The sequence below is a fragment of the Glycomyces buryatensis genome (assembly GCF_004912275.1).
GTDB lineage: Bacteria > Actinomycetota > Actinomycetes > Mycobacteriales > Micromonosporaceae > Glycomyces > Glycomyces buryatensis.
Window position 1 is genome coordinate 110,340 of the sequence record NZ_STGY01000083.1, and the last position, 57,671, is coordinate 168,010.

At 69.3% G+C, this 57,671-nt stretch carries 50 protein-coding genes, 1 pseudogene and 1 riboswitch (2 of these 52 cut by a window edge); of the genes and pseudogenes, 13 read left to right on the plus strand and 38 right to left on the minus strand.

The annotated features are described in order from the left end of the window. The 5 genes and pseudogenes from FAB82_RS28965 to FAB82_RS25365 form a co-directional block, all read left to right on the plus strand. A pseudogene (locus FAB82_RS28965) lies at positions 1 to 203 on the plus strand (IucA/IucC family protein); its annotated part reaches 376 nt to the left of the window's first position; the annotation flags it as partial. 34 nt (positions 204 to 237) lie between these two features. Next, a complete protein-coding gene (locus FAB82_RS28230; protein WP_246039832.1) occupies positions 238 to 816 on the plus strand; it encodes an IucA/IucC family C-terminal-domain containing protein in 579 nt (192 codons plus the stop codon). Beyond that, positions 813 to 2,348, plus strand: coding sequence for an IucA/IucC family protein (locus FAB82_RS28235; RefSeq protein ID WP_246039834.1), 1,536 nt, complete (start codon positions 813 to 815; stop codon positions 2,346 to 2,348). The genes FAB82_RS28230 and FAB82_RS28235 overlap by 4 nt, the downstream gene beginning before the upstream one ends. Continuing rightward, positions 2,345 to 3,463 (plus strand): type III PLP-dependent enzyme domain-containing protein, encoded by a 1,119-nt coding sequence (locus FAB82_RS25360; RefSeq protein ID WP_211116856.1) that lies wholly within the window; start codon positions 2,345 to 2,347, stop codon positions 3,461 to 3,463. The genes FAB82_RS28235 and FAB82_RS25360 overlap by 4 nt, the downstream gene beginning before the upstream one ends. A 117-nt stretch (positions 3,464 to 3,580) precedes the next feature. Beyond that, on the plus strand, positions 3,581 to 4,837 hold the full coding sequence (locus FAB82_RS25365) for a hypothetical protein (RefSeq protein WP_136537355.1): 1,257 nt from the start codon (positions 3,581 to 3,583) through the stop codon (positions 4,835 to 4,837). 563 nt (positions 4,838 to 5,400) lie between these two features. On the opposite strand, the gene FAB82_RS25370 is transcribed toward FAB82_RS25365, so the two are convergent. From FAB82_RS25370 to FAB82_RS25380, 3 genes are read right to left on the minus strand one after another with little or no spacing between them, the layout of a single operon-like run. Further along, a complete protein-coding gene (locus FAB82_RS25370; protein WP_136537356.1) occupies positions 5,401 to 6,147 on the minus strand; it encodes a succinate dehydrogenase/fumarate reductase iron-sulfur subunit in 747 nt (248 codons plus the stop codon). After that, positions 6,144 to 8,087, minus strand: a complete 1,944-nt coding sequence (locus tag FAB82_RS25375; protein WP_136537357.1) for a fumarate reductase/succinate dehydrogenase flavoprotein subunit — start codon at positions 8,085 to 8,087, stop codon at positions 6,144 to 6,146. Before FAB82_RS25375 ends, FAB82_RS25370 begins: the two co-directional genes overlap by 4 nt. Positions 8,088 to 8,089: 2 nt before the next feature. Beyond that, positions 8,090 to 8,812 carry a succinate dehydrogenase cytochrome b subunit gene (locus FAB82_RS25380; protein ID WP_211116857.1) on the minus strand — a complete coding sequence of 241 codons (723 nt, stop codon included), beginning with the start codon at positions 8,810 to 8,812 and terminating at the stop codon, positions 8,090 to 8,092. Positions 8,813 to 8,891: 79 nt separating this feature from the next. Here FAB82_RS25380 and FAB82_RS25385 point away from each other — a divergent pair, with 79 nt between their 5' ends. After that, positions 8,892 to 9,818 carry a LysR family transcriptional regulator gene (locus FAB82_RS25385; protein WP_136537358.1) on the plus strand — a complete coding sequence of 309 codons (927 nt, stop codon included), beginning with the start codon at positions 8,892 to 8,894 and terminating at the stop codon, positions 9,816 to 9,818. Positions 9,819 to 9,857: 39 nt separating this feature from the next. On the opposite strand, the gene FAB82_RS25390 is transcribed toward FAB82_RS25385, so the two are convergent. Then, complete coding sequence (locus tag FAB82_RS25390; protein WP_136537359.1) at positions 9,858 to 10,232, minus strand: ankyrin repeat domain-containing protein; 375 nt, start codon at positions 10,230 to 10,232, stop codon at positions 9,858 to 9,860. Positions 10,233 to 10,473: 241 nt separating this feature from the next. Here FAB82_RS25390 and FAB82_RS25395 point away from each other — a divergent pair, with 241 nt between their 5' ends. Continuing rightward, positions 10,474 to 10,728, plus strand: a complete 255-nt coding sequence (locus FAB82_RS25395; protein ID WP_136537360.1) for a hypothetical protein — start codon at positions 10,474 to 10,476, stop codon at positions 10,726 to 10,728. On the opposite strand, the gene FAB82_RS25400 is transcribed toward FAB82_RS25395, so the two are convergent. From FAB82_RS25400 to FAB82_RS25480, 17 genes are all read right to left on the minus strand, one after another. Further along, positions 10,714 to 11,814 (minus strand): chorismate-binding protein, encoded by a 1,101-nt coding sequence (locus tag FAB82_RS25400; RefSeq protein ID WP_136537577.1) that lies wholly within the window; start codon positions 11,812 to 11,814, stop codon positions 10,714 to 10,716. The two genes, FAB82_RS25395 and FAB82_RS25400, sit on opposite strands and share 15 nt — an antisense overlap. Positions 11,815 to 11,846: 32 nt before the next feature. Beyond that, positions 11,847 to 13,406, minus strand: coding sequence for a VWA domain-containing protein (locus tag FAB82_RS25405; RefSeq protein WP_168801768.1), 1,560 nt, complete (start codon positions 13,404 to 13,406; stop codon positions 11,847 to 11,849). Between the two features lie 209 nt (positions 13,407 to 13,615). After that, positions 13,616 to 16,438 carry an aminomethyl-transferring glycine dehydrogenase gene (gcvP, locus tag FAB82_RS25410; protein ID WP_136537362.1) on the minus strand — a complete coding sequence of 941 codons (2,823 nt, stop codon included), beginning with the start codon at positions 16,436 to 16,438 and terminating at the stop codon, positions 13,616 to 13,618. A 73-nt stretch (positions 16,439 to 16,511) separates the two neighbouring features. Then, a riboswitch (glycine riboswitch) is annotated at positions 16,512 to 16,612 on the minus strand. Positions 16,613 to 16,633: 21 nt separating this feature from the next. Beyond that, positions 16,634 to 17,185 (minus strand): MerR family transcriptional regulator, encoded by a 552-nt coding sequence (locus tag FAB82_RS25415; protein ID WP_136537363.1) that lies wholly within the window; start codon positions 17,183 to 17,185, stop codon positions 16,634 to 16,636. A gap of 120 nt (positions 17,186 to 17,305) precedes the next feature. Beyond that, positions 17,306 to 17,776, minus strand: coding sequence for a bifunctional nuclease family protein (locus FAB82_RS25420; protein WP_136537364.1), 471 nt, complete (start codon positions 17,774 to 17,776; stop codon positions 17,306 to 17,308). Between the two features lie 160 nt (positions 17,777 to 17,936). Next, positions 17,937 to 18,374 carry an FHA domain-containing protein gene (locus FAB82_RS25425; RefSeq protein WP_136537365.1) on the minus strand — a complete coding sequence of 146 codons (438 nt, stop codon included), beginning with the start codon at positions 18,372 to 18,374 and terminating at the stop codon, positions 17,937 to 17,939. A 34-nt stretch (positions 18,375 to 18,408) separates the two neighbouring features. Next, positions 18,409 to 18,789: a glycine cleavage system protein GcvH gene (gene gcvH, locus FAB82_RS25430; protein WP_136537366.1), complete on the minus strand. Its 381-nt coding sequence runs from the start codon at positions 18,787 to 18,789 to the stop codon at positions 18,409 to 18,411. A 125-nt stretch (positions 18,790 to 18,914) separates the two neighbouring features. Then, positions 18,915 to 19,520 carry a CDP-alcohol phosphatidyltransferase family protein gene (locus tag FAB82_RS25435; protein WP_136537367.1) on the minus strand — a complete coding sequence of 202 codons (606 nt, stop codon included), beginning with the start codon at positions 19,518 to 19,520 and terminating at the stop codon, positions 18,915 to 18,917. Positions 19,521 to 19,838: 318 nt separating this feature from the next. After that, positions 19,839 to 20,465: a hypothetical protein gene (locus tag FAB82_RS25440; protein ID WP_136537368.1), complete on the minus strand. Its 627-nt coding sequence runs from the start codon at positions 20,463 to 20,465 to the stop codon at positions 19,839 to 19,841. A gap of 127 nt (positions 20,466 to 20,592) precedes the next feature. Continuing rightward, positions 20,593 to 21,204 (minus strand): hypothetical protein, encoded by a 612-nt coding sequence (locus FAB82_RS25445; protein ID WP_136537369.1) that lies wholly within the window; start codon positions 21,202 to 21,204, stop codon positions 20,593 to 20,595. 24 nt (positions 21,205 to 21,228) lie between these two features. Beyond that, on the minus strand, positions 21,229 to 22,116 hold the full coding sequence (locus tag FAB82_RS25450) for a carbohydrate ABC transporter permease (RefSeq protein ID WP_136537370.1): 888 nt from the start codon (positions 22,114 to 22,116) through the stop codon (positions 21,229 to 21,231). After that, on the minus strand, positions 22,113 to 23,111 hold the full coding sequence (locus FAB82_RS25455; RefSeq protein WP_211116858.1) for a carbohydrate ABC transporter permease: 999 nt from the start codon (positions 23,109 to 23,111) through the stop codon (positions 22,113 to 22,115). The genes FAB82_RS25450 and FAB82_RS25455 overlap by 4 nt, the downstream gene beginning before the upstream one ends. A 28-nt stretch (positions 23,112 to 23,139) precedes the next feature. Beyond that, positions 23,140 to 24,438 (minus strand): ABC transporter substrate-binding protein, encoded by a 1,299-nt coding sequence (locus FAB82_RS25460; RefSeq protein WP_136537371.1) that lies wholly within the window; start codon positions 24,436 to 24,438, stop codon positions 23,140 to 23,142. Positions 24,439 to 24,568: 130 nt separating this feature from the next. Next, positions 24,569 to 26,014: a rhamnulokinase gene (locus FAB82_RS25465; protein WP_136537372.1), complete on the minus strand. Its 1,446-nt coding sequence runs from the start codon at positions 26,012 to 26,014 to the stop codon at positions 24,569 to 24,571. A 165-nt stretch (positions 26,015 to 26,179) separates the two neighbouring features. Continuing rightward, positions 26,180 to 28,216 (minus strand): bifunctional aldolase/short-chain dehydrogenase, encoded by a 2,037-nt coding sequence (locus tag FAB82_RS25470; protein WP_136537373.1) that lies wholly within the window; start codon positions 28,214 to 28,216, stop codon positions 26,180 to 26,182. Positions 28,217 to 28,278: 62 nt separating this feature from the next. After that, complete coding sequence (rhaI, locus tag FAB82_RS25475) at positions 28,279 to 29,448, minus strand: L-rhamnose isomerase (RefSeq protein ID WP_246039839.1); 1,170 nt, start codon at positions 29,446 to 29,448, stop codon at positions 28,279 to 28,281. Then, positions 29,445 to 29,807, minus strand: a complete 363-nt coding sequence (locus tag FAB82_RS25480; protein ID WP_211116859.1) for an L-rhamnose mutarotase — start codon at positions 29,805 to 29,807, stop codon at positions 29,445 to 29,447. Before FAB82_RS25480 ends, rhaI begins: the two co-directional genes overlap by 4 nt. A gap of 347 nt (positions 29,808 to 30,154) precedes the next feature. On the opposite strand from FAB82_RS25480, the gene FAB82_RS25485 reads away from it, so the two are divergent. The 3 genes from FAB82_RS25485 to FAB82_RS25495 all read left to right on the plus strand — a co-directional run bounded on the left by FAB82_RS25485 (position 30,155) and on the right by FAB82_RS25495 (position 33,770). Further along, positions 30,155 to 31,162 (plus strand): LacI family DNA-binding transcriptional regulator, encoded by a 1,008-nt coding sequence (locus FAB82_RS25485; protein WP_136537580.1) that lies wholly within the window; start codon positions 30,155 to 30,157, stop codon positions 31,160 to 31,162. An 86-nt stretch (positions 31,163 to 31,248) separates the two neighbouring features. After that, entirely contained in the window at positions 31,249 to 32,751 is a 1,503-nt protein-coding gene (gene arfA / locus FAB82_RS25490) for an arabinosylfuranosidase ArfA (protein WP_136537375.1), read from the plus strand. A gap of 116 nt (positions 32,752 to 32,867) precedes the next feature. Further along, the gene (locus FAB82_RS25495; RefSeq protein WP_136537376.1) at positions 32,868 to 33,770 is read left to right on the plus strand and encodes a DMT family transporter; all 903 of its coding nucleotides are present in this window, start codon (positions 32,868 to 32,870) and stop codon (positions 33,768 to 33,770) included. A 48-nt stretch (positions 33,771 to 33,818) separates the two neighbouring features. On the opposite strand, the gene FAB82_RS25500 is transcribed toward FAB82_RS25495, so the two are convergent. From FAB82_RS25500 to FAB82_RS25515, 4 genes are all read right to left on the minus strand, one after another. Further along, complete coding sequence (locus tag FAB82_RS25500; RefSeq protein ID WP_168801769.1) at positions 33,819 to 34,571, minus strand: maleylpyruvate isomerase family mycothiol-dependent enzyme; 753 nt, start codon at positions 34,569 to 34,571, stop codon at positions 33,819 to 33,821. Positions 34,572 to 34,641: 70 nt separating this feature from the next. Beyond that, on the minus strand, positions 34,642 to 35,241 hold the full coding sequence (locus FAB82_RS25505) for a TIGR03086 family metal-binding protein (RefSeq protein ID WP_136537378.1): 600 nt from the start codon (positions 35,239 to 35,241) through the stop codon (positions 34,642 to 34,644). A 61-nt stretch (positions 35,242 to 35,302) separates the two neighbouring features. Beyond that, entirely contained in the window at positions 35,303 to 36,019 is a 717-nt protein-coding gene (locus FAB82_RS25510) for a response regulator (protein WP_136537379.1), read from the minus strand. Next, positions 36,016 to 37,449, minus strand: a complete 1,434-nt coding sequence (locus FAB82_RS25515) for a sensor histidine kinase (RefSeq protein ID WP_136537380.1) — start codon at positions 37,447 to 37,449, stop codon at positions 36,016 to 36,018. The genes FAB82_RS25510 and FAB82_RS25515 overlap by 4 nt, the downstream gene beginning before the upstream one ends. 107 nt (positions 37,450 to 37,556) lie before the next feature. Here FAB82_RS25515 and FAB82_RS25520 point away from each other — a divergent pair, with 107 nt between their 5' ends. Further along, entirely contained in the window at positions 37,557 to 38,180 is a 624-nt protein-coding gene (locus FAB82_RS25520) for a DedA family protein (RefSeq protein ID WP_136537381.1), read from the plus strand. After that, entirely contained in the window at positions 38,177 to 38,848 is a 672-nt protein-coding gene (locus FAB82_RS25525) for a DedA family protein (RefSeq protein WP_136537382.1), read from the plus strand. Before FAB82_RS25520 ends, FAB82_RS25525 begins: the two co-directional genes overlap by 4 nt. Here the strand turns inward: FAB82_RS25525 and atzF are convergent. The 9 genes from atzF to FAB82_RS25570 all read right to left on the minus strand — a co-directional run bounded on the left by atzF (position 38,808) and on the right by FAB82_RS25570 (position 51,324). Beyond that, on the minus strand, positions 38,808 to 40,478 hold the full coding sequence (gene atzF / locus FAB82_RS25530; protein WP_136537383.1) for an allophanate hydrolase: 1,671 nt from the start codon (positions 40,476 to 40,478) through the stop codon (positions 38,808 to 38,810). The genes FAB82_RS25525 and atzF overlap by 41 nt on opposite strands. Before the next feature lie 30 nt (positions 40,479 to 40,508). Then, a complete protein-coding gene (gene uca / locus FAB82_RS25535) occupies positions 40,509 to 44,084 on the minus strand; it encodes an urea carboxylase (RefSeq protein ID WP_136537581.1) in 3,576 nt (1,191 codons plus the stop codon). Between the two features lie 51 nt (positions 44,085 to 44,135). Then, complete coding sequence (locus FAB82_RS25540; RefSeq protein WP_136537384.1) at positions 44,136 to 44,849, minus strand: GntR family transcriptional regulator; 714 nt, start codon at positions 44,847 to 44,849, stop codon at positions 44,136 to 44,138. Further along, positions 44,846 to 45,538, minus strand: coding sequence for an urea ABC transporter ATP-binding subunit UrtE (gene urtE / locus FAB82_RS25545; RefSeq protein WP_136537385.1), 693 nt, complete (start codon positions 45,536 to 45,538; stop codon positions 44,846 to 44,848). Before urtE ends, FAB82_RS25540 begins: the two co-directional genes overlap by 4 nt. Beyond that, positions 45,522 to 46,331 carry an urea ABC transporter ATP-binding protein UrtD gene (urtD, locus tag FAB82_RS25550; RefSeq protein WP_136537386.1) on the minus strand — a complete coding sequence of 270 codons (810 nt, stop codon included), beginning with the start codon at positions 46,329 to 46,331 and terminating at the stop codon, positions 45,522 to 45,524. The genes urtE and urtD overlap by 17 nt, the downstream gene beginning before the upstream one ends. After that, entirely contained in the window at positions 46,328 to 47,419 is a 1,092-nt protein-coding gene (gene urtC / locus FAB82_RS25555; RefSeq protein ID WP_136537387.1) for an urea ABC transporter permease subunit UrtC, read from the minus strand. Before urtC ends, urtD begins: the two co-directional genes overlap by 4 nt. Further along, positions 47,416 to 48,300 (minus strand): urea ABC transporter permease subunit UrtB, encoded by an 885-nt coding sequence (gene urtB, locus FAB82_RS25560; RefSeq protein WP_136537388.1) that lies wholly within the window; start codon positions 48,298 to 48,300, stop codon positions 47,416 to 47,418. The genes urtC and urtB overlap by 4 nt, the downstream gene beginning before the upstream one ends. Before the next feature lie 31 nt (positions 48,301 to 48,331). Beyond that, entirely contained in the window at positions 48,332 to 49,597 is a 1,266-nt protein-coding gene (urtA, locus tag FAB82_RS25565) for an urea ABC transporter substrate-binding protein (protein WP_136537389.1), read from the minus strand. Between the two features lie 245 nt (positions 49,598 to 49,842). Next, complete coding sequence (locus FAB82_RS25570) at positions 49,843 to 51,324, minus strand: serine hydrolase domain-containing protein (RefSeq protein ID WP_168801770.1); 1,482 nt, start codon at positions 51,322 to 51,324, stop codon at positions 49,843 to 49,845. 109 nt (positions 51,325 to 51,433) lie between these two features. Here FAB82_RS25570 and FAB82_RS25575 point away from each other — a divergent pair, with 109 nt between their 5' ends. After that, on the plus strand, positions 51,434 to 52,111 hold the full coding sequence (locus FAB82_RS25575) for a TetR/AcrR family transcriptional regulator (RefSeq protein WP_136537391.1): 678 nt from the start codon (positions 51,434 to 51,436) through the stop codon (positions 52,109 to 52,111). Between the two features lie 74 nt (positions 52,112 to 52,185). On the opposite strand, the gene FAB82_RS25580 is transcribed toward FAB82_RS25575, so the two are convergent. The 4 genes from FAB82_RS25580 to FAB82_RS25595 all read right to left on the minus strand — a co-directional run. Continuing rightward, a complete protein-coding gene (locus tag FAB82_RS25580; RefSeq protein WP_168801771.1) occupies positions 52,186 to 53,898 on the minus strand; it encodes a DUF2264 domain-containing protein in 1,713 nt (570 codons plus the stop codon). 73 nt (positions 53,899 to 53,971) lie between these two features. After that, positions 53,972 to 54,802, minus strand: coding sequence for an alpha/beta fold hydrolase (locus tag FAB82_RS25585; RefSeq protein WP_136537393.1), 831 nt, complete (start codon positions 54,800 to 54,802; stop codon positions 53,972 to 53,974). A 102-nt stretch (positions 54,803 to 54,904) separates the two neighbouring features. Further along, the gene (locus FAB82_RS25590; RefSeq protein ID WP_136537394.1) at positions 54,905 to 55,474 is read right to left on the minus strand and encodes a DedA family protein; all 570 of its coding nucleotides are present in this window, start codon (positions 55,472 to 55,474) and stop codon (positions 54,905 to 54,907) included. 81 nt (positions 55,475 to 55,555) lie between these two features. Then, positions 55,556 to 57,671: the 3' portion of an MMPL family transporter gene (locus tag FAB82_RS25595; protein ID WP_136537395.1), read on the minus strand. Its footprint extends 125 nt past the window's final position; the window shows 2,116 of its 2,241 coding nt (coding positions 126–2,241); its start codon lies beyond the right edge, outside the window — the gene reads right to left on this strand; the stop codon is at positions 55,556 to 55,558.

The following is a 57,671-nucleotide window of genomic DNA, read 5'->3' on the forward strand; positions in this document are numbered from 1 at the left end:
GCGACCTCCACATCAAACTGGCCGTGGACCTGCAACTGACCTCGGCGATCCGCCACGTCTCACCCGCAGCCGTCCACAACGGCCGCATCCTCTCGCGAGAACTCCCGGCCCTCGCCGCGAAGTACGGCATCACCGTCGTCCGCGAACGATCCGCCATCGCCCCGGGCCCGGACGGGCAGGGGCAGTCGCATCTGGCGGCGATCGTCCGCCCCGCCCCGCACCTGCTGACCAAAGACCATGTCGTCCCCCTCGCCGCGCTGGCCGAGTCCGCCTCGGCCAGCGGACTCGGCCACCGGACGCCCGATCGCCGCCGCCCTCGCCGGAGACGACCTCGACCGCTGGTGGCAGGCACTGGTGCCGGTATTGATGGCCCCGCTGCGGCTGCTCGACCGCACCGGGATCGCCCTGGAAGCCCACGGCCAGAACAGCCTCGTGATCTGCAAAGGCGACCGCCCGGATTCGCTGATGTACCGCGACTTCGGCGGCATCCGTCTCCCCCGCACCGGCTGGCCCCAACTCGCCGGAGACCTGCAAACCGACGACGGCCCAGAGCGGACCCGCAAACTCATCGCAGCGCTGTTCCCGACGACATTGACCGCTCTGGTCGACGCACTCGCGACCTGGACCGGCACCGACCCGGGCCAGTGGTGGGCGCCGGTCGCCGACGCCGCGCGGCAGGCCTGCGCCCCGGGGGACCTCGCCGACGCCGTCCTCAAAGCGGACTGGCCGCTCAAGGCCACCACGGCGATGCGCCTGGCCGACAACCCCACCAAAGACATCTGGGTGACCGCCCCCAACCCCCTAGCCCCGCTATGAACCTGACCGCGAAGACCCTCGCCGCCGCCTGGAGGGAAAACCTCGCCGGCATCCGCGACACCGAGCAGTCCTTCGCCTTCGCCAGCAATGAAGGACCCTTCAGCCAGCTCGATGTCACCACCGCACCCGACCTGACCCCCGTAGCAGTCCTTGAAGCGATCCTGGGCGCCCCGGCCCCCGAACATCTCGCCGCCGAACTCGCCAGCGCCGAAACCGGCCTGGCCATCGCGGGCCCCCGCGCCTCGGCCCGCTCCCGGCACCTGGCCGCACTCGCACAACGCACCGGCGCTTCCAGCCTCGCCCGCCTCATCGCCGCCTGCACGGCCGCATCCGACCGCACCGCCAGGCTGCTGGAGACACTTGCGACCGAAGGCCACCAACTCCACCCGTGCGCGCGCACCAGGATCGGCTGGGACATCCCCGATTTCGAACGCTTCGACCTGGAGGCGACCCGGCCGGTCCACATTCGCCTCATCGCCGACACCGCAGGCGTCCTCGCCACCTCCGGCGCCGACCTGCGCACCCACCCCATGCTCGCCGGCCTCGACCTGGCCGCCCCCGTCGTCCCGGTCCATCCCTGGCAACTCGAACACCGCATCCTCCCGACGCACCAGGACCTGTTCACTTCCGGGCGGCTGCGGCTGCTGGAGGAGACGATCCCGGCCTGGCCCACCGCCGCGATCCGCACCCTCGCCGGACACACCGCCCCCGGCTACCTCAAACTCGCCCTCGGCATCCACATCACCTCCACCAGGCGCGACATCTCCCCCACCACCGCCCTCCTCGGCCCGGCCCTCGCCACCTACCTCGACCGCCTCCACGCATGCGGCACCGAAACCGAGCATCGGATCCTCGCCGACACCTCCGGGGTGTGGCTGCCGGGTTCACGCGACCTGACCGCGCTCGCCCGATCCTCACTCGCCGATGTCACCCCCGCCGGCGCCGTCTGCGTCCCATCGACCGCGCTGGCGGCGACCTCGCCGGTCACCGGGATCAGTCTCGCCGCGGAGTACGCCGACTGGTCGGGCAATGCGGACGCCTGGATCCGCGATTACACGGCACTGTTCACCGGGCCGGTGTTGGGCAAGGCCCGCTTGGGGATCGGGCTGGAAGCGCATCTGCAGAACAGCCTCATGGCGTTCCGCGGCCCGGTCCCGGTTCGGCCGATCACCCGCGACCTGGGCGGCGCCCGCATCCACACCCCCACCGTCCCGTTCGATCTGACCCTGCCCCCGGACTCGCCCGTCGCCGCACGCGATATGGATCAGGTCCGCTCCAAAGTCGCCTACACGCTCTTTCAGAACCATCTCGCCGCGCTCGCAGGCGTCCTCGAACGCGACCTGGGCCTGGATACGGCCGCGTACTGGGCGGACCTGGCCGACCTCATCGCCGGCCTCGACCTGCCCGCGGCCGACCGCGACTACTACCTGGCCGACCAGGTCCCCACCAAGGCCCTGCTGACGATGCGCCTGCACCCGGGCCGCGAAATCGAGACCACCGTGGACAATCCACTCGCGAAAGGCCGCCCGTGACCGACCTGCACGACGCCCTGGCCGCCCTCCGGTCCCCGGCCAGCGCCTGGATCTACTCCCCCACCAGGTTCCGTGAACGCCTGGCACGGCTCCGTGAAGCCTTGGCGCCGTCCACGATCCTGTACGCGATGAAGGCCTGCGCCGATCCCGCGATCCTCGCCGCCGCCACCGAGGCCGCCGACGGTATCGAATGCGCCTCCACCGGAGAACTCAACGCCGCCGCAGGGGCAGGGGCGCGGCGCCTGGCATTCTCCGGTCCGGCCAAAACGGCCGCCGACTTCGCCGCAGCGGCCGCCCCACCGGTGCCGGTAGTCGTTCACGCCGAAAGCGTCCGCCAGCTCGACGGCCTCGCCGCGGCCGGCTTCACCGGCCCGGTCGCCCTGCGCGTCAACCGCGGACCGGCACTGCCGGGCACGCATCAGATGACCGGCACCCCTACGCCCTTCGGCATTGACCCCGTCGACGTTGCCGCCGCGCTCGACCGCGCCCGCGCCCTCGGCCTCGATGTGGCCGGCTTCCACCTCCACGCCGTCTCCAACTGTCTCGACGCCGCCGCCTACATCGGGCACGTCCGCTCCGCGCTCGCCTGGTCGCGTCAGACCGCCAGATCCAACCGCCTGGACCTGCGGTACGTCAATGTCGGCGGCGGTCTCGGCGCCGACCCCAGAGGCGAGACCATCGACTTGGGCGCTCTGGCGGCCGGTCTCGAGGGCCTCGACACCACCGGCATCGAGCTCGTCTTCGAGCCCGGACGCTACCTCGCGCAGGCCGCCGGCTGGTACGTGGCCGACGTGGTCGACGTCAAAACCGTTGCCGGGCAGGTGTTCGCGATCATCCGCGGCGGCACCCACCACTTCCGCCTCCCCGCCGCGTGGGGCTACTCCCATCCCTTCACGGTCCTGCGCGGTCCCGGCCGTCCCGAGGCATCGAACACGCAAGTGCGCGTCTGCGGCGAACTGTGCACGCCCCGCGATGTCCTCAACACCGGGCAGAACGTCGACACGATCGCCACCGGCGACCGGCTCCTGTTCGCCAATGCCGGCGCCTATGGCTGGGAAATCTCCCACGATCGCTTCCTCGATCACGCCCGCCCGACACGCATCGTCATCGACTGACCCCCGGCCCCCGGTCGCTCATCTCCGGCACGGGATTACCATGAGGAACCCGGCACTGCCACACCGTCACCATCGCCCGCCGGGCCACTCCGACCCCTGCCGCCGAGGAGTCCGCAAATGCCCAACAAGCGTCACGCCCGGAGAACCCACCGGGACGCGGCGCGGCTGGCGCAGGCCGGCAATCACGGCCCCGCGCTGGCCATCTTCGCTCTCACTGCCGCCGAATATCGTGCCTGGCTCACCATTCACCCTGACGACACCGGCGTCATCGCCGATCTGGCCGACCTCCTCGCCCTCACTGCCCGCTCCGACGCCGCCACCGGCTCCCACACTGCCGCCGAAGCCGCTCTGGCCGAATCCCTCGATCTCCTCACCGGTCTCGACACCCCGCCCCACCTCCTCACCGCCCTGCAGCTCGATCTCGCCGAGGCACACTTGCGCTGTGGACGGCTCATCTCCGCGGTCACTCTTGCCGACTCGGCCATCAGGTCCTTCGATGACAACACCCGCCCCACCGACGCCGCCTTCATCGACCTCGCCTGCGCGCTCGCCCGCAATGCCCGGATCCTCGCCGTCGCGGCCGACCCCGACCTGGCCGTCGGTGCCGCCGACCAGGCCGCCCGCATGCTCATGGCCGGCCCCGGACCCGGACTCGACGGCGCCGAGGCTCGCACCCGCCTCCGCAGCGTCCTCGCATTGGCCGTCGGGCTTCACACCGGCGCGGGACGCCATCGCCTGGCCGCAGCGGCCGCCGACCGCCTCGCCCGGCACTTCCCCGACGAAGGCACCTCCGACCCCGCCCCGGCCGCGCTGACACTGCGCGCGGCCCTCCACACCGCCGGACGCCTCGGCGTCTACGCCGACGCGCCCCTGATCGAGCGACTCTGCCCCGACCCTGCCGCACCTGACGCTCCACCCGCCGTCAGCGCCCGGTGCGACCCCGCCCTGGCCGCGATCACGCTCCACGCCACGGCCGGTGCCGTCGCTTCACTCCGCTTCTCCCACGCCGGCCTGTCATGGCGCCTGGCCACCGAAGTCCATTACCTCCTGGATGCGGCCGACCGCCAAGGCGAGCGGGGCCTGCGACTGAACTTCCGCGACCACGGCCCGGTATGGCTCGCCATGCTCCTGGACCTCACCGACGCCGTCGGCCCCACCGGACCCCTCGCCGAAGACCTGGCAGTCGTCCTGGACGACCTCGTCGCACGACTCGTCTCCCGCCACGCCGCCGACGACCGGAACGGCCTCATAGCCCGTGCCCGTCAATACATCGCGACGCACCCGCCCGGACACGGCTTAGTACCAGCCGCCACGATCGCGGCCCTCCGCTTGTTCAAAGACGGACCCGCGCATACCGCGTCATCGCGGCACTGAGATTGGCCGCCAAGCCGGGACTATTCCGATAACGGTGTAACTGGTCCGGAGGGGACCTACGGTGACCACCGTGAACATCGAAGCGAAGAAGTCTCAGCAGGTCAAGGCTGATAAGCCTAGCAAGCAGGCCGCGCAGCGGCCTGATCCGCGGCGCAAGCCGCGCCCTGCCACGGCCGCCTCGGCGGTCGTGGACGAGGAGCTGATGGCGCTCTTGCGGGAGCGAGCCGAGGCAGGGGAGACGCGAGTCATAGTCTGGGGCCGTGACTCGGGTGGGGTGAGGCTCGTTGGTTCGGGTGGGAGCGGATACCTGCACACGCAGGCAGCTGTCCGGCGGCGCGCGCACTGCCGCCGGCCCTCGGTGAAGGTCTCCCCGCTCACGCGGGGTTGCAAATGCACCAGTGGCCCCCGGCGAAGCCGGGGGCCACACTTGTTCCTCACCGAGGTGAGGATGAGCCGACGGGCGAATGCAGCGCGGCCTGTCCTAATGAGGTGTTCCCTGCTCACGCGGGGATGAGAACGATGCGGCCCCCGGCTATGCCGGGGGCCGCGTTTCGGTTGTGGCGCTAGGCGGCGCGGACGGCGGCCTTGCGGAAGTCTCGGTTGAGCTGTCCGATGACGTCGAGACCGATTTCCTTCGGGCACGCGGCCGAGCATTCGCCTGCGTTGGTGCAGCCGCCGAAGCCGGAGGCGTCGTGTTCGGCGACCATGCCGAGCACGCGCGTGTGCCGTTCGGGCTGGCCCTGCGGCATGAGGCCCAGGTGGGCGACCTTGGCGGCCATGAAGAGCATGCCGGACCCGTTGGGGCAGGCCGCCACACAGGCGCCGCAGCCGATGCACGCCGCGGCGGTGAAGGCCGCGTCGGCGTCCTGCTTCGGCACCGGCACCGAGTGGGCCTCGGGGGCGGTCCCGGTCGGCGCGGAGATGTAGCCGCCGGCCTGGATGATGCGGTCGAAGGCGGTGCGGTCGACGACGAGGTCGCGCACGACGGGGAAGGCCCCGGCGCGCCACGGCTCGATGTCGATGAGGTCGCCGTCTTTGAATTTGCGCATGTGGAGCTGGCAGGTCGTGGTCGCGGCCTGCGGGCCGTGCGGCTGGCCGTCGATGACCAGGGAGCAGGCCCCGCAGATGCCTTCACGGCAGTCGTGGTCGAACGCGACCGGGTCTTCGCCTTCGGCGATGAGCTGCTCGTTGAGCACGTCGAGCATTTCCAGGAACGAGGCGTCCTCGGAGATGTCGTCGAGGACGTAGGTGACCATGCGGCCTTCGGCGTCGGCGCTGGGCTGGCGCCAGATTCGCAAGCTGAATTTCACTTGTAGCTCCGTTGGGTGGGCTTGACGTATTCGAATTCGAGCGCTTCGCGGTGCAGGACAGGCGCTTCGGTGGCGTACTCCCAGGCGGCGACGTAGGAGAAGTTCTCGTCGTCGCGCTTGGCTTCGCCGTCGTCGGTCTGGGATTCGGCGCGGAAGTGCCCGCCGCACGATTCGGTGCGGTGGAGCGCGTCGATGCACATCAGCTCGGCGAGTTCGAAGAAGTCGGCGACCCGGCCGGCCTTCTCCAGCTGCTGGTTGAGTTCCTCGGCCTTGCCGGTGACCTTGACCCGCTTCCAGAACTCGTCCTTGAGGTCCCGCACCAGGCCGATGGCCTTGGTCAGGCCCTCCTCGGACCGTTCCATGCCGCAGTACTCCCACATGATCTTGCCCAGTTCGCGGTGGAAGGAGTCGACCGTGCGGTCGCCGTCGTTGCCGAGGAAGAACGCGATGCGCTCGTCCACGGCCTTGCGGGCGGCGACGACTTCCTCATGGGTGTCGGGGACGGGCTCGAAGGGGCCGTCGGCGAGGTAGTCGGAGATGGTGTTGGGCAAAACGAAGTAGCCGTCCGACAGGCCCTGCATGAGCGCCGAGGCGCCGAGGCGGTTGGCGCCGTGGTCGGAGAAGTTCGCTTCGCCGGTGACGAACAGGCCCGGGATGTTCGAGGACAGGTCGTAGTCGACCCACAGTCCGCCCATGGTGTAGTGCACCGCCGGGTAGATGCGCATGGGCCGCTCGTACGGGTTCTCGCCGGTGATCCGTTCGTACATGTCAAACAGGTTGCCGTATTTGGCTTTCACCGCGGGCTCGCCGAGGCGGCCGATGGCGTCGGCGAAGTCGAGGTAGACACCGAGCCCGCCGGGGCCGACGCCGCGCCCTTCATCGCACACGGCCTTGGCGGCACGGGAAGCGATGTCGCGGGGCACGAGGTTCCCGAACGCCGGGTAGCGGCGCTCGAGGTAGTAGTCGCGGTCGGCTTCGGGAATGTCGGCCGGTTCACGGTCGTCGCCCCGCTCCTTCGGCACCCAGACGCGGCCGTCATTGCGCAGCGACTCGGACATGAGGGTGAGCTTGGACTGGTGTTCCCCCGACTGCGGAATGCAGGTCGGGTGGATCTGCGTGTAGCAGGGGTTGGCGAAGTACGCGCCCTGGCGGTGGGCCCGCCAAGAGGCGGTGACGTTGCAGCCCTTGGCATTGGTCGACAGGAAGAACACGTTGCCGTAGCCGCCGGTCGCGAGCACGACCGCGTCGGCCATCTCAGTGGAGATGTCGCCAGTGACCATGTCGCGCACGACAATGCCGCGGGCCTTGCCCTCGACGACCACCAGTTCGAGCATTTCGTGGCGGGTGTGCAACTCGACGGCGCCGGCGCCGACCTGGCGCTCCAGCGCCTGGTAGGCGCCCAGCAGCAGCTGCTGGCCGGTCTGGCCGCGGGCGTAGAACGTCCGGCTCACCTGGGCGCCGCCGAAGGACCGGTTGTCCAGCAGGCCACCGTACTCACGGGCGAACGGGACACCCTGGGCCACGCACTGGTCGATGATCTCGGTCGAGACCTCGGCGAGGCGGTGCACATTCGACTCGCGGCTGCGGAAGTCGCCGCCCTTGACGGTGTCGTAGAACAGCCGGTGCACGCTGTCGCCGTCATTGCGGTAGTTCTTGGCGGCATTGATCCCGCCCTGCGCGGCAATGGAGTGGGCGCGGCGCGGCGAGTCCTGGAAGCAGTAGTTCGAGACCCGGTAGCCGAGCTCGCCGAGCGTGGCGGCCGCGGAGGCGCCGGCGAGGCCGGTGCCGACGACGATGACGCGGAGCTTGCGCCGGTTCGACGGGTTGACCAGTCTCCCGGAGAAGCGCCGCTGCTCCCAGCGTTCGGCGATCGGCCCGGCCGGGGCCTTGGCGTCGGCGACGGCCTCGCCGACAGTGAAGAATTCGCTTGCTTGATTCATGTTCAGCTCACCAGTCCGAAGGTGACGGCCAGGGGCACGATCGCGAACCCGGCGACGACGATGACGGCCAGACCCAACGCGATCGCCTGCGTGCGACCTCGCCAGGCGGTGTTCGGCCCGGCAATGGTCTGCACGGCCGACCAGACGCCATGGCGCAGGTGGAATCCGAGGGCGACCAGAGCCAGGAGATAGAAGACGGTGACCGGCCAGCGCGAAGGGTCGAACGTCGCCACCACGGCGCCATAGGCGTCGGGGACGTCCTTGACGGGATTGACGGTGCGCCAGGTCAGGTCGAGCAGGTGCCAGATCACGAAGAGGACGATGACGACCGCACCCCAGCGCATCGTGGCCACGGCATGACGCGACTCGCCCTTGGCGGGCTTCTTCGAGGCGTAGCGCACGGGCCGGGCGTGAATGGCGCGGTGGGTGAGGACGATCGCGGACCAGATGTGGGCGGCGACGGCGGCAATGAGGCCGATCCGCATCACCCACAGGAGCGATTCGTGAGGCAGCAGGGGCTCGCCGAACGTCCGCAGACCGTGGGCGTAGGCGTTCATCTCCTCGCGGCCCTCGAAGACGTGGAGGTTGCCGGCCATGTGGGCGATGATGAACCCCACCAACAGGATGCCGGAGACGGCCATGACGATCTTCAGGCCGATGGATGAGCGCAATCGGCTCTGGGGCTTGGGTGGCGCGGCTTTGCGCGGCTGCACTGCGGTAGACACGGTGCCCAACGCTAGACGCGATACGCATCACGAGTCCAATGCATGGCCAAGCGACTTTCCATGCCGATACGTTATGAACATGCGCCCGCAGCAGCTCACCGCATTCATCACCGTCGCAGAAACACGGCATTTCACCCAAGCAGCCGAAAACCTCGGTGTGACGCAACCATCACTGAGCAAGCAGATCGCCGCACTCGAAACAGAACTCGGCGCCACCCTCCTCACACGCACCCGCGGCCGAATCGAACTCACCGACACCGGACGGACACTGCTACCCCACGCACGACGCATCACCGCCGCCCACGAAGCCGCACACACCGACATCGACGACGTCCTCGCCATACGCGCCGGACGACTACGACTCGGCGCCACCCCATCACTATGCTCCTGGCTCATCGCACCCCTACTGATCCGCTACCGCGAAGCCCACCCGGGCGTACGGGTCTCGATCACCGAGGACGGCTCCGGGCCACTGACCGAGCGGCTCGCCGCCGGCGACCTCGACCTGGCCTTCACCATCGGCGAACGAGGCCCCGGCACCGGCCTGACAGTCACCCCGCTCCTGCGCGAAGCCCTCGCCGTCGCCTCCGCGGCACACCTGCCGCCACTGACCCGCCAGGCCTACATCGGACTCCCACAACTCAGAGAACAAGCATTCGTCCTACCCGCACACGGCTACGACCTGCGCAACATCACCATCGAAGCATGCCGCGCAGCCGGATTCACCCCGATCGTGAGCGTCGACGGCGGCGCCACCGACGGCGTCGCCTCACTCGTCGAAGCCGGACTCGGCATCGCACTCCTACCGGCAATGATCGCCGCCGCCACCCCAGGCCTCCGCGCCACACCGATCGCCCCACCCGGAGCCAGCCGCACCATCACCCTCGCCTCCCGCGCCGAAACACCACTGACAAAAGCCGCCAGCGCCTTCGCCGACATCCTCGACACACACCTCAGAGACCTCCACGCATGGGGACGCCTCCCCGAAGGCATGCGAGCGCTCTAAAAGCCCGAAACCACAAGCAACCACACCGCGCTGGCAGGCCTAGCCGTCCTTGAAGGCGTCGCGGTCGAACATGGCCGCGATCTGCCGGGCCGAGGGGGTGCCGATGTCGGGGTCGGCGCCGTGGGCGAGCAGGACGGTCACGACCTCACCGAAGTCCTTGAAGACCGCGCCGGCCAATGGCGACTGGTCGCGGTCGTTGCGTTTGTCGACTTCGGCGCCTCGGCCGAGCAGGGCCCGGACGGTGTCGGCGTGCCCGTGATAGGCCGCGAGCATGAGCAACGAATCGCCCGACCCGTTCACCAAATCGATGGGGACTCCGCCGTCCACAAACGCCAGAAGACGGTCGGTCTCGCCTTGCCGAGCCAGATCGAAGGCCGCATCGGCGATCTGTTGGAAATCCGCATCATCACTCACATCAGGAGTCTGACACAGGGCCTCGGCCGCTTTTGTCCGATCCGCACAGCAGACCACAACCCGACACCACCCGGTCCGCCCTGGTCATCGGGCGCGCATTCACCCCCGAGGTATCAAGCAGGGTATTGACATCGCTATGAGCAGGCGGGAAAGATTGACCTCAGGTTCGCCAGAGGTGCTGACATCAACTCGGGGCTGGGCCTGTATCGGTGGGAACAGCAAAACGGTGAGGACCCGGGGCATGAGCGAGCCGAAAATCCTAGGACAGTTCCAATTGGAGCATCGCACCATTCAAGTCAGCGGGGACGACAGCAGCACTGGCACTGCCTGGCTCCGCCGTGTCCACCCCGATCCGCCCATGGCGCTCGGATGCGTGGTCGAACTCGATTCCACCACGCCCCGGCTGCGGCTCTACCGCGCCGAATGGCCCGACGACCTGCGCGAGGCCGCGAAGGAGCAGACGATCGCGATCTGGAAGACCTCACGCATCCGTTAGGGCCCGAACGACACCGGCGGCTTTCGCCTCGGCTTCGGCCACTTCCGCGCCCGGGTCCGAGCGCCACGTGATGCCGCCGCCGGCCCATACGTGGACCCGTTCGGCGTCGAAGGCGACCGTCCGGATCGACACGCCCAGGCGCAACCGGCCGCCCGAAAAGTAGCCGAAGCCGCCCATGGCGGGGCCGCGCCCGACCGGCTCCAGCGCGGCGACGATGTCGAGCATCGCCAGTTTCGGGGTGCCGGTGACCGAACCGGGCGGGCACATCGCCCGCAGCAGCTCGTCCATGCCCGTATCGGAGGCGAGCCGGCAAGAGACCTGGGATTCGGCCTCCCACAGGTCGGCCCAACGTCGCAGCCGGAACAGCTTGGGGACGGTCACGGTGCCGGGGACGGCGACGCGAGCGAGGTCGTTGCGCTCGAGATCGACGATCATGACGTGTTCGGCGCGTTCCTTCACCGAAGCGGCCAGCTCCGCCAGGCCCGCATCGGTTGCCGGCGCGGTGCCCTTGATGGGATAGGTGGACGCCGTGGTGCCGTCCGATTCGAGGAAACACTCACCCGAACCGGTTGCGACCATCCAGTCCTCGCCCGCCAGAACCCCGCCCCACGCCGCGCCCTCGATACCGCACACCGCCGCAGCCGCCCGGGCCGCATCGCCGTGCCACGGCGCACTGCGGTGCCCCACGACGCAAGCCTGATAGACCTCACCGCGCCCGATGGCCTCCTGCACCGCCATCACCGCCTTGGCGTGATCGGCCCCCGACCACGACCGGCTCCAGGCCCCCACACCGAACTCCCCGGGCGGGGCAGGGGCGCGTTCGGGGCCGTGGCGGAAGGCCACCAGCGCTACATCCGGGACGGCCGCTATCGGGGTGTGCGCTCCGGTGGCGCCGCCGACCATGACCGCACCGGCCGCCGCCGAAACGAGTACGGCAACGCCGCAGATCGAACCGTCAGTGTCGGTATGCGGCTCCGCGTACAGGGCACAGAAGTCCGCCACGAGCTCGGCCGGGTCACCGCCGTCGCCCAGACGCCATTCGAACCGGTCGACCTCCACCAACCGCCCCCGGCACCCTGCGGGCATTCCCGGAGGGGCCGCCGCGACCGTCCCGAATCTCACCCCATCGACCGGATCTGATCCAGCACCCCGCCGTCGGCGGGCGCCTCGATATACCAGCCCTGCGTCGCCTCCGCGATCCGCGTCAGATTGTCCGCATCCGCGGCATCGAAACCGACCGTGACCACCGAAACCGGCTCCGACAGCGAACCCGACGCATCAGCCAGGTCGTCCACCGTCTCATCGATCGACGGCGAACTCACCGAATCCGTCCCACCAGCAGTCAACACGACCACAACGTTATCCGCACCCTCGACCGCATGCTCGGCCATGAACGTGTACGCATCCGTCACCGCCTTGAACAGCGGCGACCCGCCCTCGTACAACGCCTGGTCCCCCAGGTTCGAAATCGCCGACGCCATCTCCGATCTATTGTCATCCGACAACTCCGCCAGCGGCGCCAATGACTCCCAATTGTCCTCGGTCGCCCCGTCGCCGAACGCCCACAGCCCCGCCTGCGACGTCGACGCCAATTGCTCCACGGTCGCCGCCACCGTCGCCAGCTCCGCCCCTGCGACGTCGCCGCCCGCAGTCCCGTCCGTGGACCGGTCGACCACGAACAGCACATTGAGGTCGCGACGCAGTGCCTGCCAGGCCCGCACCGCCTCATGCACGGTCTCGCCGCTGATGGACGCCGCGGCCGCGTCATCGACCGGGCTCAGATCAGCGCCGGCCAGTTCCTCCTGCGCCTCGGCGGACTCCAGGAAAGCGCCGAACTGCGTAGCGACCTTCCCGTCGCCCGGCGAGACCCAACCGGTCCCGTCGAGTACCTGGTAGGTGGAGACGGCATTGAACCCGCTGCCGGCGGGTGTAATCGGGATCAGAGGGTCCTCTTCCAAGCCCGCATCCAGATTGATGTCCTCGACCTGGAAGTCGAGCGTGGTGAAGGCCTTTCCGGTCAGGGCCGGGTCCTCGGAGGCGAGGATCTCGTCAACCAGCGTCTCGGCGTTCTCGGCGGACATGCCGGCGTCGATGGCCTCACCGAAACGGCTCATCGCACTCGGATCGATCCCGCCCTCACCGTCACCCACGGCATTGAGCATCGTCACCAGGCCCTCGGTCGAGGTGCGCGGGTTCGCCGCGGCCATGGTCAAGTCCCCCGCGGCGGCAGCGTCGAGCACGTCGCTCCACGACGGCGGCTCCCCACCGACCCAACCCAGACTCTCGGCCGTCGACTCCGCGACCGCCAACACCGGTTTCGACTCACCCAGCACCACCGGATCGGCCTGGAAATACCCGGCCGTGACTTCACTGCCGCCGACCCAGTCGATCCACGCCTGCGAATCGGTCGCCCACGCGATCGGCTCCGTGTCGAGCGTCTTCTCGTTCCACTGCCCCGTCAGGCCGCGCGAGGCATCGGACGACGAAACCTCCGAGACACTGACGCCCACGCACTGGCCGTCGACCTTCGGGTCCTGCGACTCCCACTCCCGTGCCAGATCATCCAGCGCCCCGGCCAGACTCGGCGACGCGGCCACGGTCACCCGCCACACATCCGAACCGCACCCCGAACGGATCAATGTCACGAATCCGGCCGTCAACGCCGACGCGACCAGCACGCACACCAGCGTGATCATGATCCACGGCGCAATGGGCAGCCGCGACCCGCCCTTCTTGCGTCGCCGACCCAGCCGGTGGGACTTCACGGCGCGCGCGGTACCGAAAACCATCTGCTCACTCCTGGGGGATGCGTCGGCAGCCAGTGTAGAGCCCGTCCACGCCCACGCAGACGAGCCCTACTCACCGGTCATCCGAACCAGAGCGAACCTCAACCGGTATAGGCGTCCAACGGCGGGCACGTGCACGCCAGGTTCCGATCCCCCCAGGCATTGTCGATCCGGCCCACCGGCGGCCAGTACTTCGCCGTTGACACTCCGGCAGGCCAGGCCGCCTCGGTGCGGGAATACGCCCGGTCCCACTCGTCGCCCGTCACCACCGCGGCGGTGTGCGGCGCCAGGCGAAGCGCCGACTCCTCCACCGGCAGGACACCAGCCCCGACCTGGTCGATCTCCGCCCGGATCGCGATCATCGCCTCGCAGAACCGGTCCAATTCGGCCAGGTCCTCGGACTCCGTCGGCTCGACCATGAGCGTCCCGGCCACCGGGAACGACATCGTCGGGGCGTGGAAGCCGTAGTCGATGAGCCGCTTCGCCACATCCTCGACCGTCACGCCCGTCCGCTGGGTGAGCTCGCGCAGGTCGAGGATGCACTCGTGCGCGACCAGGCCCTGCTCTCCCGCGTACAGCACCGGATACGACTCGCGAAGGCGCGCGGCAATGTAGTTCGCCGCCAGCACGGCGGACGCGGTCGCCGCGGTGACGCCGTCGGGCCCCATCATCCGCAGGTACATCCACGGAATCTGGAGGATGCCGGCACTACCCCAGCGGGCCTGGGAGACCGGCCCGACCGCGCCCGGCGCCTCGGCCATGGGGTCGGAAGGCAGATACGGCGCCAGGTGCTCGGCCACGGCCACCGGACCCACGCCCGGACCGCCACCGCCGTGCGGAATACAGAACGTCTTGTGCAGATTCAGGTGCGAGACGTCCGCCCCGAACCGGCCCGGCTTCGCCCATCCCAGCAATGCGTTCAGGTTCGCCCCGTCGACGTACACCTGCCCGCCCGCGTCATGGACCTTCCCGCACACCTCCACGATGGACTCCTCGTACACGCCGTGCGTCGACGGATACGTGACCATCAGCGCCGCCAGGGAATCGGCATTGGCCGCGATCTTCGCGTCCAAGTCCGCCAAGTCGACATTGCCGGCCTCATCGCAGGCGACGACCACCACGCGCATGCCGGCCAGGACCGCCGACGCCGCATTCGTGCCATGCGCCGACGCCGGAATCAGGCACACATCACGGCCCGCCTCCCCGCGATCGGACTGCCACGCCTGGATGGCCAGCAGCCCCGCCAACTCACCCTGGGAACCCGCATTGGGCTGCACCGAAACGGCCGCATAGCCGCACACGTCCGCCAGCCAGCCCTCGAGCTGCTCGATCAAACGCCGCCAACCCGCGGTCTGTTCCCGGGGAGCGAGCGGGTGCACATCCGCGAACTCCGGCCACGTGATCGGCTCCATCTCCGCCGCCGCATTCAACTTCATCGTGCACGACCCCAACGGAATCATGCCCCGATCAAGTCCATAATCCACATCGGCGAGACGCTTCAGATAACGCATCATCGCCGTCTCCGAATGATGCGAAGAGAACACCGGATGCGTCAAGATCGCGTCCTCACGCCGCAGCGACACCGGAATCGCCGCAGCGGTCGCGCCGGCGAGCCGCGCCCCGAAGGCGTCGCAGACGATTCGCAGGTCCGCCTCGGTCGTGGTCTCGTCGCACGCGACGGCCACCGTGTCGGCGTCCACCCGCCGCAGGTTGATCCCGATGGCCGCGGCCTCGGCGACGACCGTGTCGGCATGGCCCGGCATCCGGGCCACCACCGTGTCGAAGCACGAATCCCCCGCCACGTCGATCCCGGACCCGCGCAGCGAGGCCGCGAGCCGGGCCGCCTTCTCCGCGGTGTCCTCGGCGATCCGGCGCAGCCCCTCGGGGCCGTGCCACACCGCGTACGACGCCGCCATGACCGCCGGAAGCACCTGGGCGGTACAGATATTGCTCGTCGCACGCTCCCGCCGGATGTGCTGCTCCCGCGCCTGCAACGCGAGCCGCAGCGCCGGAGCCCCGGACGAGTCGCGCGAGACGCCGACCAGCCGGCCGGGCAGCTGGCGCTTGAGCTCCTCACGGACCGACATGTACCCCGCGTGCGGACCGCCGAAGCCCATCGGCATGCCGAGCCGCTGGGTCGAACCGACCACGATGTCCGCACCGAACTCCCCCGGCGCGCGCAACAGCACGAGCGCCAGGACGTCGGCCGCCACCGCGACCTTCGCGCCGCGCTCATGCGCGGCCGCCATGGCCTCGGACCAGTCGAGGATCGCGCCGTCAACGCCTGGGTACTGCAACAACATCCCGAACATCGACTCGGGCAGATTCGTCTCGTCCCCGCAGTCGGTGACGACCAGATCGATGCCGAGCGGCTCGGCCCGAGTCCGCAGCACCGCGAGGGTCTGCGGCAGCACCCGCGAATCCACCACGAACACATCGGAGGCCCCGCGCGAGGCGGCCCGGCGCGCCAGCAGCATCGCCTCGGCCGCCGCACTCGCCTCGTCGAGCAGGCTCGCGCCCGCCACCGGCAGCCCCGTCAGGTCCGCGATCACGGTCTGGAAATTCAGCAGCGCCTCAAGCCGGCCCTGGCTGATCTCGGCCTGATACGGCGTATAAGCGGTGTACCAAGAGGGGTTCTCCAGGACACCCCGACGGATCACCGCCGGGGTGTGGGTGCCGTGGTAGCCCAGGCCGATCATCGAACGCATCGGCCGATTGGACTCGGCGATCGCACGCAGCTCGGCCTGCGCCTCGGTCTCCGACACCGCCGCGGGCAGCGCGAGCGAATCGGACGAGCGGATCAGCGCGGGCATACAGGCGTCCATGAGCGCCTCGATACTGGGTTGGCCCACGGCCTTGAGCATCGCGTCGCGGTCGGCGGCGCTGGTGCCGATGTGGCGGGAAGAGAAGGAACGGTCGGACACGGGTCCTCCGGTGACAGGTCGACGGCAGTTGCGGTCCCCTCGTCTGTCACCGGCGCGCCGGCTTCAGAGCGGCCAATCCCGGGCGGTCCTGGTACCTGAGAGTTTGAAGCGAGGGACTTGCCCCTTCGGTGCCGTGTAGCGCATGAGGCCCACGATCTCTCCCGCCCGGTTTTCCGGCTCTGCCGCCATCGTATGTCAGGATGCCGATTGCCGTCTTCCGGGCACCTCGCTCATGTGAGCCGCCGCGTCGGGCACGTGCAACTGCGTCGGTGCCTTGACCGGCGCCTCCCCCGGGAGAGCCGACAGGCGGCCCATCACCTCGGTGACCGTGGCGCGAACCGCGATCCCGAACACGCCCTGGCCCCCGCGCAGCAGGTCGATGACCTCGCCGGCCGAGCGGCACTCGTAGACGGTCGTCCCATCGGACATGAGTGTGATCTCCGCCAGGTCCTTGACGCCGCGGCTGCGCAGCGCCTCGACGGCCTTGCGGATGTTCTGGAGCGAGACCCCGGCGTCCAGGAGGCGCTTGATGACCTTCAGGACGATGATGTCCCGGAAGGAGTAGAGGCGGTTCGACCCCGACCCCGAGGCCCGGCGGACGCTCGGCTCGACCAGGCCGGTGCGGGCCCAGTAATCGAGTTGGCGGTAGGTGATGCCCACGACCCGGCACGCGGCCGTGCCGCGCCAACCCCGGATCTGGCTGGGCGGGACCGTGGTTCGAGCGGTCGATTCACTGTGGGCATCCATCGCATCCTCCGCGCCGTGAGGCTGTCTACGAAGGTGAGACTAACGCCGGGAGCCACCACAATGGCTGGAACAAGAGAATTGCTCGACAGTGTTGCGGCAGGTAGAGAGCCGCAGGTCAGATCAGTGGTGTTCGCCGAAGTCCTCGGGGCTGATCTCTTCGAGGAACTCGCGGAACTTCTCCACTTCGTCCTCCTGTGTGTCCGGAAGGACCACCCCGGCCTCGTCCAGGACCTCGTCGGCGCACCAGATCGGGGAATCGGTGCGCAGCGCGAGCGCGATCGCGTCCGAGGAGCGCGAAGACACCCGAAGATCGTCGTTCAAGACGAGCTCGGCGAAGTAGACCGTCTCGCGCAGCTCGGTGATCTCCACCGACGACAGCGTCGCGTCCAGTGCTTCGAGCAGATCGCGCATGAGGTCATGGGTGAGCGGGCGGGACAGCTGCACATCCTGCTGCTGGTAGGCGATCGCCGCCGCCTCGACCGTGCCGATCCATATCGGCAGGTACCGATTGCCATCGGCCTCTTTCAAGAGGACTACCGGTTGGTTGCTCGGGAGTTCCACGCGGACCCCGACTACGGTCATCATCCGCACCGGTTCGCCTCCAACAGCTGCCGTCACCACTGATGCCGGACCCGCCACGGGTGATCCCGAGGCGGGTCCCTCTGTGTCTCAGCCTACTCGCAATACACCGACACTCGAAGCGAGTGAACGGCACTGCGCCGGTGCACGGCGGCGCCTCGAACGCGGCCGCTCAGGCGGCGGCGGGCTTGGGGCCGCTGATGAACACCAGGCGGAACTTGCCGATCTGCACTTCGTCGCCGTTGCCGAGCGTCGCGGTCTCCACGCGCTCACGGTTCACATAAGTGCCATTGAGACTGCCGACGTCGCGGACGGTGAAACCGACCGCGTCACGATGAAACTCGGCGTGGCGCCGGGAGACAGTCACGTCGTCAAGGAAGATATCTGAATCGGGATGACGTCCGGAGGTCGTCACCTCGGTGTTCAACAGGAAACGGGCGCCGGCATTGGGTCCACGGCGGACTACCAGCAGCGCGGTTCCCGCCGGCAGTGAATCTGCCAGTCGTGCCGAATTCAGCTCCGCGTCGACCTCGCCGCTCTCCTGCAAGGCGGAGAGGTTCATCGTGGCCGTCACATCCGGCGGAGGGAACTCATCATTCGAACGCGTCATGGATTGCCACCTTCTACAAGTCTGGACCCTCTGGTCACTCCGTAGTTAGCTTCGCATACGCATCGGCGTTGAGCAAAGCAGTGAGCGAGCCGGAATCCTCGACCTCGATGTCGAACATCCAGCCTGCCTGATAGGGGTCGTCGTTCACCAATTCCGGGGTTTTCGCCAATTTGTCATTGCATGCGAAAATCTTACCGGTCACAGGAGCGTACACGTCAGAGACGCTCTTGGTCGACTCCACTTCGCCGACCACCTGCTCCGTCCTCACCTCGGCGCCTACCTCCGGGAGCTGGACGAACACGACGTCGCCGAGTGCGCTCTGAGCGAAGTCGGTAATACCGATACGGACGATATTCCCCTCCCTCTGCTCGACCCACTCATGCTCCGCCGTATAGCGCAGTTCCTCCGGAATCACCTGGTGCTCCCCTCTGAGAAGCCCGCCGATCGGCGGGTCGGACGCACATGACCGTATCGCCTACTGAGAGGGCGCCGACGGCGGGGCGTGCCTTGCGTGATGAAGGCTGCCGATACCGGTGCTATTCAGGCGGTCACATGCTCGCGGGCGTGCTTGCCGCGGATCAGGCCGGTCGCCTGCCTCAAGTAGACCACCGCGGCCAGCCAGTACAGGCCCAGACCCCACCACGCCAGGGCCCAACCCAGCGGCTTGGCCCAGGAGTCGCTGTCGGCCACCAGGCCGGCGATGACGAGCACCGGGAAGGACATGAACACCACCGTGGTCGCGCACTTGCCGAGGAAGTGCACTTGCGGCGGCGCGAATCCGTGCCAGCGGAGCACCAGCACCATGGACACCAGGACGGCTTCGCGCAGCAGCACCGCCAGAGTGAACAGCCACGGCAGCAGGCCGACGTACGTCAACGACAGCAGCGCGGTGAGGATGTAGAGCCGGTCAACGAACGGATCCAGCAGGCGCCCGAGCTTCGAGACCTGGTTCATGCGCCGGGCCATCTGCCCGTCGACCCAGTCGGTGCCGCCGCCGACGGCGAGCACCACCGCGGCCTGCCAGTAGTACTCCGTGGCCATCAGGAGATAGCAGAACAGCGGAATCCCCAGCAGGCGGACAGCGGTGACCAGGTTGGGCCACGTCCATACGCCCCAGCCGGCGGGTGGCGCTGCTGACTTGCTCAAGGCGGTCCTCTCGGTGGCTCGATCGAGCCTTCTCGGTCTCCTCTCGCCCGCGAGGTTCGCGGACGCGGTGCGGTTCGACGTCGGTTCGGTGGGTGTACAGCGATTCTAGCCTCAGGGGTACGACACTGTATTCCCAAAATGACGGGCTGTTGATCGGTAGCTGACGGGCGGAGCCCGACTTTTTGAAGAGTTGGGGCTGGCAACGGGCCGTCTATAGAGGAGGTTGTAAACCTCGAAGTCAATATATCTTTAGTTAAAAACGTGATAGGAAACAACCCGGACCGATGTACCGGTCCGGGTTGTGGTTGTCCCTCAGGGCTATTGCGGGGGCGCACCCGGGATGTCCATACGCTGTTCCGGCTTGCGGAAGAACGCATTGGCGGAGGGCACTGCCAGCAGGATGATCACCAGGAGCGAGCCGAGGGTCGCCAGCAGGACGACGGCCCAGTCGACTGCGACGCTCCAGGCGGGGAAGGCCGCGAAGGCGGCGTCGACCAGGGCACCGGCATCGAGGGCCTCCAGGTTCTCCTCGCCGGAGTTGTCGAACGTCCACTGGAGGAACGGCCCCAGGAACAGCTGCCCGGCGAAGGCGAAACCGCCGCAGACGAGCACCAGCGGCTGGATGACCCAGGTGATGATGCGGGCCGGGCGCTTGCCGGCGCCGTTGAGGAGTCCCAGGGTGAGCAGGCCGAGGGCCACCACGAGGGTGGTGTACATGCCCGCGCCGCCGCCGAAGTCGTTCTGCGAGTCGTCGGGCAGGTCGGCTATCTCCAGACCCTGGCTGGCCAGCTCGGCCTCGAAGGCCGCTTCGGCGTCGGCGCCGTAGACCGCGCCGACGATCGCCGAGACGACCAATGCGACGGCGAGGAGGATCTGGAGCCACACGGCGACCGTGACGGAGCCGGGGCGAGGCGGTCTGGTTGGGGGTTGAAGCGATTGGGACATGGCTACCTCCAGGGAATGGATGCCTCTCACGCTAGCAAGCATCGACCACCTTCGCTGGAAGGAATACCGTCCTACTTGAGCATGAGTCGCACCTACTCCCCTGGCAGGGCAACGCTCTCGCTCCGGCTCATCCCTCCGTCCGGTGCAAGCGGCGCCGGCGGACCGCCACCGCCGCGCCGACCACGCACCCGCTCATCGGCATGAACAGGATCGGCAGCGCCCACATGCACGCAAGCAGGACCGCCAAGCCCCCCAACAGGATGCCGGTGCCGCTCAGATCGCGCCTGGTGTCGTCCACGGCGACTGCGAACAGGCCCCGCCAGTTCTCGCCGGGCTCCCACGCGGCCGCCGCCCGCAGCAGCACCGTCGCCGCGAGCGCGGTGACCATCAGCGTCAGCAGGGCCATCTGGCTTCGGCCCGGGACGCCCTCCTGCGCGAGCACCGCCAGGTCGAGGGCCAGCAGTGCGGCGCAGCCGATGACGGCCGCCCCGGCCCGCCAGCCCTCCCTGACCGCGGTGCGCAGATCGCCGACGAAGTCGCCGAGGGACGAGGGAGTGCCGTCGACGAACGCCGACAGGTGTCTCGCGGACGCGGCCAGCGCGGCCGGGACCGTCACGATCGGCAGCGCCGCGACGGTGAACCACACGCCGGTCAGCAGGCACTCGGCGAAGAGCGCGAACTGGGTCGACCATTGGCCGGGCGTGCGGCGGCCCCGGCTGCGGACTTTGCGTCGGCGCACTGTCTGCTCCCTCGTCACCATGGTCTAGCCCTTGACGCCCGAGGTGGCGATGCCCTTGATGAGGAACTTCTGGAAGACCAGGAAGAACAGCACCACGGGGACCAGCGACAGGAGCGTCATGGCCATCATGCCGCCGTAGTTCGAGATGCCCTCGGAGTTGTTGTAGGACTGGAGGAGTCGGGGCAGCGGGAACTTGTCGATCTCGTGCAGGTAGATCAGCGGGCCCATGAAGTCGTTCCACGACCAGATGAAGGTGAAGATCGCGGAGGTGACGATCGCGGGCCGCATGAGCGGCAGCATGATCGAGAAGAAGATCCGGAAGTGTCCGGCGCCGTCGATCTTCGCGGCCTGGTCCAGTTCTCGGGGGATGCCGCGCAGGAACTGGATGTAGAGGAACACGAAGAACGCGTCCAGGGCCAGGAACTTCCCGATGACCAGCGGGGTGATGGTGTTGACCATGTTCAGTTCGCTGAAGATGAGGTACTGCGGGATGAGCATGACCTGGCCGGGCAGCAGGAGCGTGGAGATCACGACGGCGAACATGGCTTTGCGGCCGGGGAACTCCAGGCGGCCCAGGGCGTATGCGGTGATCGAGCAGGACATCACGATGCCGATGACCGACAGGGAGGCGATGACGGTGGAGTTCCAGAAGAACCGCCACAGCGGGATGCCGGTGAGGCCCCCGAAGGCGCTCCTGAAGTTGTCCCAGGTGACGGGGTCGGGGATCAGCGAGGTGTCGGTGATGATGTCGGTCGTGCCCTTGAGGGACGCGGCGATCACCCACACGGCCGGGTAGAGGACGACGGCGAGCACGGCCAGAAGGGACAGGTGCCAGACGGCCGACCTGACGCGTTCGGAGGTGGTGCGTTCGCGCCTTGGTATGACGCGGCCGTCCGCGAGTTTGATGCTCACTTGTTGTCCTCCCCTGCGTAGTAGACGAGCTGTCCGGCGGCGCGGAACATGATCAGCGTGACGATGCCGACCGCAAGCACCAGGACCCAGGCCCAGGCCGAGGCGTAACCCATGCGGAAGTCGGTGAACGCGAGCGTGTAGATGCGCACCGTGTAGAACAGCGTCGACCATGCGGGGGCGCCGGAGTCGCCGCCGATGATGTAGGCGGGGCCGAACAGCTGGAAGGCGTGGACGGTCTCCATGAGCACGTTGAAGAAGATGACCGGCGAGAGCATTGGGATGGTGATGTTCTTGAACTTCTCCCATTTGCTGGCGCCGTCGACGTCGGCCGCTTCGTAGAGCTCCTGGGGGACCTGCATGAGGCCGGCCAGGAAGATGACCATCGGCGCGCCGAAGGTCCACACGCTCAGCAGGACGAGCATGACGATCGACACCGACGGGTTGCCGATGAATCCGCCGCCGTCCCAGCCGAACATGCTCATGAACTTGTCCTGGGGGCCGTTCTGGGAGAACAGGGCCTTCCAGACGATGGCGATGCCGACGCTCATGGCGATGAGCGAGGGCATGTAGAACGCGGCCCGGTAGAAGCCCATGCCGCGGCGGTTCTGGGCCAGGAGCATCGCGACCGCGAGGGACGCGACGAGCTTGATCGGCACGGCGAGCACCACGTACAGCAGGGTGACCTTGACGGCGCGGGCGAACATCGGATCGTCGAAGATCGCGGTGTAGTTCGCCAGGCCGACGAAGTCGCCGCCGCGGATGAGGTGGTAGTCGGTGAAGGACAGGTAGAGCGACCACAGCATCGGACCGATGGTGAGCACCGCGGTGCCGATGAGCCAGGGGGCCATGAAGGTGTAACCGGCGAGGCGCTCGCCGCCGCGGAGGGCCGAGGCGCGGCGCTTGGCCGCACCTCGGCTCGTCCGCGTCGGTGGCGCTCCGGTCGCACCGCCCGCGCCCTTAGCGGGCGGGGCGGTGGTGGGTGGAGACGCTGACACGGTTGGTTTCCTCGTCCGTCGTGGTGGTCTACTGCTCGGCCGCGAGCAGGGTCTCGGCCTCGGTGAAGAACTGGCCCGCGGCCTCGTCCGGGGTCATCTCGCCGAAGCGGACCTGCTCGTAGATCTCACCGAACTTGACCTCGATGGCGCCGGTGGCGGCCGGCGGGGCCGGGGGCGGGCTGGTCAGGTACTGCTCGACGCTCGTCTCGTAGTCGAGGACGGCCTGCGAGTACGGGTCCAGCTCGACGTTCTCCAGGCCGACGTTGGTGGCCGGGATGCCGCGGTTGGTGCCGAGGATCGCAATGGCCTCCGGGTCGGTCATGAAGAAGTCGATCAGTTTGGCGCCCTGCTCGCTGTACTCCGAGGTGCCGGAGATGACCAGCTGCATGGACGGTTTGAGGTAGAGGCCCAGGTTCTCCGGGTCGTCCGAGGGGGGCGCGGCGAGGCCCACGGTGCCGCCGAGTTCTTCGACGCCCGGTGCGTGCCAGGCCAGGAAGTTGTCCCAGCCGATCTCGGAGGCGATGGCGCCCATGGCGAGGCCGTCGACCTCCCATTCGATGGTGGTCTCGATCGGGGGGAGCGCGCCCGAGTCGTGGAGCGGCTTGCACTTGGACCACCAGTCGGTCAGCTGGGCCTGGTCGAAGGCGAGGGCCGAACCGTCTTCGGCGAAGAAGGTGCCGCCCTGCTGGCGCAGCCACAGCTCCATGAAGTGGTACTGACCGGCGTAGTCGCCACCGCCCCATTCGCCGTCGCCGCCGAGCTTCTCGGTCAGCGCGGTCATGGCGGCGTGGTAGTCCTCCCACGTGTCGCCCGCGGCCGGGGCCGCGATGCCGTGCTGCTCGAACAGGTCGGTGCGGTAGAGCAGGCCGAGCGTGTTGCCGGCCGCGGGGACCGCGACGAGTTCATCGTTGACGTAGCAGGTGTCGAGGTAGCCCTCGCGGTAGTCGGACGTTTCGACCACGCCGTCGAGGGGCAGGAGCAGGCTGCTGTCGGCGAACTGGAGCAGCCGCGAGTAGTCCATCTGGAAGACGTCGGGCAGGTCCTGGGACGCCATGCGGGTGGTCATGCCCTCCCAGTACACCGGGAAGTCCGCGAAGTTGGTCTTGACCTTGATGCCCTCGTTCTTCTCCTGGAAGAGGTCGATGGCCTCCTGGGTGATCTCGGCGCGAACCGCGTCGCCCCACCATTCGAAGCTGATGGTGATGGGGTCGTCGGCGGTGCCGGCGGGCCCGTCGTCACCGCACGCGGCGGTGGCGCCGAGCGTCGCGGCAGCGGCGGCTCCGGTGAGGAGGGTCCGGCGCCGGGCGCGGATGGGATTGCGAATCATCGTTGATGCTCTCCTTGTTACAGAGGGGTCCCGCAGTCGCGGGCCTTCAGGATCTCTTCAGTTGGCTTCAGGTGCTATTCAGTTGCTCCGGTGTTCCATTGAGTTGGTCCGCTAGAGGCGGCCGGAGGGGTCAAGGGAGTCGAGCCGCGGCCTGTTCCCAAGGGCCCGTGGAGCCTTGGGGCAGGTAGCGGCGGGGCCGGGCGGAGGCGCGGGCGGCCGTCCGCCGGGCCTCGGTGCCGGGGGCGATCAGGCCGGTCGCCTGGGCCTGGACGAGGGCGTTGCCGAGGGCGGTGGCCTCGTCGGGGCCGGCGAGGACGACTCGGCCGGTGGCGTCGGCGGTGAGCTGGCACAGCAGCTCGTTGTTGGAGCCGCCGCCGACGATGTGGACGACGTCGACCTCCTGGCCGGTCAGGGCCTCGAGGCTGGCGATGGCGCGGCGGTGTGCCAGCGCGAGGGAGTCGAGGATGCAGGAGGTGATGTCGATGTAAGAGTCCGGGACTCGCTGGCCGGTGCGCTCGCAGTAGGCGCGAATGCGCGCGGGCATGTCGCCGGGTTCGGCGAAGGCCGGGTCGTCGGGGTCGACGACGGAGCGCAGGCGCTCGGTCTCGGCGGCGGCCTTGATGAGGTCGGCGAGGTCGATGTCGAGGCATTGGCGCTGCCAGGTGCTGCGGGACTCGTTGAGGAGCCAGAGTCCGGCGATGTTGCGCAGGAAGCGGATCGTGCCGTCGGCGCCGCGTTCGTTGGTGAATCCGGCGTCGAGTGCCTCGGGGGTGAGGATCGGTTCGGTGCGTTCGCAGCCGACGAGGGACCAGGTGCCGCAGGAGATGTAGGCGGCGTGGTCGGTCTCGTAGGGGACGGCGGCGACGGCGGCGGCGGTGTCGTGGCTGGCGGTGGCGATGACGCGGGTGTCGCTGTCGAGGCGGGTCCGGGCCGCGGCGGCGTCGGTGAGGTGGCCGAGGACGGTGCCGGTGGGGGTGATGTCGCCGAGCAGGTCGGGTTCGATGCCGGCGAGGGCGCACAGCTCGGCGGACCAGGTGCCGGTGGCCTGGTCGACCATGCCGGTGGTGGAGGCGTTGGTGGCCTCGCAGGCGCGGTTGCCGGTGAGCCAGTAGGCGATGAGGTCGGGTATGAGGAGGGCCCGGTCGGCCGCCGCGAGGGTCGCGGGGCGTTCGGCGGCGAGTTGGAAGAGGGTGTTGAACGGTTGGGGTTGGATGCCGGTGGTGGCGAACAGGTCGCCGGCGCCGGTGCGGGCGAGGACGGCTTCCTTCGCCTGGGCGTTCCTGGCGTCGCGGTAGGCGACCGGGGTGGAGAGGAGGTGGCCGTCAGCGTCGATGAGGCCGTAGTCGACGGCCCAGGAGTCGACGCCGATGGCGCGGACCTCGCCGAGTTCGCCGAGTCCTTCGAGGATGCTCGACCACAGTCCGAGCAGGTCCCAGTGGAGGCGTCCGGCGAGTTCGACGGCGCGGTTGGGGAATCGGGCGACCTCGCGCAGGGCGATGCGGTCGTCGGCGACGGTGGCGGCCATGACCCGGCCCGAGGAGGCTCCGAGGTCGACAGCGACGAGCACGTTATTCATGGGCGCCCGCCTCAACGGTGCGGTATTCGGGTCCGGAGCGCGCGACGCGCACGGCCGGCGCGTCGCATGCGCGCCGGACCAGGAAGCCGCGAGCGCGGCCGTCCGGGACGGCTGCGCGAGTGCGCGGCGCTCGCGCGGCCGGCGGTAGCGGTGTCGGGTGCGGACTCATCGGAGGAACCCCTGGGGATTGCCCGAGTCGACGGGGATGTGGACGCCGGTGGTGAGGCCGAGGTCGGGGCCGACGAGGGCGTAGACGGCGTCAGCGACGGAGGCGGGCAGCACCTCTTTCTTCAGGAGGGTGCGTCCGGCGTAGTACTGGCCGAGCTCTTCTTCCTTGACGCCGTAGACCGCGGCGCGTTCGGCGCCCCAGCCTCCGGCGAAGATGCCCGAGCCGCGCACGACCCCGTCGGGGTTGACGCCGTTGACGCGGATGCCGTGCTCCCCCAGTTCGGCGGCGAGGAGCCGCACCTGGTGGGCCTGGTCGGCCTTGGCCGCGGAGTAGGCGATGTTCTTGGGGCCGGCGAAGACCGAGTTCTTGGAGGCGATGTAAACGATGTCGCCGCCGAGTCCCTGGGCGATCATGTGGCGGGCGCTCTCTCGGGCGACGAGGAAGGAGCCCTTGGCCATGACGTCGTGCTGGAGGTCCCAGTCGGCGGCGGTGGTCTCGGTCAGCGGCTTGGACAGCGACAGGCCGGCATTGTTGACGACCAGGTCGATCCCGCCGAAGGCCAAGGCGGCCTTGCCGATCGCAGCGGCGACGGCGGTTTCGTCGGTGACGTTGCAGGCGACTGAGGCGGCGACGTCGGCGTTGCCGACCTCGGCGGCCGCGGCCCCGGCCTTGTCAGCATCGAGGTCGGCGATGACGACGCAGGCGCCCTCGGAGGCGAGACGGGTGGCGATGGCCTTGCCGATGCCGCCGGCGGCGCCGGTCACGAACGCGACGCGCCCGGCCAGGGGCTTGGGTTTGGGCAGCCGCTGGAGCTTGGCCTCTTCGAGTGCCCAGTACTCGATGCGGAACTTCTCGGACTCGGCGATCGGCTGGTACGTCGAGATCGCCTCGGCGCCGCGCATCACGTTGATGGCGTTGACATAGAACTCGCCCGCGACGCGTGCGGTCTTCTTGTCGGCGCCGAAGGAGAACATGCCGACGCCGGGGACGAGCACGATGGCCGGGTCCGCGCCCCGCATTGCGGGCGATGCCGTCTCGGCGTAGCGCTCGTAGTAGGCGCGGTAGTCCTCTCTATATGCGGCGTGGCGCTCCTTGAGGTGTTCGATGACCTCGTCCAGGGGCGCGTCGGCGGCGGTCTCCAGGACCAGCGGCCGGACCTTCGTGCGCAGGAAGTGGTCCGGGCAGGAGGTGCCGAGCGCGGCGAGTTCGGGCATCCGCTCGGTGCCGAGGAAGGCCAGGACCTCCTCGGCGTCCGTGAAGTGGCCGACCTGGCGACGATCGTGGGAGACCAGGCCGCGGACGATCGGGGCCAGGGCGGCGGCCCGCTCGGCGCGGACGGACGGCTCCAGCGCGCCCCACTTCGCGACCGGCGCGCCGAAGGGCGCGGGGGTCCCGTGCTCGGCGAGGTACGCCTCGCAGCCGCGGATGATCTCCAGGGAGTTCGCTTCGCACTCCTCGGAAGTCGCGCCCCAGGCGGTGATGCCGTGTCCGCCGAGGATGCAGCCGATCGCCTGCGGGTTCTCGCGTTTGATCTGTGCGATGTCCAGGCCCAGCTGGAATCCCGGGCGACGCCATGGAACCCACGCGACCCGGTCGCCGAAGCACTCCTTGGTCAGCGCGGGGCCGTCGGCGGCGGTGGCGAAGGCGATGCCGGAGTCGGGGTGGAGGTGGTCGACGTGCGCCGCGTCGACCAGTCCGTGCATGGCCGTGTCGATGGAGGGAGCCGCTCCTCCCCTGCCGTGCAGGCAGTAGTCGAAGCGGGCGACCATTTCGTCCTCGGCCAGGGCGCCGGGGTAGGTGCCGACCATCGAACGCAGCCGGTCGAGTCGCAGCACGGCGAGTCCTTCGGGCCTCAGGGTGCCGAGGTCGCCGCCGGAGCCCTTGACCCACAACAGGTCGACGGCATCCCCGGTGACCGGGTCGGTCTCGGTGCCCTTCGCGGAGGTGTTGCCACCGGCGAAGTTGGTATTGCGCTTGTCGGCGCCGAGGCGGTTGGAGCGGTCAATGAGGTCGGCGACGGGATTCGATGTCATGCTGCGTCTACTCCGATTCGGGGCTGGCGGTCGGACTGGATGGCTCGGGGCGGCGGGCCCGCTCAGGCGCCCCAGCCGGCGGCTTGGCCGCCCTGGCGGTTGCTCTTGATGTCGTCGGCGTACCCGGAGGCGGCGTAGGCGGCCATCGGGTCGGGGTCGAGGCCCTGTTCGACACGCAGGTCGGACAGCAGGGCGCGCACGTCGGTGTTGTAGGCGTCCATCAGCACGGCGTTGGCGCCCAGCACGTCTCCCGAAGTCTGGGCGGCTTCGAGGGCGGCCCGGTCGACCAGCAGCGCCTTGGCGGTGGCCTCCTGGACGTTCATGACCGAGCGGATGACCGCGGGGATCTTCGGCTCGATGTTGTGGCACTGGTCGAGCATGTAGGCGATGCCCGAGGACGGGCCGATCGCCTCGCGCAGCGCCAGCTCGTGCAGGATTCTGAACAGCTGGAACGGGTCGGCCGAGCCGACCATGAGGTCGTCGTCGGCGTAGAAGCGCGAGTTGAAGTCGAAGCCGCCGAGCCGGCCCTGGCGGAGCAGGAACGCGACGATGAACTCGATGTTCGTGCCGGGGGCGTGGTGGCCGGTGTCGATGACGACCTGCGCCTTGGGGCCGAGCTCGGTGCAGTGCGCGTACGCGGTGCCCCAGTCGGGGACGTCGGTGTGGTAAAAGGACGGCTCGAACAGCTTGTACTCCAGCAGGAGCCGCTGGTCCTCCCCGAGCCGGCCGTACACCTCGGACAGGACCTCGGCGAGGCGGTCCTGGCGGTCGGCGATCGAGTCCTGGCCGGGGTAGTTGGTGCCGTCGGCGAACCACAGTTTCAGGTCGGCAGACCCCGTCGCGTCCATGATGTCGACGCATTCGAGCAGGTGGTCGGTGGCCTTGCGGCGCACCCCGGGGTCGGGGTGGCAGACGCTGCCGAGCATGAAGTCGTCGTCCTGGAACGTGTTCGAGTTGATCGTCCCGATGCGCACGCCCTGCTCGGCGGCGTGCGCGGCCAGGGCGGCGTAGTCCTCGACCTTGTCCCAGGGAATGTGGAGGGCGACCGAACCTGCCGTGCCGGTGAAGCGGTGCACCTGGGCGGCGTCGGCCAGCTTCTCGAACGGGTCGCGCGGCACCCCCTGCTGGGCGAAGACCTTGAACCTGGTGCCGGAGTTCCCGAAGGCCCACGAGGGGGTCTCGATGTTCTGGCTCGCCAGAACCTGTTTCGCCGACTCGATCCGTTCACTCACTTCGAGGCTCCTTCGCCGTCTACCGCCGCCAGTTGGTCCTCCAGGTGGAAGACCTCAGCGATCACATTGAACGATTCATCCGCCGCGGCCCCGCCGGTGTTCTCGAAGAACGGGGCCATCTCGGCCTGCCAGCGGGCGTTGACCTCTCGCTCGGCCATGCCGTCGAGAGCGGCCTGGTAGTCCTCGGTTTCGAAGTAGCCCACCAGGAGTCCGTCATCGTCCAAAAAGAGCGAGTAGTTGCTCCATCCGGTCTCGGCCAGGGCCCGAAGCATGTCGGGCCACACCGCCGCGTGGCGGCGGCGGTATTCGTCGAGGCGTTCGGGTCGCACCCGGAGGGTGAAGCACACACGCTGTGTCACGGGGGTTCCTCCCAGCGGTAGCGGCCGCGGTGTTGCGGCCACGTTTTTGAATCGTTTCATCGGGGGTTTTCGTTAACATAGATGGCGTTATCCAGGCCTGTCAAGTGCTCGCCCGGTAAAAATTCGGGCACCCTTCGGGTTATGCTCCACTGGCTGTCCGTCTTGGGTTGAAACGACTCAACACGCCTCGCGGCCGGTCGGGATCTCACCCCGTCCAACGTAGGGCAAGGCGGACGAGGCAAACCGGGTGGATGCGGATTCGGCCCCCTTCGCCCACCCGCCGAAGGCGCCCGCCCGGCGACGCTTGCGAACCGGGTGCGGAACCTGCATAGACTCATGAGGTGACGATGACCACAACCAGCATGAAAGACGTCGCGCGCGCCGCGGGCGTGTCGGTCGGGACGGTTTCGAACGTGCTCAACCGGCCCGAGGCCGTCGCCGAGGAGACCCGCCGCCGGGTCCAGACCGCGATCGCCAAACTCGGGTACGTCCGCAACGACTCGGCCCGGCAGTTGCGGGCCGGACGCAGCCGCAACGTCGCGATCGTCGTGCTCGACGTGGCGAACCCGTTCTTCACCGACGTCGTGCGCGGGGCCGAACCGCTGGTCGACTCGGCCGGCGGGGTCGTAACCGTGTGCGACTCGGGCGAGGACGTGCACCGCGAGCAGCGCCACCTGGAGATCCTGGAAGAGCAGCGGGTGCTCGGGCTGCTCATCACCCCCGTCGACGGCTCCTCGTCGGAGCGGCTGGAACGCCTGACGGCCCATGACATCCCGGTGGTCCTGGTCGACCGCGGCGCCGGCCAGCACCCGCACTGCTCGGTGGCCGTGGACGACGTCTACGGCGGGCGCACGGCCGCCGCCCACCTGGTCGAGCGCGGCCACACCTCGATCGCGTTCATCGGCGGCCCGATCGCGATCCCCCAGGTCGGCGACCGCCTGGCCGGCTGCCGCGCGGTCTGCGAGGAGGCCGGGATCCATCTGGAGGCGTTCACCTCCGTGAGTCTGAACGTGGCCGGTGGACGCGAGGCGATCGAGCAGATGCTGGGCCTGCCCGAGGTGCCCACGGCGGTCTTCTGCGCCAACGACCTGGTCGCCCTCGGGGCGCTCCAGGGGCTGACCATGCACGGCGTCAAGGTGCCCGAGGAGTGCGCGATCATCGGCTATGACGACATCGACTTCGCCGCCGCGGCGGCCGTCCCGCTCTCCTCGGTCCGCCAGCCCCGCTCCCAGTTGGGCCGCACCGCCGCCCAGCTGCTGTTCGACGAGATCGCCGAGGGCGAGGACCACACCCACCGCAACGTGGTGTTCCAGCCCGAACTGGTGGCCCGTGCGTCGACGGCCGCGGCCCTGTAGGATATCGCTGACCTTTACCGATAAAGTCGGCTGTCACCCGGTGATCCACGCTCCGGATGCGGTCACGATTCCCCTGAGAGGCAGCAATGGCGCAGCACCACCAAGCCCGCATCGAGTTCGATCCCCGATTCACCGTCGCCGAGGTGCCCGATCGGCTGTTCGGCTCCTTCGTCGAGCACCTGGGCCGATGTGTCTACACCGGCATCTACGAGCCCGGCCACCCGACCGCCGACGCCGACGGCCTCCGCCAGGACGTGCTGGAATTGGTGCGCGAACTGGGCCCGACCATGATCCGCTACCCCGGCGGCAACTTCGTCTCCGGCTTCCGCTGGGAGGACTCGGTCGGCCCCAAGGAGGAGCGCCCCCGCCGCCTCGACCTGGCTTGGGGCGTCACCGAGACCAACCAGTTCGGGCTCAGCGAGTTCATGAAGTTCTGCCGCGCCACCGGCGTCGAGCCGAACATGGCCGTCAACCTCGGCACCCGCGGCATCGAAGCGGCGCTCGACCTCATGGAGTACGCCAACCACCCCTCCGGCACGGCCCTGTCCGACCTGCGCCGCTCGCACGGCGACGAGGACCCCTACGGCATCAAGCTGTGGTGCCTGGGCAATGAGATGGACGGGCCCTGGCAGGTCGGCCAGCGCACCGCCACCGAGTACGGCCGCATCGCCGACCAGACGGCGCGCGCGATGCGCATGATCGACTCCTCGCTCGACCTGGTCGCGTGCGGCTCCTCCTCGCGCGGCATGCCGACCTTCGGCGAGTGGGAGGCCGAGGTGCTGTCCAACTGCTACGACTCGGTCGACTTCATCTCCGCGCACGCCTACTACCACCCCGGTGACGGCGACATCCCCAGCTTCATGGCCAGCGCGCAGGACATGGAGCTGTTCATCGACGGCGTCATCGCCACCGCCGACGCCGTGGGCGCGAAGCTCAAGAGCGACAAGAAGATCAACATCTCCTTCGACGAGTGGAACGTCTGGTACCAGCTGGAGTGGGAGAAGTCGGAGCACGCCAAGTGGGTCGAGGCCCCGCGGCAGCTGGAGGACCACTACTCGGCGATGGACGCGGTGGTGTTCGGGTCGCTCCTGATCACCCTGCTGCGCCGCGCCGACCGCGTCACGGCCGCATGCCTGGCGCAGCTGGTCAACGTCATCGGCCCGATCATGACCGAGCCTGACGGACCCGCGTGGCGCCAGACCACGTTCTTCCCCTTCGCCGAGGCCAGCAAGTTCGGCCGGGGCAAGGTGCTGCGCGTCAACGCCGACTCGCCGGGGTTCGCGACCGACAAGTACGGCGAGGTCTCCTCGCTGCACTCGGTCGCGGTCGCGAACGAGGACGGCTCGGTGACGGTCTTCGCGGTCAACCGCGACCTGAACACCCCGATGACCCTCGAGGTCGATGCGGGCCTGGCTTCAATCGGCTCGGTCACCTGCTCGACGCTGACCGACGAGGACCCGAACGCGAAGAACACCCTGGAGAACCAGACCCGGGTCACCCCGGTCGAGAACCAGACCGTGGCGGTCGAGGGCGGCAAGATCACGGTCGAGCTGCCCGCGATGAGCTGGAACACCATCCGCATCGCCTGAGGTGACGACACGCGGGGGTCGGAGCGCTGTGCGGTCCGGCCCCCGCACGCATTGCAGAAGCAACTCGATTCGGGCCGACCGAACCCGGCACCCGCGATCGTGTCTACGGTGAGGACATGCGAGGTGTCAGCGACCGCGTCGGGCTGGCCCTGTTCGTCGGGGTGTCGATCTTCGCCGGGGGCAATGCGGTCGGCATCAGGTTCAGCAACCGGGAGCTGGACCCGCTCTGGGGCGCTTCTTTGCGGTTCGGAGCCGCCGCGCTGCTGCTCATGGCGCTCATGTCCGCCCGCAGGCTCCCGATGCCGCACGGACGCGCACTCGCGGGTGCGATCGCGTTCGGGCTGCTCAACTTCGGCGTCACCTTCTCCCTGGCCTATTACGCCCTGGTCTATATCCACGCCGGGCTCGGCCAGACGATCCTGTCGATGGTGCCCCTGGTGACCCTGCTGCTGTCGGTGGGCCAGCGCCAGGAACAGTTCCGACCGGCGCTGTTGGTCGGCGTCCTCTTCGCGGCCGCCGGAGTCGCCGTGATCTCCCAGGCGCCGCTGCGCGAGGCGGTACCGCTGCTGGCGCTGCTCGCGGTCTTGGGCGCGGTCATGGCCTTCGCCGAGGCGGCCGTGCTCGCCCACCGGCTCCCCCGAATCCATCCGATCACCTTGAACGCCGTGGGCATGACCGCCGCGGCAATCGCGCTGTTCGCGGCCTCGTTCACCGTCGGCGACCGGTGGGAGCTCCCCCGGCTCGCCGAGACCTGGTGGGCGCTGGCCTACCTGGTCTTCGCCGGTTCGGTCCTGACGTTCGTGTTCTATGTGCTGCTCATCGGCCGCTGGGGCGCCTCGCGGACCTCATACGTGTTCGTGGTGATCCCGGTCGTGACGATCATGCTTTCGGCCTGGCTCGACGATGAGCCGCTCACCTGGTCGCTGCTGCTGGGCGCGCCGCTGATCCTCTTCGGCGTCTATCTCGGCGCGCTCAGGCCTCCGAGACGTCGCGACGCGCCGACTCCGACGGTCCGCTGAGCCGGGACGTCCGGAGACGTCCCGGCTGCGCTTCGAGCCCTTCCGTGTTTACTGTGTGAACTCCGAGATCAGGTCGTGGAGCGCCGCGGCACTGCTTCGGTCGCCTTGGACGGCGAGGGCGTCGGGGCCGGTGCGCCGCCACAGCCACATCAGGGCCTCGCTCGGGCTGCCGGAGACGGTCGCCTGCGCATCGTCGGCGACGCCGTCTTCGACCGCGACCCGTTCGGGGCTGATCCGCACGGTCCAGGAGCACTCGCCGGTGTCGATCGCTACGACCAGGTCGCTGTTGGCGGTGAGGGTCTCGGCCACGTACTCATGGAAGGCGATGGAGCCCCATTCGAGCATGACGGTCACCATCTCGTCGATCCCGTCGCGGGCCAGGGCGGGATCGACCGTCCCGATCGGCTCCCCCGCGGCCAGTTCGGCATCGGCGCGGTGGACCGCGGTCTCCTGCGCCATGCGGCGGATCCAGAATCCGACGGACTGGTCGGGGCCGTACCAGGTGAAGGACAAGGTCTCGGGCCCGCGGGCGTCGAACTCGGCGAGCAGCTCGGCCAGCGCGGCGTCGAAGCGTGCGACGGCAGCGCCCTCGCGGACGGGCATGTCCTCGTCGGCGGGTTCACGCAGGAGCCGCATGCACTGGATCTTGTGGTCGTAAACCTCGGTGACGTGGTCGAGCAGGTCGGTAGCGGTCCATTCGGGGCACGAGGGCACCTTGGCGTCGGGTTCGGCGCGGAGCGCAGCGGCCCTGAGAGCGGCGGCCTCGGTGACCAGGTGGGATTGGAGTAGGGAGTGATCCATGTCCGCGATGGTGCCACGGACCTCCGACATCCGATCGAGTCGGCCTCGGAGGTGGGCCGCCGCCCTCAGGTCAGGCCGCTCGATCGGGCCGCCACGCGGGGTTTCGGCCGGTGATGCCGATGAGCCGGTCCAGGGGCGCGGCATCGGGATCGACCTCGAAGACCGGGCCGTAGATGCCCGCCCGGGCGGCCTCATCGTCGGCGTCCTGGCCATCGAATTCCAGCAGCAGCTCGACCGCCTCGGGCGGTAGTGCGTAGTGCTGTCCGGTGGCGCGGGAGAGGTCCCAGCCGTGGATGGCGACCTCGTTGTACGCCACCAAGCCCATGATCTCGGCGGGCAGGGTGACACCGCCCGCGGTGGTCTCGCCGGTCCATGCCTCGGGGTCGCTCCAGGCCGCGGCGAGGGTGTCCAGGCGGTCTGAGAGGGTCGTTCGCCACTGCGGGTCGAGGTCCGACGTCGGCAGGCCCGGCGGAGTGTCGGTGTGGGGCCCGCGTTCCTTCCGCGCGGCGCTGGTGAACGCCTGGGTCAGTCCGAGCAGGTGGTTCAGCAGCGCGCCGAGCGTGAACTCCTGGCAGGGCGTGGGGTCGGACAGCCGCTGGTCGTCGACGCCCTTCAGCAGAGCTGCTACCTGTTCGGTGGCGGGACGGAATTCGATCGCGGTCTCATTCATGAATGCACGCTCCTATAGGCGGGAATGGCTCACCTACAGAGACGAGCCCCGGCACTGGAATTCATCGAACCGTACCGTCGTTGTCGGCGTCGAGACCGGCCTCGTAGGCGATGATCGCCGCCTGCACCCGGTTGTCGATGCCGAGGGCGGTGAAGAGCGCGCTCAGATACTGCTTGACCGTGCCTTCGGACAGATGCAGGGCCCTCGCGATCTGGGCGTTGGACTGTCCCTTCCCGATTCCAGCGAGCAGATCGCGCTGCCGAGGTGTGAGGGCTTCGACCCGGGAACGGGCCCGGGCGGCGCGATCGGAGCGTCCGCCGGTCTGCTGGCGTAGCAGCCAGCGCCCGACCCGTGGAGAGAACGCGGCACCGCCGGCCGCCAGCGCGCGCACGCCCGCGATCAAGTGGTGGGGGTCGTCGGATTTGAGGAAGAATCCGAGAGCGCCGAGTCTGACGGCCTCGGCGATGTACGTCTCGTCGGAGAAGGTGGTCAGCATCGCGACCGGCACGGCCGGGCTCTCGCGGCCGAGCTGTTCGAGCACGCGGATGCCGTCGAGTCGGGGCATCTGGATGTCGAGGAGGATCACCTCCAGCAGGTGCCGGCGGGCCAGGTCGAGGGCCTCGACCCCGTCGGAGGCCTCAGCGGTGACCTCGATGCCGGGGGCGGTGGCGAGGATGCCGGCGATTCCCGCGCGGACGAGCCGGTCGTCGTCGGCCAGCAGCACTCGCACTGGGGAGTCCTGTTGGGGCTCTGGGAGTTCGGGGAGCGATGCGGTCATGAGGGCGGGATCGTATCAGTGGAGACGACCCGGTCGTCCGCGAAGCAGACCCGGTAGACGTCGACGCGTTCGAAGAAGCTGACGGAGGCTTCGTAGTAGTTGCAGGTCGCGCCTGGAGGTTCGGGAAGGACCGCGTCCGGCTCATCGAGCATGTCCACCGCGGGGAGCACCCGTTCCGTCGCTTCCCGGGTGTCGCCGACTTCGATGGCCGCGAAGCTCTCGGCGGGCAGTGTCGAGCCGACATTGTGGTACACGAAGTATCCGGCCACCACCAGAGCCGAGACGACGAGCCCCGCGGCCGGAACCATCCACGCCAGCCTCGTCGCCAGGTGACCGTGCCGTTTGGCGCCCGCGGCCTCTTCGACGAGCACATCGATGCGCGAGGGCTGGGGTCGTGTCGCGGTCGGCGACGGCATCGACGAACACGGCAGCCGCAGGATCAGGGTGAAGTCCTCACCGTCCTCCGCTTCGAGACTGCCGCCGAGGATGGCGGCCCGGTGCCGCAGCGCGACGAGGCCATGGCCGCTCGGACCGGCTGCAGGACGCGGCGAAGCCGCCGCGTTGCGCATCTCCAGCACCACCTCGTCGCCGACGGCGTCGACGGCGATCCGCACCTCGGCGTCCGGCGCGTGCTTGGCGGCGTTGGTGAGCCCTTCCTGGAGCGCCCGGAGCAGCGCGGCACGGGTGTAGTCATTGGCGGCGGACTCGACGGCGGGCGCGATCGTGCTTCGCACCGAGACGCCGGAGGCCCGCGCGCGCTCGATCACGTCTTCGATGCCAAGTCCGCTCAGGGATGCCGTGACGGCGGACGTCCGTCCCGTCAGCAGCCCGACCGTCTCGCCCAACTCGTCCGCCGCGGCGGCCGCGTTCGCCCTGATGCTCTCCATCTCGGCCCTCGCCCGCGGCGGCAGCTCCTCATCGAGGGAGAGGCGGGCGGCCTGGACGGCGATCAGAGTCAACCGGTGCCCCAGGCCGTCGTGCATCTCGCCGGCCATCGCCTCGCGCTCCAATGCCACGGCCCGCTCGACGCGCGCATCGTGCTCCCGTGCCTCGGCGAAGGCCAGGTCCCAGCCGCGCTGGAGGAAGCTCCGCCGGGCTCGCACCGCGGTCATGATCAAGATGACGACGAGGAAACCGAAGGCATAGACGATGCCGAAGAAGAAACCGGCCAAGGCGTTCGACCACGACTGATGTCCGAGCACGGTCATGGTCCCGAGCATCGCCGCCGCGGCGATCACCACGAGCGGCCAGGGCGGCTTCAGGAAGCCGACGGCCAAGCCCACGACGATCATATTGATCGCCAGGCCCACTTCGTTGAACTGCACCGACCAGAACAGGACGGCACCGAGGAGGACACCCGCGACGGCGGCGACCGCCCAGGTCGCCGCACGCGCGAGCCGGGGCCGCGAAGACGCATCATTGTCGAACACCTCTCCAAGATAGGGAGGCGGAATCGAATGCGGCACTCGCTTTCGTTAGTGCTTCGCCTCGCCTTCAGCACTGCCTGACGGTGCCCGACCCCGCTTAGCGTTGCCGCATGCTCGACCAATTCACCCAGTTCCTCGACGCCGCAGGCGAACACGGCCCCGCAGTGCTCGCGTTCGTCTTCGTCGTATCGGCAGTCGAGGCGGTCTTCGGTCTCGGCGCGCTCGTACCCGCCGAGACCGCCCTCGTCCTCGCCGCCATCGTCCTCGCCGAAAGTCCACTGCTGTTCGCCGCCGTGTTCGCCGCCGCCGCGGGAGCCTTCATCGGCGACCACTTCGGCTTCGCCATCGGCAGAAGACTCGGCACGAGAATCGCCGACACCCGCGCCGTGCGCAGGATCGGCATGGAGCGGTGGCATCAAGCCGGCCGCTTCGTCGAACGACGCGGCGTCGGCGTCATCGTCGTCGCCCGTCTGCTGCCGGGCATCCGCACGCTGGTCGCCGCGGCGGCCGGCGCATCACAGATCCGTTACCGACGCTTCGCGCCCGCCACGGGCATCGCCGCCCTCGTGTGGTCGCTGCTGTGGGTCCTCGGCGGTGCCACTCTCGGACCGGCGTTCCTCCAAATCGCCGAACGGGCGACGCTCCCGGTGTTGACCGCGGTCGCAGCGGTCGTGGCCGCGGTCATCGTCCTGCGTCTGATGCGCAGGCGCACCAAGGGGACGGCGACGCGATGAGCCTCGGCCTGCCGATCGTGGCCCTCCTGCTGGCCGCACTGGTCATCGCCGACTTCTTCGTGCCGATGATCCCGAGCGCCACCGCCGTCGCGACCCTCGCCGGCTTCCTCGTCGGCGATGAGCTCCTGATCGCGAGCCTGATCGCCTGGGCCGCGCTCGCCTCCTGGCTCGGCGACGTGCTGGGCTACCACGCCCTCCGTCATACCAGGGCCAGGATGCGAAAGCCGATCCTCAACTCCGCCAGGATCACCCGCCTCGAAATCAAGCTGCGCGAAACACTGCGGCACCGGCCGCGCCGGACGACGGTCATCGCCAGATTCCTGCCCGCGGGCAGGACGGCGCTGGCCTGGGCGGCCGTGGCCGCGCCGAACTACCGGCACTCGAACATGGCGGCGATGGCGGGAGTCGCGTGGGCTTCGTACATGGTCGGCGTCGGTCTGCTCATCGGCTGGATCTTCGGGGCGGGGCTCTTCTCCGCGGCCACGACGGTGACGTCGGTCGTCGCCTTGTCGGTGGCCTTGGGCTGGTGGTTCAAGGGAACCCGGTCGGGCCCGCGCAAGGCCGACGGGCCGGCGTGGGTGCGGCTTCGCGGCGGGACGCGCGAGGCGTCCCGCCGGTCGTCCCCGGTCACGCCGCCTGGTGGGCCCTCCAGCCTCCGGCGGCGGTGATGTCGGTGCCGAAGGGCACCGTGGTGACGAACCCGGTGGCCAGGGTGCCGTCGTCCAGTTCGACCTTGCCGAGCGTCATCGGCTCGGGCAGTGCGGTCAGGAAGCGGCCCAGCGCGGTCGGGCTCAGCAGCCAGCGCTCGCCGGGCAGGGAGACGCCTCTGGCCGTCCTGACCACGACCGGCTTGGGCGGCTCGATCTTCAGCGCGTACATGCGGTAGGCCGGGGCGGTCGCGACCTCGCCGGCGAGGCGGGCGCCCAGGTCGGTGAGCTGGCCGTTGAGGGGCATGCCTTGGAGGTGGGCACCGAAGACCACCAGCTCCGCCTCGGCCGGGGCGAACAGCGGGCTCGGCTCGCCCGTGATCCGCGCGGCCAGGTCGAGCGCGACCTGGTCGGCGAAGGCCGGGGTGATCACGCTGACGCCGAAGCCCTTCGTGCCGGCGGTCCCGGCGGGGATCGCCACGGCCGCCATGTCGAGCAGGTTCACGAAGTTCGTGTAGGTGCCCATCTTGGCGTTGACGGCGATCGGGTCGGCCTCGACCTCAGTGATCCGGGGGTGCAGCGGCGCGGTCGGCAGCAGCAGCGCGTCGAAGCCGTCGAGCAGGCGCATCGCCTCGACACGGGCCGCGCGGAGCCGCTGCTGGTCGGCCACCAGGTCGGCGCCGCTGAACTTCTTGGCGCCCATGACGATCTCGGCGACGGTCGCATCGACCGCATCGGGCCAGGCGTCGATGTACTCGCCGAAGGCCGCGTACCGCTCGGCCACCAGGGCACCCTCATAGAGCAGCAGTGCGGCCCGCAGCAGCGGCTGCACGTCGAGCTCGACGCACTCGATCCCGGCGTCCTCCGCCTTCGCGAGCGTCTCGGTCCACAGCGGAACGAAGGCGGGGTCGAGCGGGGCCAGGTCGTCGGCCCGCGGCACGGCGACGCGAGCCCGCGGCGGTGCGGCCAACGCGATGTCGGCGGGCCAGGGACGCGAGGCCGGGTCGGCCTCGCTGGGGCCGGTCATGACCCGCATGGCCGCAGCGGCGCCGGCCAGGTCGGGGGCGAAGACGGTCACGCAGTCGTAGGAGGCGCAGGCGGGGACGACGCCGTCGACCGGCACCAGGCCGAGGCTCGCCTTGATGCCGACGATCCCGTTGAGGGCGGCGGGGACGCGCCCGGACCCGGCGGTGTCGGTGCCGAGCGCGAAGTCGGCCACGCCGAGGGCGACGATCACGGCCGAGCCGGACGACGAGCCGCCGGAGATCAGCGCCGGGTCGTGGGCGCTGCGGACGGCCCCGTGGGGGCTGCGGGTGCCGACCAGGCCGGTCGCGAACTGGTCGAGGTTGGTCTTGCCCAGGCAGATCGCCCCGGCCGCGCGGAGCCGGGCGACCGCGGTCGCGTCCCGCTCGGGCCGGTAGGCGAAGGGCGGGCAGGCGGCGCTGGTGTCGAGCCCGGCGACATCGATATTGTCCTTGGCGGCGTAGACCTTCCCGGCCAGCGGCAGGTCCTCCCCCGCCGCCAGCGCGGCCTCCACCCGCTCGGCCTCGGCGAGCACGTCGGCCTTGTCCCGCAGGACGATCCACGCCTCCGGCCGGTCGGTTGCGGCGATGCGCGCGAAGGCCGCCTCGACCCGTTCGATGGTGTTCACTCGATCCCCTATCTTCTTGTGCTGCCGCGCTTATTCGGCGATGACCAGCAGCGGCGAGCCGGGCGCGGCCTGCTCGCCGGGTTTGGCGAGGACGCGCGTGACGGTGCCGGACACCGGTGCGGTGACGGGCATCTCCAACTTCATGGCCTCCAGGACGACGACCGCCTCGCCCGCTGAGACTTGTTCGCCTGCTTCGACATTGACTCTCCACACACTGGCGGCCATGGGTGCTTCCACTAGGGTCTCACCCGGTTCGAGTGCGACAGCGGCGCCCGCGGTCGGGTCGGGTTCGGTCATGTCGCGGTCGAATTCGCCGGCGTCGGCCCAGCGCTGCCTCTCGGCCTCGAACGCGGCGGCTTGGCGGGTGGAGAACGCGTCGATGGATTCGGCGTTGTCGGCCAGCAGGCGCCGGTAGTCGGCGTAGGCGAATTCGCCATCGCGGATGTCGATCTCGCGCCTACCGGCGGCGAGTTCGCGGCGGATGTCGACCAGTTCCTCCTCGGAGACGCGTTCGAACACGACGCGGTCGAAGAACCGCAGCAGCCACGGCAGGCCGTCCTTGAAGGAGCCGAGGTCGCGCAGGCCCGACCAGATCGGCGCGGTGCGGCCGACCAGCTGGTAGCCGCCCGGGGAGTCCATGCCGTAGATGCACATGTAGGAGCCGCCGATGCCGACGGTTCCCTCGGCGGTCCAGGTGCGGGCCGGGTTGTACTTGGTGGTCACCAGGCGGTGGCGCGGGTCGACCGGGACCGCGGCGGGCGCGCCCAGGTAGACGTCGCCGAGTCCGAGGACGAGCCATTCGGCGGCGGTGGCGATGTTCGCGACGTCCTCGATGGAGTCCAGGCCGTTGATGCGGCGGATGAACTCGATGTTCGAGGGGTTGAACAGGGCGTCGTCGCGGACGTTGGTGGAGTAGCGGGCGATGGCCTCGTCCACTACGGAGTCGTTCCAGGAGATGGGCAGCCGCACCTCGCGGGACGGCACCACCATGTCGTCGATCACCGGGAGGTCGGCTTCGAGCTCGGTCAGCAGGCCGGTGAGGGAGCGGATCGACAGCACGTCGGGGTCGACGTGCAGGTGGAGGGAGCGGACGCCGGGGGTCGTGTCGATGATTCCGGCGGGGGCGGCCGCGGCGAGCGAGTCCATGAGGGCGCCGACGCGCATGCGCAGCCCCAGGTCGAGGTGCATGGGCCCGTATTCGAGCAGGATCGCGTCGTCGCCGGCGCGGCGGTAGGCGACGTCGGGGCGGTCCGCATTGCCTTCGATGAACGCGAGCGTCGCGTCGTCGTCCGCGGCGCCGATGAGCGGGACCGGGACGGAGACGGGCGCGGCGCGGAGCCGGTCGGCCTCGATTTCGGCGACGGGCACGAAGGTGACCGTGTCGCCGGGGCGCAGCTGCCCGAGCTTCCACCGGTCCGATGTGGTCACGGTGAACGGGCAGGCGAAGCCGCCCAGGCTCGGCCCGTCCGGCCCCAGGAGGGCGGGGGTGTCGCCGGTGAAGTTCACGGTGCCGACCGAGTACGGGTTGTCGTGCAGGTTGGACGGGTGCAGACCCGCCTCTCCCCCATCGGTTCTGGCCCACTTCGGCTGCGGCCCGTCGAGACGGACCCCGGAGCGTCCCGCGTGGACCTGGACCTTCCAGGTGGCGTCGTAGACCGTCGCCATGTCGTGGCGGGTGAAGTAGTGCGGCGCGGGCTGGGGGCCGGGTGTGACCGCCAGGGTCCAGTCGTGGCTGAACGAGGGGCGCTCGGCGACAGGAACGGGTGCGGCGGTGCCGGTGGCGGCGGCGAGGTCGGGCAGGAGCCGGTCGCCGGTGCGCAGCTGGTCGCCGGTGTAGCCGCCGATGCGGCCGGGCGGGAAGGTCGAGGCCGAACCCAGGAACGTCGGAACGTCAAGGCCGCCTTGGAAGAGGATGTAGGCGCGGGCTCCGGCGTCGGCGATCTGGCCGACGGCGAGGTCGCTCCCGGAGGGCACCGCGATCGGCTCCCACTGCTCGCAGGTCTCGCCGTCGAGCGTGACCGGTGCGGGGGCGCCGGTGACGCAGACGGTGACCGGGACGCTGAACCGCAGGGTCGGCCCGGCGATGGTGCACTCCAGGCCGGGCAGGCCTTCGGCATTGCCGAGCGCGCGGTTGCCGAGCCGGAACGAGTAGTCGTCCATGGGGCCCGACGGCGGGACGCCGACCTGCCAGTACCCGATGCGGCCGGGGAAGTCCTGGACGGTGGTGAGCACGCCGGGGGCGATCACGTCGATGCGCGGGCTGGTGTCATCGATGTGGGCGACGGTGCTCGTGGTGTGCTCCACGGCCGCGACCCGGGGGTCGACCGCGGCGGCGCGCAGCTGCCCGAGGTTGGTGTGGACGCCCTCGATCCTGGTCTCGGCCAGCGCATCGGCGAGCGCCGACCAGGCGGCCTCGCGGGTCGCTCCGGCGGTGATCACCTTGGCGAGCATCGGGTCGTAGGTGGCCGGGACGTCGATGCCGCGTTCGATCCAGGTGTCGACCCGGACCGCCGCCGGAAACTCGGCGCAGGTGAGCAGGCCGGCGCTGGGGAGGTGGTCGCGGGCGGGGTCTTCGGCGTAGACGCGTGCCTCGACGGCGCTGCCCTGGACGGGCGGGCCGGCGTCGGGGACGCCTTCGAGGAAGTCGGTGTCGCCGGCGGCGGCGCGGATCATCCATTCGACCAGGTCGATCCCGAGGACCGCCTCGGTGACCGGGTGCTCGACCTGGAGGCGGGTGTTGAACTCCAGGAAGGAGGCCTCGCCCCGGTCGGCGTCGTAGATGAACTCGACGGTTCCGGCGGAACGGTAGGCGGCGGTGGCGGCCAGCGTGCGGGCCGCGGTGTGCATCTGCTCGCGGACGTCAGCGGGCAGGCCGGGCGCGGGGGCCTCCTCGATGACCTTCTGGTGGCGCCGTTGGAGGGTGCAGTCGCGATCGGCGAGGCTGACCACGCGGCCTTCGCCGTCGCCGAAGACCTGGACCTCGACGTGGCGGGCCCGGCGGACGTAGCGCTCCAGGTAGACGGCATCGTCGCCGAAGTTGGTGGCGGCGAGGCGCTTGACGGAGGTGAAGACGTCGGCCAGTTCGGCGGGATTCTCGGCGACGCGCATGCCGATGCCGCCGCCGCCGGCGGAGGCCTTGACGATGACGGGGTAGCCGATCCGCGCGGCGGCGGCCACAGCCTCGTCGGCGCTGTCGAGTGCGGCGGTGCCGGCGGCCAGCGGCACTCCGGCGGCGGTCGCGGCCTCGCGGGCGGTGACCTTGTCGCCGAACAGTTCGAGCTGTTCGGGGGTGGGGCCGATGAAGACGAGTCCGGCCTCGGCGACGCGGCGGGCGAATTCGGCGTTCTCGGCGAGGAACCCGTAGCCGGGGTGGACGGCCTGGGCACCGGTGTCCTTGGCGGCCGACAGGATCGCGTCGACGTTCAGGTAGGACTCGGCGGGGGCGGCGGGGCCGACGCACACGGCCTCGTCGGCGTCCCTCACATGCAGGGACGCGGCGTCGGCTTCGGAGTAGACGGCGACGGTCTCGATGCCGAGGGTGTGGGCGGTGCGGGTGATCCGCCGGGAGATCTCGCCTCGGTTGGCGATGAGGATGCGGTCGAACACGGTAGGTCTCGCTCTCAAAGCTGCGTTCTTGCTGGAGTCGGGGGTGCGGGATCAGGGCCTGACGGCGCCGGCGAGGCGGGCCCATGACAGGGCGGCCTCGGCACGGGTGACCACTATGGATCGGGAGGTCTCGATGTGCCGCGTGAGGATCTTCGTCGACTCCTCATAGCGGCCTTCGAGGGCGCCTTCGGCGATCTCGATGTGCTCGATGATCGTCGCGGCCATGCGTTCGGCGGTGAAGTAGTCGAACATGCGGGCCGGGCGGATGCGGTTGTTGACGACCTTGAGCGCCTCGGCCAGCTGCGGGTTGCCCGAGGCGGCCAGCAGGGTGAGGTGGTAGCGCTCGTCGGCGTCGACCATGCCGGCGCTCGGTTCGGGCGGGGACTGGCGCATCGCGTACCAGCGGTCGAGTTCGGGGCCGAGCAGGTCGCGGTCGTGCCGGATCTCGGGGTCGGCCGCGGCCCGCGCCAGCCCGCGCAGCTCCAGCGTCAAGCGGACCTCGTAGAGGTCGTTGAGCTGGTCGATGCGGGGTCGGTACGGATACAGGCCGTCGCTCTCGCGCGAGACGAGGCCGTCCGCGTTGAGGCGGCTCAGCGCCTCGCGTACGGGGGTGCGGGAGACGCCGTAGTTCCCGGCCAGGCGCTCCTCGCCGAGGCGCTTGCCCGGCTCGTACTTGCCGGCCATGAGGTCGGCGCGCAGGGCCATGTAGACGCGGGCGGCCAGCGGCTCGTCCGTCTCCGGCAGGGGTTCGTATTCCACGGTCATATCGCCATCGCCTCCCGGACGTCGGTCTCGGCGCCGGAGCCGGTCTCGCCGTGGGAGGCGATGCGGCCCCCGCGCAGGACGTAGTAGCGGCTGGCGGCTTGGAGTGCGAAGCCCAGGTGCTGTTCGACCAGGAGGACCGACAGGCCGCCCCGCGCGGCGAGGTCCACGACGGTGGCTTCGATCTCGGCGACGACGTTCGGCTGGATGCCCTCGGTGGGCTCGTCCAGGATGAGCAGTCGCGGCTCGGTGATGAGGGCGCGTGCGATGGCCAGCTGCTGGCGCTGCCCGCCGGACAGCAGCCCGGCCTGGCGGCCCAGGAGGCCCTTCAGCGCCGGGAACATGTCGAGCTGTTCGGCGATGAGGGCCTTGCCGCGCCCCCGGCCGTCGGCGACCAGCCGCAGGTTCTCCAGGGTGGACAGGTGCGCGAAGCACTGCTGTCCTTGGGGCACGTAGGCCATGCCGTCCTTGACGCGCTTGTTCGTCGGTTTGGCGGTGACGTCGGCGCCGTCGAGGGCAACGGTGCCGCCCATGGCCGGGATGAGCCCGACGACGGCCCGCAGCAGGGTGGTCTTGCCCGCGCCGTTGTGGCCCATGATGGACACGACCTCGTCGGTTCCGACTTCGAGGTCGATCCCTTGGACGACGGCCGAGCGGCCATATCCGCAGGAGAGGTCACGCAACTCGAGCATCGGCGGTCTCCATGTCTTTAGAGGGAGCACCTTTGGAAGGTGCAGTCTCGGAAGGTGCGGCGTTGCTGGTGCCCAGGTAGACCTCCTGGACCTTGGCATCGGTCGAGACCTCGTCGACCGATCCGGCGGCGAGGACGGCCCCGGCGTGCAGAACGGTCACGCGGGAGGCATTGGCCCGCATGAAGTCCATGTCGTGCTCGACCACGGCGACGGCGCGGTCGGCGGCGATGTCGTGGAGGAGCTTGCCGGTGGTCTCGCGCTCCTCGTGGCCCATGCCGGCGATCGGTTCGTCCAACAGCAGCACGTCGGCGTCCCCGACCAGGAGCATCCCGATCTCGAGCCACTGCTTCTGGCCGTGCGCGAGGATCCCCGCGTCGGTGCCGGCGTGGTCGGCCAGGCCGATGCGCTCCATCGTCTCGAGCACCTGCTGCGGCAGGTGCTTCCTGCGGCGCAACAGGCTCCAGGGACTGCGCCCGGCTCCGGCGGCGATGTCGAGGTTCTGCGCGACGGTGAGGTTCTCGAACACCGTCGCCGTCTGGAAGGTGCGGCCGATGCCCTTGCGGGCGATGTGCGGGATCTTCTTGCCGCGCAGTTCCTCGCCGTCCTTGGTGACCGAGCCGGTGTACTTGGCCAGGCCGGTGATGGCGTCGACGAGGGTGGTCTTCCCGGCCCCGTTGGGTCCGATGAGGAAGTGGACCTCGCCGCGGCGAAGTTCCAGATCGACGCCGTCGACGGCCTTGAAGCCGTCGAAGCTGACTTCAATGTTCTTGCAGGTCAAGAGGACGTCATTCATGCGGTCGCCTCCACGGCTTCGGCATTGTTCTTGAATCGGAAACGCTTGGCCAGCGCGGGGATCGAGGCGATCCCGCCCGGCAGCAGGGCGATGACGACGATGAACAGGAGCCCTTGCGCGTAGGTCCACGCCGAGGGGAACTGCTCGGAGAGGGTGGTCTGGGCCCAGGCGACGGCGAGCGCGCCGATGACCGGCCCGAGGAGGCTGGCGCGGCCGCCGATGGCGACGCCGAGGATGAACATGATGGACGGGACGATGCCGATGCTGGCCGGGGAGATGATCCCGACGACCGGCACGAACAGCGCCCCGGCGATCGAGGCGAGCAGCGCGGCGACCGCGTAGGCGACGACCTTGATGTTCGCCGAGTCGTAGCCGAGGAAGCGGACGCGTTCCTCGGAGTCGCGGACGGCCACGAGCAGTTCGCCGTAGCGGGAGCGGCGCAGCTGGAGCGAGAGTGCGACGACGGCGAGCAGGACGGCGGCGACGATGAAGTACAGCATCTGCTGGTTCACCGGGTCGTTGATGGTGTAGCCGAAGAAGTACTGGAAGCGGGAGATGCCGTTGAATCCGCCGAGGGACTGCTGTCCGATCAGGAGGATCGCGAAGGCGCCTGCCAGGGCCTGGGAGAGGATCGCGAAGTAGGCGCCCTTGACGCGGCGTTTGAAGACCGCCAGGCCGAGGAGGACGGCGAAGGCGGTGGGGAGGATGAGGATCGCGGCGATGGTGAAGACCGGGGAGGCGAACGGGGCCCAGTAGGCGGGCAGGGAGCGGATGCCGGCGAGCTCCATGAAGTCGGGGACGGCGCCGGGCCCGTTGCGGAACTCCGCGTCGGCCATCTTGAGGTGCATGGCCATCAGGTAGGCGCCCATGCCGAAGTAGACGCCCTGCCCGAGGGTGAGCATGCCGCCCCTCCCCCAGGCGAGGCCGATGCCGACGGCGACGATCGCGTAGCACAGGAACTGGGCGAACAGGCCCAGCCGGAAGCCGGACAGCAGCAGCGGCATGATTCCGAACAGGGCCACGGCGGCGCCGGCGAAGCCGGACCAGATGCCGAACTTCGATTGGAAGAACTTGCTCACTGCACTCATGCGAGGCTCCTTGTCCGCAGCGTGAACAGGCCCTGGGGGCGCAGCTGGAGGAAGACGACGATGACGATGAAGACGCCGACCTTGGCCAGCGACGCGGTCGAGTTGGTCTCGAAGACCGCTTGGAGCGTGCCGAGCGCCACCGCGGCGATCACCGCGCCCTTGATGCGGCCCATGCCGCCGGCGACGACGACCAGGAACGCGTCGACCAGATAGGACTGGCCGGTCGTCGGGCTGGTCGAGCCGATGAGAGTCAGGGCGACGCCCGCGATCCCGGCGAGGCCGGAGCCGATGAAGAAGGTCGCGGCGTCGACCTTGCGAGTGGAGATCCCGGCGGTCTCGGCGAGGTCGCGGTTGCCGACGACGGCGCGGATGCGCCGCCCGGCCGGGGTGAAGCGCAGGACCAGCGTCACCGCGGTGACCGCGACGATGGCGAGCGCCATGATGAACAGGCGGGTCTTGGGGAGGGTGGTCCCGAGGATGTCGACGCCGCCGCGGAGGAATTCGGGGACGGACACGTTGACCGCCTGGGCCCCGAACGAGTCGCGGGCGACCTGCTGGAGGATCAGCCCGACCCCGAAGGTCACCAGGAGGGTGTCGAGGGGGCGGTGGTAGAGGCGCCGGATGAGCAGCGCCTCCAGGATGAATCCCATGAGGCCGCCGACGAGGAAGCCGATGGGGAGGGCGATCAGGAGGGAGACGCCGGCGTCTCCGATCACCTGCTGGGTGACGTAGGCGGTGTAGCAGCCGGCCATGATGAACTCGCCGTGCGCCATGTTGATGACGCCCATCTGGCCGTAGGTGAGCGACAGGCCCAGGGCCGCGAGCAGCAGAATCGATCCGGTGCTCAAGCCGGTGAGCAGTTGTCCTACAAGCATGTCCATGCGTTCGTCTCCTTCCTGATCGCCCGGTGGATTACTCGGTGACCGTCAGGTCGGCGGCCCAGTCGTAGCCTTCGAGGAACGGGTCGGGCTCGATGGGGCCCTCGGATTCCCAGACGGTGTAGAGCAGGCCGTCGGACTGGATCTCGCCGATGCGGGCGGTCTTGGCGACGTGGTGGTTGTCGCCGTCGATGACGACGGTCCCTTCAGGGCTTTCGAAGGAGACGCCGTCGGCGTTGGCCTGGATGTCCGCGACGGCGAAGGATTCGGCCTTCTCGACGGTGGCGGCCCACAGGTAGACCGAGTTGTACGCGGCCTCCATCGGGTCGGAGGTGACGCGGTCGGCGCCGTAGGCGGCCTTGAACGCCTCGACGAACGTGGAGTTCACGTCGGATTCGACGGTCTGGTAGTAGTTCCAGGCGGCGAGCTGGCCTTCGATGTTCTCGACGCCGATGCCGCCGACCTCCTCCTCGGCGATGGAGACGCTCATGACCGGCATCTCCTCGGCGGTGAGGCCGACGTTGGAGTACTCGCGGAAGAAGGCCACATTGGAGTCGCCGTTGAGGGTGTTGAACACCGCGTCGGCGCCGGAGGCGTTGACCTGCTGGACGATCGTGGAGAAGTCCACGCCGCCGAGCTGGACGTAGTCCTCACCGAGGACCTCGATGTCGTGGGCCGCGGCGTAGGCGTTGATGATCGCATTGGCGGTGCGGGGGAAGACGTAGTCGGAGCCGACCAGGTAGATCGATTTGACGCCGGTCTCGGCGAGGTAGTCGAGCGCGGGGATGATCTGCTGGTTGGTAGTGGCGCCGGTGTAGAAGATGTTCTCGCTGGCCTCGAGGCCCTCGTACTGGACCGGGTAGTACAGCAGCGAGTCGTTGTCCTCGAAGACCGGGAGCATGGCCTTGCGGGAGGCGGAGGTCCAGCCCCCGAAGACGGAGGCGACGCAGTCCTCGCGGATGAGCTTCTCGGCCTTCTCGGCGAATACGGTGGGCTCGGAGGCGCCGTCCTCGTCCACGAGTTCGATCTGCTTGTCCATGACGCCGCCGGCGGCGTTGATCTCGTCGACGGCGAGGTGGATGGCGTCATTGACGGTGGTCTCGGAGATCGCCATGGTGCCGGAGAGCGAGTTGAGCGCGCCGACCTTGATCGTGTCACCCGAAGTGTCTACACAGGATTCGGCGGCGGCGGTCTCATCACCGGCGCGGGCACCGCCGCACGCGGCGGCGGATCCGGCTGCGATCAGGATCGCGGCGGAGGCCGCAAGGGCTCGGGAGGTTGGCTTGAAGCGGTTTTGCATGCGGTACTTGACCTTTCGCAGAGGAGCGTCCCGGATTCGAGGGGTCCGGGTCTGCAGGGGCACCGCCGCAGGTCGCGGCGGTGTACATCGGCGTATACAACGACGTATCCGCTCTGGGTACAAGCTAGGACCGCGATGTTTCCCCGTGGTTCACGTCAAGCACAGCGAGATGAACTCGCATTGCCGCCACGTAAAAAAGACCTCACAATGAAGTGAGGTCTTTGTGGGTTCGTGCCGCTGGTCGATCAGCCGCCGGCACTTTCCGGTGCCCTCGCGCCGCGTCGCAATCGGACGGACCCAGCCCAGAGCTTGGCCGCGACTACCGCCAATGCGGCGATGGCGAGGGCCGTCGCCGACCAGGCCACGTCCGGCATCATGAGCGTGAACAGCACCCGGCTCGGCGCCAGACCGGGCAGGGCGACGCCCATCGCATAGGCGAGCGCCAGCCCGCCGACCGCCCAGCAGCCCATGCCGATCCACACCCGCCACGCGGGGACGATGCGCTTGGGGGCCCTGCGGAGGCGCACCAGGGTCCACACGGTCACCAGGGCCGCGGCGGCGAGGAGCGACAGCACGATGGCGAGCGCCCACACGTAGAGCCCGTCCCCTTCGGGCAGTTCGGCCGCTCCCCCGGCGACGATGCGCGCGGCCCCGAAGACCGGGCCGATGAGCGCGCCGTCCTGGAAGTAGCCGTAGGCGTTCTGCGCGATCACCACGGCCCGGTCGAGTTCGGGCAGGAGCACGATGGCCGCGCTGTAGCCGGGGGCGCCGCCGGTGTGAAAGACGGTGGTGGTGCCGAGGTCGGCATTGCCGTCGCCGATCTTCCAGCCGAGTCCGTAGCCGACGCGCTCGTTCATGGCGGCCGCCGGGGTCTGCGCCAGCTCCACCGATTCCGGTTCGAGCACGCGCGTCTCGCCGATCGCGCCCTTGCCGAGCTGCATCATGGCGAAGCGCGCGAGGTCGTCGACCGTGCCGCCGAGGTAGCCGTAGCTGGGGCCGGTCGGGTCGAAGGGGGCGTCGATGGCGGTGGCCTGCCCGAAGACGTAGGCGTGCCCGTCCGGGACCGCCTGCGCCGCTTCGGCGGTGGCGATGGCGCCGTTCATGCCGGTCGGTTCGAGGACGGCCTCGCGCAGGTAGTCCTCGTAGGGCATGCCGGAGACGGCCTGCACGATGGCGCCGAGTACCAGGTAGTTGGCGCTCGCGTACTCGAATTCGGTGCCGGGTTCGGCGAAGGTCTCGGCGACGGCGAGGTCGGCGACGGCCTGGCCGTATGGGTCTTCGGCGGCGTCGAACCGGTCGGTGATGCCGGTGCCCTCGGGGATGCCGCTGGTCTGTTCGAGCAGGTGCCGCACGGTGATCCGGCCGGAGCGGCCTGAGTCGGCGAGGGTGAAGTCGGGCAGGTAGGTCGCGGCGGGTTCGTCGAGGTCGATGCGGCCGTCCTCGACGAGGGTCATGACGGTGGTGGCGGTGACGGGTTTGGCCACCGATCCCCACAGGAACGGGCTGGTCTCGGTGACCGGATCGCCGTTGCCGTCCGTGCCGTGGGCGGCGGTGTGCTCGACGCCGTCGGCCGAGACGACGGCCCAGGCTGCGCCGGGCACGCCATTGCGTTCGAGGCTGGCTTCGATATAGGCGTCGAGGTCGGCGGGCGCCGGCTCGGCGGCGGCGGGTGCCGCGGAGGTGACGATGAGGGCCGCGGTGAGGGCGGCTGTCGCAATGGTGCGCATGGTCGTCCAGGTGGTGGTGTCGGGTGGGTGATGACAGGGTGTGGCCGCAGGGCATATAACCATACGACCATATGGTTTCACGATTACCATACACCTATATGATTATTTGATGCCGAGGACCGCAGACCACGACGTTCGCCGCACCCAGATCGCCGGGGCGGTGCACCGCCTGATCGCCCACGCCGGGCTCGATGCGGCGACGATGGCGGCCGTGGCGCGCGAGGCCGACATGTCGGTGGGCCTGGTGCAGCACTATTTCCGCTCCAAGGACGACCTGCTGCTGTTCGCCTATCGTCGCACCACCGGCGACATGCTCGAACGCGTCGAACACCATGTGGCCGAGGGCGAGGCGGCGCAGCGGACCATCGCCGCGATCCTCCTGACCAGCCTCCAGGAGCTGTGGCCGCTGGACGAGCGGCGGCGGGGCGAGTACCGCATCGGCCGGGCCTTCCACGCCCGCTCGCTGGACAATCCGACGGTCGCGACGGTGGCGCGCGAGACGGCCGCGGCCCTCCGGGCGCAGATCGCCACGGCAGTGAGCAATGGAAAACACTGCGGCGAGGTCGAACTCGGCACCGACGCCGAGGAGGCGGCCGTGCGACTCTCGGCCCTGGTGGACGGTATGGCCGACCAGCTCTATCTCGACCCCGAACGCCCCGTGGGAAACCGCGGCCTCACCGAAGTCGCCGCCGACATCCTCCAGGGCGCTCTCGCCGACGTGTTCAGCGGCGAATGCCACCGCCACGACCCCGACTGGGTCGATCCGGTCGGTCGCCGAACAGATTGAGCAGCCGGGCGCCGGCCTAAGAGGAGTATGGACGCCGTCGATGTGACAGCTGATTCGATTTTGTGTCTGGGCCCTCACCCGGACTCAAGTGCCAATAACTCGGTACCGATATATATCAAAGATTTCAGGACGTGTTTGCCCGGTACGAGGACGCCCCGCAGGACCGGCAGGACCGTGGACGGCCAGTACAGGTGCGTGCCGGGCATCGGCTCGATCAGGGACGCCTCGCGGCCGTCCCCGGCGTCGACGATGCGGCTGCGGATGCCCTGGCTGAGCACGCTGGCCTTGCCCTCACCGGAGTCGGCAACGTGGCCATCGAGCGGGACGCACCAGCCGCCTTCGCCGGTGTAGAGCTCGCGCTCGGTCTCGATGACGTGGACACGGGCGTGCCAGCCGTCGACGGCCGCTTCCAGGGAGGTCGTGACGGTGACGTCCTCCCAGGGCTGCCAGGCGACGGTCAGGACGCCCTTGTCGTCAATGGCCCCGTCTTCGGAGTCCTCGCGGCCTCTCCAGTGGCGCCCGTCCTCCGAGAGCATCAGGGCCCCATCGGGAACCGCGCACTCCAGGCCCGGACCGGCCACCGAGTGGGAGAAACCGGCGAGGGACGAGTAGGCGAACTTGGCGTAGGTCTCCTGGCCGCCGCGCATCTTCGGGCGCCAGGCCTGGCCATTGAGGCGCGTGACATTGCCGCCGGTGTCGCGAATGTGGACGGCGCGGGCGGCCTTGTGGGGCTCGACCACGGGCGCGGGTTCGGCGGCCTCAGTCGTCCAAAACGGGTGTTGCTCCCCCGCCAGCAATCCCGCGAACAGCTTCGTCGCCCACCAAGGGGACCCGGCGGTGAGGTACTGCTCGACCAGCGCGTCGTTGGGGTAGGCGTAACCGACCGTGAGGCGGCCCTCGGGGTCGAGGATGGGCTTGTCCCACCACCAGTCGAGATGACGGCGGGCGAAACCGGCCGCCTCGGCCCACGGAACCGCCTCGACGTTCGCCGCCGCCAAAGCACCCCACAGCGAGCCCTGCGCGAAGCGGTAGCCGAGACTGCGGCCGTACGGGACCGCGGCGCCGTCGGAGGCGAACCAGGACCGGAACTTCTTCGCGAACCCCGACGCGGCCTCGACGTAGCGGTCATCCCCGCAGAGCCGGTAATGCAGCAGCGCATAGGTATGGAACGCGAAGGGGTTGTAGTAGTCGACGCGGCCGCCTTCGCCGTCCTCGAATACCGAGCCGCCGATCTGGAACTCGCCCATGCGCTCCAGGTGGGCGGTGGCGATGGACTTGTCGCGTGCGACGCCGATCCGGTCGAGTCCGTGCCCGGCGAACACCGGGAAGTAATGCCAGTTGGTGTCGGCGACGTCGGTCCGGTAGGCCGCCGAGAGCCAAGTGGAGACATTGTCCTTGGCCTTGGGTGCCAAGGGGTCCCACAGTTTTTCGGGTGCGAGGGCGAGGCCCCAGCCGACCGCGGCGGCCTCGACGCAGCGCTGCGAGGGGTGGACCATGTCGCCCACGTACCAGTCGTCGGCGGGGTCGAGGGACCGGGCGAGGGATTCGGCGAGCGAGGCCCACACGGCCTCGGGGACGGCGTCCTTCGCGGCGGCCAGGCCCCAGAGCGGGCGAGTGAGGAGTTCGAACCAGTTCTCGACGTGGGAGTGGTTGGACATCGTCACGGGTGTCGCGGCGGGTCCGGCCGCCGCCAGCTCGACGGCTGGTCTCCCGATCGCCAACGCGGCGGCCTCCCAGCCGCTGAAGGAGTGTTCCAGTGGGCCGAAGGCGCGCTGTGGTGAAGTCACAACGGCACACGCTATCAATGGCCCGGCGTCACGGCAACCCCACCTAGGATCTGGGAATTCGTGGCGGCGCTGCTCAGGCGGCGGTGAATTCGCGGATCGCCCGAGCCAGTGCGGCGGGTTGGTCGAGCGGAATCAGCGTGCCGGAGTCGGGGATCTCGAGGTAGTCGGCGCCGGGGATGAGCTCGGCCAGGCGGCGGCCGTGGGCCGGGGGCATCATGCGGTCCTCGGCTCCCCAGACGACGAGGGTCGGGTTCGGGAAGGCGGCGAGCTTGTCGGCGGCTTCGAGCATCTCGGTTTTGCGGACGGCGCGGAGGTACTTGGTGAGGTCGGCGCGGACGGCGCGGTCGGTGCGCAGGCGTCCGAACCACTCGTCGGAGAGGTCGTGCGGGACGGTCTTCTCGGTCATGAGCATGAGGCCGGTGCCCGGAATGCGGCGCATGGGGCGCGGCGCGAACGCCAGCGCGAGGAGGAGCAGTCCGCCGGGGATCCTGGCGAGCGCGTCGAGCATGGTGCCGCCACCCTGCGGCGGGTAGTTGTCGAAGGCCTCGCACCCGGCGATGACCATGCGGCCGACCCGTTCGGGTCGTTCGGCGGCGAGCTGCTGGAGGCGGCCGGAGTCGTTCTCGACGAAGACGGTGCGCTCGTCCAGATCGAGTGCATCGGCCAGTTCGCCGATGAGGAGCGCGGCGGTGTGCGGGGAGAGGTCGGCGTCGGGTCGCATGGCGCGGGGGTGGCTCCCGTAGGGCAGGGTCGGGGCGATGACGCGGTGGTCGGTTTCGAGGTCGGCGATGACGTCGCGCCAGACGGTGGCCGATTGGACCAGACCGTGCAGCAGCAGGACCGTCGGTCCGGATCCGGTGTCCTCGTATGAGATCGTGCCGAGGGAGAGCTCGATTGTGGGCATGTTCCGTCCTTTGCTCGATGCTCTTCGCATGGGGTGCGGTCGATCCCGATACTAACGAGTAATAGAGCGGCGGGACGGGTCCGTGGGCCCGCCCCGCTGTGCTCACTGCTCCGGCGCTGGGACCGGCTTTGTTCTGATCCACCAGCCGAGGACGAAGCCTCCGGCGGCGATCGAGGTGATCGTCATGGCCACCGAGAAGACTCCCGCGCCGAAGATCCAGCCGATCAGCAGGCCGAGGCCGACGATGTAGCTGGACCAGGCGATGGCGGCCAGGGCCGCCATTCGGGTGTGGTGGTATTCGGGGGCGCCGGTGGCCGCCCAGGCCAGGGCGGTGCGGCCGGCCGGGACGAACCTGGCGACCAGGGTGGTCAGGTTGGGGTGGCGCGTCAGCGTGGACCGCAGTCGCTCCTCGAGCGCGGCGACCTTGGCAGAGCCGCGGACGCGCCAATGCCAGTTGGCGCGGGCCAGTCGCAGGGTGCGGAACCCGACGACGTCGCCGAGCCAGGAGGACGCGGCCGCCCACAGCACCAAAGCCGCGATGAGGACCCAGTTACCGACGATGAACCCGGCGATGGCCGCGATCGTGGTCGCGCTGGGGACCATCGGGATGAAGAAATCGGCGATGACGAGCGCTGTGAGCACCAGCGCCACCACCGGGAGACTGAACGTCATGTTCGACTCGATGTCTATTAAGGAATTAAGCGGTGGAGAGGCGGGCCGCCCGGGATCGTCCGGGCGGCCCGTCTCGCTTCGTTACCTGTTGGCGCCGACCAGTTCCTTCTCGGACGTCTCGTCCTGGGCGAGGTGCTGCTGGAGCTTCTCGCCTTCGACGTCGACGTTCGGGACGATGCGGTCGAGCCACTTGGGGATCCACCAGGCCGAGCGGCCCAGGAGCGCCATGATCGCCGGGATGACGGCCATGCGGACCACGAAGGCGTCGAAGATGACGGCCGCGGCCAGGCCGAAGCCCATGGAGGCCACCAGGGACTCGGCGCTGAAGATGAACGCGGCGAAGACGCTGATCATGATCAGTGCCGCGGCCACCACGACGCGCGAGGAGTGGCCGTAGCCTTCCTGGATCGCCTCCTTCGGGCTCTTGCCGTGGACGTAGGCCTCGCGGACCCGCGTGACCAGGAAGATCTGGTAGTCCATGGCGAGGCCGAACACCATGCCGATCATCATGATCGGCATCATCGACATGATCGGCCCGGGCTGGTCCACATTGAAGATGTCGGCCAGCCAGCCCCACTGGTAGACCGCGACGAGGGCGCCGAGGGCCGCGAAGACGCTGAGCAGGAACCCGAGTGTCGCCGTGAGCGGCACCAGGATCGAGCGGAACACCAGCAGCAGGATGAGCGCCGCCAGTCCGACGACGATCAGCAGGTACGGGATGAGCGCGTCATTGAGGTTGTCGGAGATGTCGATGTTCAGTGCGGCCGAACCGGTCACCGACCACTCCGCGTCGGTGTCGTCGGCGAGCAGGGCCCGCAGCTCGTGCACCAGGTCGGCGGTCGCCTCGTCGGCCGGGCCGGTTTCGGGGATCACCGAGACCAGCAGCGTGTCGCCGGCCTCGTTCGGGATCGCCTGTCCCACGATCAGGTCCGGGTCGAGCCCGGTGATCTCGTCGGTGACCTCCTGGGCGGCGACCATCGGGTCGGTGCCCTCGGCGAGGTCGCCCACCAGCATGAGCTGGCCGTTGAACCCGGCGCCGAAGCCCTCGCTGATGAGGTCGTACGCCTGCCGCTGGGTGGTCTCCTCGGACTGGCTGCCCGCGTCGGGCAGGCCCAGTTCGAGGTCGGTGGCCGGGTAGGCCAGCGCGCCGAGCCCGAGGATGCCGACCAGTGCGACCAGGATCGGGTGGCGGGTGACGAACCCGCCCCAGCGGCGTCCGCCGTTGGGCTTGGAGTTGTGGACGCCTGCGGCGATGCGGCGGCGCTGGCGGCCGGTGAAGACCCGCTTGCCCGCGAAGCCGGCGAACGCCGGCAGCAGGGTCACGGCGATGAGCACGGCCAGCAGGACGGTCACGGCTGCGGCGATGGCCATCTCTGTGAGGAACGGGATGTTCACGACCATGAGGCCGACCAGGGCGACGATGACGGTGAGCCCGGCGAAGAACACGGCCGAGCCGGAGGTGCCGACGGCGCGGCCCATCGCTTCGGCGCGGGCCTGCTTGTCTTCGACGCGTCCGTCGGCGGCCAGTTCATTGCGGTAGCGCGAGAGGATGAACAGCGCGTAGTCGATGCCGACGGCGAGGCCGATCATCGATGCGAGCGTGCCGGTCGACTCGCTGACGTCCATGAAGGAGGTCGCGGCGAGGATGCCGCTGGTGGTGATGCTGACGCCGAGGACCGCGGTGATGATCGGGAGCCCGGCGCTGAGGAGGGCGCCGAAGGTGATGACCAGGACCAGCAGGGCCACGCCGATGCCGATGAGCTCGGTCGCGCCGGTCTCGGGGACGGCCTGGATCGCGTCGCCGCCGATCTCGGTCTGGAGTCCGGCGTCCTCGGCCTCGGTCTGGACCTCTTCGAGGTACTCGGTGGTCTCCTCGTCGAGTTCCATGCCCGGTTCGGCGTAGGAGACCTGGATGACGGCGATGTTCTGCTCGGGCGAGATCATGCCGATGGGGTTGCCGTCGGGGTCGGTCGCGAACGGGCTGGTGACGCCCGCGGCTCCGAGCTGCGGGGAGGCTTCCATGGCCTCGACCGCGTCATTGATGATGGCCGTGTTGGCTTCGCTGGTGACGGTGTCGCCGTCTTCGGCCGCGAACACGATCTGTGCGCTGGCGCCGTCGGCGTTCATCTCGGGGAAGCGGTCGGCGAGGAGGTCGAAGGCCTCCTGGGATTCGGTTCCCGGAAGGACGAATTCGGGG

What these genes read in the sequence shown, in the direction of transcription:
- FAB82_RS25415 (WP_136537363.1), bottom strand. Translation starts at nt 17,185, where the DNA reads ATGGATGCCCACAGTGAATCGACCGCTCGAACCACGGTCCCGCCCAGC.
- FAB82_RS25510 (WP_136537379.1), bottom strand. Translation starts at nt 36,019, where the DNA reads ATGACCGCATCGCTCCCCGAACTCCCAGAGCCCCAACAGGACTCCCCA.
- FAB82_RS25540 (WP_136537384.1), bottom strand. Translation starts at nt 44,849, where the DNA reads ATGACCGTGGAATACGAACCCCTGCCGGAGACGGACGAGCCGCTGGCC.
- FAB82_RS25385 (WP_136537358.1), top strand. Translation starts at nt 8,892, where the DNA reads ATGCGCCCGCAGCAGCTCACCGCATTCATCACCGTCGCAGAAACACGG.
- FAB82_RS25440 (WP_136537368.1), bottom strand. Translation starts at nt 20,465, where the DNA reads ATGTCCCAATCGCTTCAACCCCCAACCAGACCGCCTCGCCCCGGCTCC.
- FAB82_RS25590 (WP_136537394.1), bottom strand. Translation starts at nt 55,474, where the DNA reads ATGACGTTCAGTCTCCCGGTGGTGGCGCTGGTGCTCACAGCGCTCGTC.
- FAB82_RS25365 (WP_136537355.1), top strand. Translation starts at nt 3,581, where the DNA reads ATGCCCAACAAGCGTCACGCCCGGAGAACCCACCGGGACGCGGCGCGG.
- FAB82_RS25395 (WP_136537360.1), top strand. Translation starts at nt 10,474, where the DNA reads ATGAGCGAGCCGAAAATCCTAGGACAGTTCCAATTGGAGCATCGCACC.
- FAB82_RS25525 (WP_136537382.1), top strand. Translation starts at nt 38,177, where the DNA reads ATGAGCCTCGGCCTGCCGATCGTGGCCCTCCTGCTGGCCGCACTGGTC.
- FAB82_RS25495 (WP_136537376.1), top strand. Translation starts at nt 32,868, where the DNA reads ATGCGAGGTGTCAGCGACCGCGTCGGGCTGGCCCTGTTCGTCGGGGTG.
- FAB82_RS25400 (WP_136537577.1), bottom strand. Translation starts at nt 11,814, where the DNA reads ATGCCCGCAGGGTGCCGGGGGCGGTTGGTGGAGGTCGACCGGTTCGAA.
- urtE (WP_136537385.1), bottom strand. Translation starts at nt 45,538, where the DNA reads ATGCTCGAGTTGCGTGACCTCTCCTGCGGATATGGCCGCTCGGCCGTC.
- FAB82_RS25425 (WP_136537365.1), bottom strand. Translation starts at nt 18,374, where the DNA reads ATGACGCGTTCGAATGATGAGTTCCCTCCGCCGGATGTGACGGCCACG.
- FAB82_RS25460 (WP_136537371.1), bottom strand. Translation starts at nt 24,438, where the DNA reads ATGATTCGCAATCCCATCCGCGCCCGGCGCCGGACCCTCCTCACCGGA.
- urtC (WP_136537387.1), bottom strand. Translation starts at nt 47,419, where the DNA reads ATGAGTGCAGTGAGCAAGTTCTTCCAATCGAAGTTCGGCATCTGGTCC.
- FAB82_RS25470 (WP_136537373.1), bottom strand. Translation starts at nt 28,216, where the DNA reads ATGACATCGAATCCCGTCGCCGACCTCATTGACCGCTCCAACCGCCTC.
- FAB82_RS25485 (WP_136537580.1), top strand. Translation starts at nt 30,155, where the DNA reads ATGACCACAACCAGCATGAAAGACGTCGCGCGCGCCGCGGGCGTGTCG.
- FAB82_RS25375 (WP_136537357.1), bottom strand. Translation starts at nt 8,087, where the DNA reads ATGAATCAAGCAAGCGAATTCTTCACTGTCGGCGAGGCCGTCGCCGAC.
- FAB82_RS28235 (WP_246039834.1), top strand. Translation starts at nt 813, where the DNA reads ATGAACCTGACCGCGAAGACCCTCGCCGCCGCCTGGAGGGAAAACCTC.
- FAB82_RS25505 (WP_136537378.1), bottom strand. Translation starts at nt 35,241, where the DNA reads ATGAATGAGACCGCGATCGAATTCCGTCCCGCCACCGAACAGGTAGCA.
- urtB (WP_136537388.1), bottom strand. Translation starts at nt 48,300, where the DNA reads ATGGACATGCTTGTAGGACAACTGCTCACCGGCTTGAGCACCGGATCG.
- FAB82_RS25465 (WP_136537372.1), bottom strand. Translation starts at nt 26,014, where the DNA reads ATGAATAACGTGCTCGTCGCTGTCGACCTCGGAGCCTCCTCGGGCCGG.
- FAB82_RS25500 (WP_168801769.1), bottom strand. Translation starts at nt 34,571, where the DNA reads ATGGATCACTCCCTACTCCAATCCCACCTGGTCACCGAGGCCGCCGCT.
- arfA (WP_136537375.1), top strand. Translation starts at nt 31,249, where the DNA reads ATGGCGCAGCACCACCAAGCCCGCATCGAGTTCGATCCCCGATTCACC.
- urtD (WP_136537386.1), bottom strand. Translation starts at nt 46,331, where the DNA reads ATGAATGACGTCCTCTTGACCTGCAAGAACATTGAAGTCAGCTTCGAC.
- urtA (WP_136537389.1), bottom strand. Translation starts at nt 49,597, where the DNA reads ATGCAAAACCGCTTCAAGCCAACCTCCCGAGCCCTTGCGGCCTCCGCC.
- FAB82_RS25520 (WP_136537381.1), top strand. Translation starts at nt 37,557, where the DNA reads ATGCTCGACCAATTCACCCAGTTCCTCGACGCCGCAGGCGAACACGGC.
- FAB82_RS25585 (WP_136537393.1), bottom strand. Translation starts at nt 54,802, where the DNA reads ATGCCCACAATCGAGCTCTCCCTCGGCACGATCTCATACGAGGACACC.
- FAB82_RS25575 (WP_136537391.1), top strand. Translation starts at nt 51,434, where the DNA reads ATGCCGAGGACCGCAGACCACGACGTTCGCCGCACCCAGATCGCCGGG.
- FAB82_RS25570 (WP_168801770.1), bottom strand. Translation starts at nt 51,324, where the DNA reads ATGCGCACCATTGCGACAGCCGCCCTCACCGCGGCCCTCATCGTCACC.
- FAB82_RS28230 (WP_246039832.1), top strand. Translation starts at nt 238, where the DNA reads ATGTCGTCCCCCTCGCCGCGCTGGCCGAGTCCGCCTCGGCCAGCGGAC.